General features: G+C 71.9%; 50 protein-coding genes and 1 pseudogene. 26 read left to right on the plus strand and 25 right to left on the minus strand.

Annotation, left to right across the window (positions count from 1 at the left end; genetic code table 11):
• Positions 1-472 precede the first annotated feature (472 nt).
• Both M8I34_RS06480 and hmgA read right to left on the minus strand, forming a co-directional pair.
• On the minus strand, positions 473-1,219 hold the full coding sequence (locus M8I34_RS06480; protein WP_250048305.1) for a GntR family transcriptional regulator: 747 nt from the start codon (positions 1,217-1,219) through the stop codon (positions 473-475).
• A 16-nt stretch (positions 1,220-1,235) separates the two neighbouring features.
• Positions 1,236-2,561, minus strand: coding sequence for a homogentisate 1,2-dioxygenase (gene hmgA / locus M8I34_RS06485; protein WP_250048306.1), 1,326 nt, complete (start codon positions 2,559-2,561; stop codon positions 1,236-1,238).
• 138 nt (positions 2,562-2,699) lie between these two features.
• On the opposite strand from hmgA, the gene M8I34_RS06490 reads away from it, so the two are divergent.
• From M8I34_RS06490 to M8I34_RS06515, 6 genes are all read left to right on the plus strand, one after another.
• On the plus strand, positions 2,700-3,356 hold the full coding sequence (locus M8I34_RS06490; protein ID WP_250048307.1) for a TetR/AcrR family transcriptional regulator: 657 nt from the start codon (positions 2,700-2,702) through the stop codon (positions 3,354-3,356).
• Positions 3,357-3,496: 140 nt separating this feature from the next.
• Complete coding sequence (locus tag M8I34_RS06495) at positions 3,497-5,761, plus strand: molybdopterin-dependent oxidoreductase (protein ID WP_250048308.1); 2,265 nt, start codon at positions 3,497-3,499, stop codon at positions 5,759-5,761.
• Positions 5,762-5,895: 134 nt separating this feature from the next.
• On the plus strand, positions 5,896-7,365 hold the full coding sequence (locus M8I34_RS06500; RefSeq protein ID WP_250048309.1) for a CitMHS family transporter: 1,470 nt from the start codon (positions 5,896-5,898) through the stop codon (positions 7,363-7,365).
• Positions 7,366-8,643: an MFS transporter gene (locus tag M8I34_RS06505; protein ID WP_250048310.1), complete on the plus strand. Its 1,278-nt coding sequence runs from the start codon at positions 7,366-7,368 to the stop codon at positions 8,641-8,643.
• Positions 8,644-8,804: 161 nt separating this feature from the next.
• Entirely contained in the window at positions 8,805-10,199 is a 1,395-nt protein-coding gene (locus M8I34_RS06510) for an aldehyde dehydrogenase family protein (protein ID WP_250048311.1), read from the plus strand.
• A 135-nt stretch (positions 10,200-10,334) separates the two neighbouring features.
• Positions 10,335-11,417, plus strand: coding sequence for a Zn-dependent alcohol dehydrogenase (locus M8I34_RS06515; RefSeq protein WP_250048312.1), 1,083 nt, complete (start codon positions 10,335-10,337; stop codon positions 11,415-11,417).
• Here the strand turns inward: M8I34_RS06515 and M8I34_RS06520 are convergent.
• Positions 11,414-12,298 carry a M20/M25/M40 family metallo-hydrolase gene (locus M8I34_RS06520; RefSeq protein ID WP_374210863.1) on the minus strand — a complete coding sequence of 295 codons (885 nt, stop codon included), beginning with the start codon at positions 12,296-12,298 and terminating at the stop codon, positions 11,414-11,416. The two genes, M8I34_RS06515 and M8I34_RS06520, sit on opposite strands and share 4 nt — an antisense overlap.
• A 10-nt stretch (positions 12,299-12,308) precedes the next feature.
• Between M8I34_RS06520 and M8I34_RS41840 the strand changes: the two genes are divergently transcribed.
• Both M8I34_RS41840 and M8I34_RS06525 read left to right on the plus strand, forming a co-directional pair.
• The gene (locus M8I34_RS41840; protein ID WP_374210864.1) at positions 12,309-12,719 is read left to right on the plus strand and encodes a hypothetical protein; all 411 of its coding nucleotides are present in this window, start codon (positions 12,309-12,311) and stop codon (positions 12,717-12,719) included.
• 476 nt (positions 12,720-13,195) lie between these two features.
• On the plus strand, positions 13,196-14,545 hold the full coding sequence (locus M8I34_RS06525; RefSeq protein ID WP_250048313.1) for an MFS transporter: 1,350 nt from the start codon (positions 13,196-13,198) through the stop codon (positions 14,543-14,545).
• 302 nt (positions 14,546-14,847) lie between these two features.
• Here M8I34_RS06525 and M8I34_RS06530 read toward each other — a convergent pair.
• A pseudogene (locus tag M8I34_RS06530) lies at positions 14,848-15,039 on the minus strand (deaminase); the annotation flags it as partial.
• 1,229 nt (positions 15,040-16,268) lie between these two features.
• On the opposite strand from M8I34_RS06530, the gene M8I34_RS06535 reads away from it, so the two are divergent.
• Positions 16,269-16,475, plus strand: coding sequence for a hypothetical protein (locus tag M8I34_RS06535; RefSeq protein ID WP_250048314.1), 207 nt, complete (start codon positions 16,269-16,271; stop codon positions 16,473-16,475).
• Between the two features lie 121 nt (positions 16,476-16,596).
• Here the strand turns inward: M8I34_RS06535 and M8I34_RS06540 are convergent, their stop codons facing one another.
• Positions 16,597-17,244 carry a TetR/AcrR family transcriptional regulator gene (locus M8I34_RS06540; RefSeq protein WP_250048315.1) on the minus strand — a complete coding sequence of 216 codons (648 nt, stop codon included), beginning with the start codon at positions 17,242-17,244 and terminating at the stop codon, positions 16,597-16,599.
• Positions 17,245-17,318: 74 nt separating this feature from the next.
• Here M8I34_RS06540 and M8I34_RS06545 point away from each other — a divergent pair, with 74 nt between their 5' ends.
• Positions 17,319-18,470 carry an acyl-CoA dehydrogenase family protein gene (locus M8I34_RS06545; RefSeq protein ID WP_250048316.1) on the plus strand — a complete coding sequence of 384 codons (1,152 nt, stop codon included), beginning with the start codon at positions 17,319-17,321 and terminating at the stop codon, positions 18,468-18,470.
• A 122-nt stretch (positions 18,471-18,592) separates the two neighbouring features.
• On the plus strand, positions 18,593-19,246 hold the full coding sequence (locus M8I34_RS06550; protein ID WP_244415775.1) for a TetR/AcrR family transcriptional regulator: 654 nt from the start codon (positions 18,593-18,595) through the stop codon (positions 19,244-19,246).
• 22 nt (positions 19,247-19,268) lie between these two features.
• Here the strand turns inward: M8I34_RS06550 and M8I34_RS06555 are convergent, their stop codons facing one another.
• Positions 19,269-19,730: a MaoC family dehydratase gene (locus tag M8I34_RS06555; protein ID WP_030086844.1), complete on the minus strand. Its 462-nt coding sequence runs from the start codon at positions 19,728-19,730 to the stop codon at positions 19,269-19,271.
• A gap of 170 nt (positions 19,731-19,900) precedes the next feature.
• Here M8I34_RS06555 and soxR point away from each other — a divergent pair, with 170 nt between their 5' ends.
• A complete protein-coding gene (gene soxR, locus M8I34_RS06560) occupies positions 19,901-20,467 on the plus strand; it encodes a redox-sensitive transcriptional activator SoxR (RefSeq protein ID WP_250048317.1) in 567 nt (188 codons plus the stop codon).
• 51 nt (positions 20,468-20,518) lie between these two features.
• On the opposite strand, the gene M8I34_RS06565 is transcribed toward soxR, so the two are convergent.
• The 4 genes from M8I34_RS06565 to M8I34_RS06580 form a co-directional block, all read right to left on the minus strand.
• Positions 20,519-21,961, minus strand: a complete 1,443-nt coding sequence (locus M8I34_RS06565; protein ID WP_250048318.1) for an amidase — start codon at positions 21,959-21,961, stop codon at positions 20,519-20,521.
• 202 nt (positions 21,962-22,163) lie between these two features.
• A complete protein-coding gene (locus M8I34_RS06570; RefSeq protein WP_250048319.1) occupies positions 22,164-23,543 on the minus strand; it encodes an OFA family MFS transporter in 1,380 nt (459 codons plus the stop codon).
• Between the two features lie 22 nt (positions 23,544-23,565).
• Positions 23,566-24,294, minus strand: a complete 729-nt coding sequence (locus tag M8I34_RS06575) for a 3-keto-5-aminohexanoate cleavage protein (protein ID WP_250048320.1) — start codon at positions 24,292-24,294, stop codon at positions 23,566-23,568.
• 84 nt (positions 24,295-24,378) lie between these two features.
• A complete protein-coding gene (locus M8I34_RS06580; protein ID WP_250048321.1) occupies positions 24,379-24,993 on the minus strand; it encodes a hypothetical protein in 615 nt (204 codons plus the stop codon).
• Between the two features lie 254 nt (positions 24,994-25,247).
• On the opposite strand from M8I34_RS06580, the gene M8I34_RS06585 reads away from it, so the two are divergent.
• Both M8I34_RS06585 and M8I34_RS06590 read left to right on the plus strand, forming a co-directional pair.
• Positions 25,248-28,067, plus strand: a complete 2,820-nt coding sequence (locus M8I34_RS06585) for a penicillin acylase family protein (RefSeq protein WP_250048322.1) — start codon at positions 25,248-25,250, stop codon at positions 28,065-28,067.
• Between the two features lie 174 nt (positions 28,068-28,241).
• The gene (locus tag M8I34_RS06590; RefSeq protein WP_250048473.1) at positions 28,242-29,264 is read left to right on the plus strand and encodes a LysR family transcriptional regulator; all 1,023 of its coding nucleotides are present in this window, start codon (positions 28,242-28,244) and stop codon (positions 29,262-29,264) included.
• Between the two features lie 21 nt (positions 29,265-29,285).
• On the opposite strand, the gene M8I34_RS06595 is transcribed toward M8I34_RS06590, so the two are convergent.
• Positions 29,286-30,578, minus strand: coding sequence for an MFS transporter (locus tag M8I34_RS06595; protein WP_250048474.1), 1,293 nt, complete (start codon positions 30,576-30,578; stop codon positions 29,286-29,288).
• 156 nt (positions 30,579-30,734) lie between these two features.
• Entirely contained in the window at positions 30,735-32,012 is a 1,278-nt protein-coding gene (locus tag M8I34_RS06600; RefSeq protein WP_250048323.1) for an exo-beta-N-acetylmuramidase NamZ domain-containing protein, read from the minus strand.
• 172 nt (positions 32,013-32,184) lie between these two features.
• Here M8I34_RS06600 and M8I34_RS06605 point away from each other — a divergent pair, with 172 nt between their 5' ends.
• The 4 genes from M8I34_RS06605 (at position 32,185) to M8I34_RS06620 (ending at position 36,374) form a co-directional block, all read left to right on the plus strand.
• Positions 32,185-32,958, plus strand: coding sequence for an SDR family oxidoreductase (locus M8I34_RS06605; RefSeq protein WP_250048324.1), 774 nt, complete (start codon positions 32,185-32,187; stop codon positions 32,956-32,958).
• Between the two features lie 124 nt (positions 32,959-33,082).
• Entirely contained in the window at positions 33,083-34,744 is a 1,662-nt protein-coding gene (locus tag M8I34_RS06610; RefSeq protein ID WP_250048325.1) for a class I adenylate-forming enzyme family protein, read from the plus strand.
• 26 nt (positions 34,745-34,770) lie between these two features.
• Positions 34,771-35,376: a TetR/AcrR family transcriptional regulator gene (locus M8I34_RS06615; protein WP_244415786.1), complete on the plus strand. Its 606-nt coding sequence runs from the start codon at positions 34,771-34,773 to the stop codon at positions 35,374-35,376.
• Positions 35,377-35,753: 377 nt separating this feature from the next.
• Positions 35,754-36,374 carry a class I SAM-dependent methyltransferase gene (locus M8I34_RS06620; protein WP_244415787.1) on the plus strand — a complete coding sequence of 207 codons (621 nt, stop codon included), beginning with the start codon at positions 35,754-35,756 and terminating at the stop codon, positions 36,372-36,374.
• Here the strand turns inward: M8I34_RS06620 and M8I34_RS06625 are convergent.
• From M8I34_RS06625 to M8I34_RS06660, 8 genes are all read right to left on the minus strand, one after another.
• Positions 36,362-37,003 (minus strand): MerR family transcriptional regulator, encoded by a 642-nt coding sequence (locus tag M8I34_RS06625; RefSeq protein ID WP_250048326.1) that lies wholly within the window; start codon positions 37,001-37,003, stop codon positions 36,362-36,364. The genes M8I34_RS06620 and M8I34_RS06625 overlap by 13 nt on opposite strands.
• 129 nt (positions 37,004-37,132) lie before the next feature.
• Positions 37,133-38,347 (minus strand): acyl-CoA dehydrogenase family protein, encoded by a 1,215-nt coding sequence (locus M8I34_RS06630; RefSeq protein WP_250048328.1) that lies wholly within the window; start codon positions 38,345-38,347, stop codon positions 37,133-37,135.
• 7 nt (positions 38,348-38,354) lie between these two features.
• A complete protein-coding gene (locus tag M8I34_RS06635; RefSeq protein ID WP_250048329.1) occupies positions 38,355-39,413 on the minus strand; it encodes a phosphotransferase family protein in 1,059 nt (352 codons plus the stop codon).
• A gap of 143 nt (positions 39,414-39,556) precedes the next feature.
• Positions 39,557-40,648: an MBL fold metallo-hydrolase gene (locus tag M8I34_RS06640; RefSeq protein ID WP_250048331.1), complete on the minus strand. Its 1,092-nt coding sequence runs from the start codon at positions 40,646-40,648 to the stop codon at positions 39,557-39,559.
• Positions 40,649-40,780: 132 nt separating this feature from the next.
• The gene (locus M8I34_RS06645; protein ID WP_250048332.1) at positions 40,781-41,143 is read right to left on the minus strand and encodes a DUF202 domain-containing protein; all 363 of its coding nucleotides are present in this window, start codon (positions 41,141-41,143) and stop codon (positions 40,781-40,783) included.
• A 3-nt stretch (positions 41,144-41,146) separates the two neighbouring features.
• Positions 41,147-41,557, minus strand: coding sequence for a YidH family protein (locus tag M8I34_RS06650; protein ID WP_244415793.1), 411 nt, complete (start codon positions 41,555-41,557; stop codon positions 41,147-41,149).
• Positions 41,558-41,600: 43 nt separating this feature from the next.
• Positions 41,601-42,134 carry an NUDIX hydrolase gene (locus tag M8I34_RS06655; protein WP_250048333.1) on the minus strand — a complete coding sequence of 178 codons (534 nt, stop codon included), beginning with the start codon at positions 42,132-42,134 and terminating at the stop codon, positions 41,601-41,603.
• Between the two features lie 123 nt (positions 42,135-42,257).
• Complete coding sequence (locus M8I34_RS06660) at positions 42,258-43,151, minus strand: DMT family transporter (RefSeq protein ID WP_250048334.1); 894 nt, start codon at positions 43,149-43,151, stop codon at positions 42,258-42,260.
• Between the two features lie 212 nt (positions 43,152-43,363).
• Between M8I34_RS06660 and M8I34_RS06665 the strand changes: the two genes are divergently transcribed.
• The 6 genes from M8I34_RS06665 to M8I34_RS06690 all read left to right on the plus strand — a co-directional run bounded on the left by M8I34_RS06665 (position 43,364) and on the right by M8I34_RS06690 (position 49,595).
• Positions 43,364-45,019 (plus strand): FAD-binding dehydrogenase, encoded by a 1,656-nt coding sequence (locus M8I34_RS06665; protein ID WP_250048335.1) that lies wholly within the window; start codon positions 43,364-43,366, stop codon positions 45,017-45,019.
• 249 nt (positions 45,020-45,268) lie between these two features.
• On the plus strand, positions 45,269-46,240 hold the full coding sequence (locus M8I34_RS06670; protein WP_250048475.1) for a hypothetical protein: 972 nt from the start codon (positions 45,269-45,271) through the stop codon (positions 46,238-46,240).
• Positions 46,241-46,320: 80 nt separating this feature from the next.
• The gene (locus tag M8I34_RS06675) at positions 46,321-47,073 is read left to right on the plus strand and encodes a molybdopterin-dependent oxidoreductase (protein WP_250048336.1); all 753 of its coding nucleotides are present in this window, start codon (positions 46,321-46,323) and stop codon (positions 47,071-47,073) included.
• Positions 47,057-47,818: a cytochrome b/b6 domain-containing protein gene (locus tag M8I34_RS06680; RefSeq protein ID WP_250048337.1), complete on the plus strand. Its 762-nt coding sequence runs from the start codon at positions 47,057-47,059 to the stop codon at positions 47,816-47,818. The genes M8I34_RS06675 and M8I34_RS06680 overlap by 17 nt, the downstream gene beginning before the upstream one ends.
• 92 nt (positions 47,819-47,910) lie before the next feature.
• On the plus strand, positions 47,911-48,222 hold the full coding sequence (locus M8I34_RS06685; RefSeq protein WP_250048338.1) for a hypothetical protein: 312 nt from the start codon (positions 47,911-47,913) through the stop codon (positions 48,220-48,222).
• Positions 48,219-49,595 carry an MFS transporter gene (locus tag M8I34_RS06690; protein WP_250048339.1) on the plus strand — a complete coding sequence of 459 codons (1,377 nt, stop codon included), beginning with the start codon at positions 48,219-48,221 and terminating at the stop codon, positions 49,593-49,595. Before M8I34_RS06685 ends, M8I34_RS06690 begins: the two co-directional genes overlap by 4 nt.
• Positions 49,596-49,688: 93 nt before the next feature.
• On the opposite strand, the gene M8I34_RS06695 is transcribed toward M8I34_RS06690, so the two are convergent.
• The 3 genes from M8I34_RS06695 to M8I34_RS06705 all read right to left on the minus strand — a co-directional run bounded on the left by M8I34_RS06695 (position 49,689) and on the right by M8I34_RS06705 (position 52,323).
• Entirely contained in the window at positions 49,689-50,918 is a 1,230-nt protein-coding gene (locus M8I34_RS06695; RefSeq protein WP_250048340.1) for a sensor histidine kinase KdpD, read from the minus strand.
• Positions 50,915-51,718 carry a response regulator transcription factor gene (locus M8I34_RS06700; protein ID WP_250048341.1) on the minus strand — a complete coding sequence of 268 codons (804 nt, stop codon included), beginning with the start codon at positions 51,716-51,718 and terminating at the stop codon, positions 50,915-50,917. The genes M8I34_RS06695 and M8I34_RS06700 overlap by 4 nt, the downstream gene beginning before the upstream one ends.
• A gap of 203 nt (positions 51,719-51,921) precedes the next feature.
• On the minus strand, positions 51,922-52,323 hold the full coding sequence (locus M8I34_RS06705) for a (2Fe-2S) ferredoxin domain-containing protein (RefSeq protein ID WP_250048342.1): 402 nt from the start codon (positions 52,321-52,323) through the stop codon (positions 51,922-51,924).
• Positions 52,324-52,544: 221 nt separating this feature from the next.
• On the opposite strand from M8I34_RS06705, the gene M8I34_RS06710 reads away from it, so the two are divergent.
• A complete protein-coding gene (locus M8I34_RS06710) occupies positions 52,545-53,969 on the plus strand; it encodes a cytochrome P450 (RefSeq protein ID WP_374210867.1) in 1,425 nt (474 codons plus the stop codon).
• Between the two features lie 325 nt (positions 53,970-54,294).
• The gene (locus M8I34_RS06715) at positions 54,295-55,920 is read left to right on the plus strand and encodes an ABC-F family ATP-binding cassette domain-containing protein (RefSeq protein ID WP_250048344.1); all 1,626 of its coding nucleotides are present in this window, start codon (positions 54,295-54,297) and stop codon (positions 55,918-55,920) included.
• A 46-nt stretch (positions 55,921-55,966) separates the two neighbouring features.
• On the opposite strand, the gene M8I34_RS06720 is transcribed toward M8I34_RS06715, so the two are convergent.
• A complete protein-coding gene (locus M8I34_RS06720) occupies positions 55,967-56,416 on the minus strand; it encodes an NUDIX hydrolase (protein ID WP_250048346.1) in 450 nt (149 codons plus the stop codon).
• Positions 56,417-56,430: 14 nt separating this feature from the next.
• Positions 56,431-57,105: an HAD family hydrolase gene (locus M8I34_RS06725; protein ID WP_250048348.1), complete on the minus strand. Its 675-nt coding sequence runs from the start codon at positions 57,103-57,105 to the stop codon at positions 56,431-56,433.
• Positions 57,106-57,220 lie beyond the last annotated feature (115 nt).

The following is a 57,220-nucleotide window of genomic DNA, read 5'->3' on the forward strand; positions in this document are numbered from 1 at the left end:
CCGCCGGGGTGGGGGGTCCGGTGTGCTTCGCTTTACGTCCGGACACCCACCCGCTCCGGCCCGTCCCCTCCCGTTGGGGGTGGGAAAAGCCAGGTGGGGGTGAACGTGGGTGGTCCGGTGCACCTTGTGGTCACATCAAAACGCGTCGGTCATTACGGAGCGACCAGAGGGCCCCGGCGGCAATGTCCCTTGGCCCGCCCCCACTCACCTTCACTCATCCACTCACGGGAGGGGACGGGCCGGAGGGGTCGGTGTGTGGGACGTAAAGCGAAGCAGTCCCACACACCGGCCCCGGAGGTCCGTCACCGCACCCGACAACCACCGGCCCGCCGCAGGCGCAACGGCGAGACACCACCACGGCGGGAAAGCCAAACAGGTAGGCCGGAGGCCAAGGCGCAACGGCGAGCGCACCGCGCAGCGGGCGGTAAGTGGCGAACAACCACCACGGCGGGACAGCCAAAAACGTGGGAGGTCACGCGTCCAGCGTCACCGTGAAGGAGAAGCGGTCGCCGCGGTAGTGGATGCGGGCGACGTCGACCGGGCGGCCGTCCTCGTCGTAGGTGATGCCCGTGTAGTGCAGGATCGGGCTCAGCAGCGGAACCTGGAGCAGCCGGGCGGTCTCCGGGTCGGCCAGCCGGGCCTCGACGGTGTCGGTGATCCGGCTGATCCGTACGCCCACCGCGTCCCGCAGCACCTTCGTCATCGGGGAGCGCAGCAGATCCGCCGGATCGATCAGGGCGGCGACGTCGGGGCGTACGTAGTTGTGCGCGTGGTTGGTCGGCTCGCCGGTCTCCTCGTCGCTGCGCAGCCGGCGGAATCCGGTCACCTCGGCCAGGCCCGGGAAGTACTCGGACAGTTCGGACGGCACCGTGGTGGGGCCGTGCTCCAGCAGCTCGGTGGTCATCCCGGACTGCTGGGCCACGATCGCGTCCACCGAACCCAGCAGCCGTACCGGCGCACCGCGCTGGGCGCTCGGCTCGATGAAGGTGCCCCGGCGCCGGTGCCGGCTGATCAGGCCCTCCGCCTCCAGTTCCTTGAGGGCCTGGCGCATGGTCAGCACGCTCACGCCGTAGTGCGCGGCGAGCGCGTCCTCGGTGGGCAGCCGCAGCGGCGCCTCGGGGGAACGGCCGAGTATGGAGGCGCGCAGCGACTGCGAGACCTGGTACCACAGCGGCAGCTTGCGGTTCAGGGCGAGCGAGTCGGGAGCGAAGGTGGTCACGAGGCGATCCCCGGTGTCACGGGCGGAAGTGGCGCTGGAGACCCTGCCATACGTCGTCGTAACCGCGCTGGAGATGGCCGGCGTCCCGGGCCTGTTCGGTCAGCGTCAGCGGCCAGCGGGTCTCGAACATGAAGGCCAGCCCGTCGTCGATCTTCTGCGGTCGCAGCTCGGCGGCGCTCGCCCGGTCGAAGGTCTCCCGGTCGGGCCCGTGCGCCGACATCATGTTGTGCAGGGAGCCGCCGCCCGGTACAAAACCCTCGGCCTTGGCGTCGTAGGCGCCCTCGATCAGTCCCATGTACTCGGTCATCACATTGCGGTGGAAGTACGGCGGCCGGAAGGTGTCCTCGCCGACCAGCCAGCGGGGCGCGAAGGCCACGAAGTCCACGCCCGCCAGGCCCGGGGTGTCGGAGGGGGAGGTGAGGACGGTGAAGATCGACGGGTCGGGGTGGTCATAGCTGATCGAGCCGATGACGTTGAAGCGGCGCAGGTCATAGACGTACGGGACGTGGTTGCCGTGCCAGGCGACGACATCCAGCGGCGAGTGGTCGTAGGTGGCCGTCCAGAGGTTGCCGCAGAACTTGTTGACGACCTCGACGGGGCCCTCGACGTCCTCGTAGGCGGCGACCGGGGCGCGGAAGTCCCGGGGGTTGGCCAGGCCGTTGGCGCCGATCGGGCCGAGGTCGGGGAGCTGGAAGGGCCGTCCATAGTTCTCGCAGACATAGCCGCGGGCGGTGTCTTCCAGCAGCTCGACGCGGAAGCGGATGCCGCGCGGGATCAGCGCCACCTCGCCCGGTTCGGCGTGCAGCAGGCCGAGTTCGGTGCGCAGCAGCAGCCCGCCGCGCTCCGGCACGATCAGCAGCTCGCCGTCCGCGTTGCCGAACACCCGCCGGTCCATGGAGGTGTTGGCGCAGTAGAGGTGGACGGCGATGCCGGTGCGCTGGGTGGCGTCGCCGTTGCCGCCCAGCGTCCACAGCCCGTCCAGGAAGTCGGCCGGGCCCTCGGGTTCGGGCAGGGGGTTCCAGCGCAGCCGGTTGGGGTCGGGGACGCAGTCGGTGAACGGCGCCGAGCGGACCGCGCGCTGTGCGGCGCGGACGAACGGCGGATGCGCGGCCGACGGGCGGATGCGGTAGAGCCAGGAGCGGTGGTTGTGGTCGCGCGGTTCGGTGAACGCCGACCCGCTGAGCTGCTCGGCATACAGGCCGAGCGGGGCGCGCTGAGGGGAGTTGCGGCCCGCCGGCAGGGCGCCCGGTACGGCCTCCGAGCTGTGCTCGTTGCCGAAGCCGGTGGCGTACGCCAGCCCTTCGGCCGTCTTCCTCGCCTGCTCGCTGCCCGTGCCTGCCATCGCGTGCTCCCGCCGCTCAAGGAATCCTATGCAAGACCTTAGGATTGCCATGGGGGGCCGTCAACGGAGACTCCCGGCCACGTCGTCGGATCGCGCCGATGGCACCCCGCCCGTCCGGACGCCGGGCAGGATGGAGGGGTGCAGCAACCGACCCCCCGCCCCGCAGACCCGCAGACCCCCCTCCTCCGCGCGCCCGTCCAGCGGCGCAGCGCCCAGCGCCTGGCCAGAATCCTCGACGCCTGTGCCGAAGTTCTGGAGGAGACCGGGTACGAGGAGCTGACCACCCGCGCCGTGGCCCTGCGGGCCGGCGTCCCGATCGGCTCGGTCTACCGCTTCTTCCCCAACAAGCGCGCCATGGCCGAGGCTCTCGCCCGGCGCAATCTCGACGCCTACACGGACCGCATCACCGCCCGGCTCACCGCACCGGCCGACCAGCCCCTGCGGTGGCGCCGGGCGATGGATGTGGTGGTCGACGAATACCTCGCCATGAAGCGGACGGTGCCGGGCTTCGCCCTGGTGGAGTTCACCGTCCCGGCCCCGCGCGAATCCCGGCAGGCGAATTACGAGGTCGCCGACCGGCTGCGTGCCCTCTTCGCCGGACCGCTCGGCCTGGACATCGCCGACGAGCGGCTGCGCACCGCCTTCCTGGTCGGCGTCGAGACGGCCGATGCGCTGCTCCAGCTCGCCTTCCGCACGGATCCGGCCGGCGATCCCGCCATCGTCACGGAGACCAAGGAACTGCTCCGGGCCTATCTGGCGCGTTATCTGGACGGGCCGGGCGCGGGGGAGGGGTGAGCGCCGGGCGGACTCCGGCGGCGTGACGGGGCGGCCGTGAGCCGATTTCCGTCGGGAGGGCTGCCCTCATGCCAACCGGTCGGTATGGTCGGACGGTACGTACGCAGCCCCGCCGCCGGCACCGTCCCCGGGAGGGACCGATGACCCGTACCGCCCTGCGCATCTGCCCGCTCTGTGAGGCCACGTGCGGGCTCAGCGTCACCGTGGACGGCGACCGGGTGACCGCGGTCCGCGGCGACCGGGACGACATCTTCAGCAAGGGCTTCATCTGCCCCAAGGGCGCGTCCTTCGGTGAGCTGGACGCCGACCCCGACCGGATCACCCGCCCCCTGGTGCGCCGCAACGGAGCGCTGACGGAGGCCACTTGGGACGAGGCGTTCGCCGCCGTCCAGGCCGGGCTGCGCCCGCTCATCGAGGCACACGGCCCGGACGCCCCCGAACTCCCGGGTGCGCGCGAAGCGGCCGGGCCCCCCGTCGCCGTGGTCCTCGGCAACCCCAATGTGCACACCGTCGCCGGTGCCCTCTACCCGCCCGTCCTGCTCGCGGCCCTCGGCTCCCGCAGCGTCTTCACCGCCTCCACCGTCGACCAGATGCCCAAGCATGTCTCCAGCGGGCTGCTCTACGGCGATCCGCTGGCCATCCCCGTACCGGACCTGGACCGCACCGACCACCTCCTGGTCATCGGCGCCAACCCGCTGGACTCCAACGGGAGTCTGTGCACCGCACCCGACTTCCCGGGCCGGATCAGGGCGCTGCGCCGCCGCGGCGGGCGGCTGACCGTCATCGACCCGCGGCGCACCCGTACCGCGAAGCTGGCCGACGAGCATCTCGCGGTCCGGCCCGGCACCGACGCCCTGCTGCTCTTCGCGATGGTGCGGGTGCTCTTCGAGGAGGGCCTCGTCGACGTGGGGGAGCGGGCCGGGCACCTCACCGGGATCGACGAGGTCGAGCGGCTGGCGGCGGACTTCACACCCGAGGCGGTGGCACCGCTGTGCGAGGTGCCCGCGGAGCGGATCCGGCGGCTGGCCCGTGAGCTGGCGGCCGCCGAAACCGCCGCGGTGTACGGCCGGATCGGCTCCACCACCGTCGAGTTCGGCACCCTCACCAGCTGGCTCGTCGATGTACTCGCCCTCCTCACCGGCAACTTCGACCGGCCCGGCGGCATCATGTTCCCGCTCTCGGCGACCGGCGCCGCGCCCCGCCCGGCCGGCCTCGGCCGCGGCTTCGCCCTGGGCCGCTGGCACAGCCGGGTCTCCGGCCACCCCGAGGCCAAGTCCGAGCTTCCCATCGTCGCGCTGGCCGAGGAGATCGACACTCCTGGTGCGGGCCGCGTCCGGGCCGCCGTCGTGATCGCCGCCAACCCGGTCCTGTCCGTCCCGGACGGCGACCGCCTCGATGCCGCGCTCGCCTCACTGGACTTCATGGTGAGCGTCGACCCGTACCTCAACGAGACCTCGCGGCACGCCGATGTCGTGCTGCCGCCGCCCCCGCCGTCCCGCAGCCCGCACTTCGACTACGCCTTCAACGCCCTGGCCGTGCGCAACCAGGCCCGCTACACCCGGGCGGTGCTCCCGCTCGCCGACGGGCAGCCCGACGAGTGCGAGATCCATGCGCGGCTGATCCTCTGCCTGGGCGGCCAGGACGGCGCGGACCCGGGCCTGGTGGACGCAGGGGTGATCGGCGCGGCGCTCGGCAAGGCGGCCGGGGATCCGCACTCTCCCGTGTACGGACGCCAACCGGGCGCACTCGCACAGGAGTTGACCGGACGGACCGGAGCCGAACGCCGGCTCGACATGATGCTGCGGCTCGGGCCGTACGGCGAGGGCTTCGGCGCCGACCCCGAGGGGCTGACCCTCGACCGGCTGCTGGCGCACCCGCACGGCATCGACCTCGGCCCGCTCGCACCGCGGGTGCCCGGGGTCCTCAGGACCCGCAGCGGCGCCGTGGAACTGTGCCCCGGGCCGATCGCCGCCGAGGCGGACCGGCTGCGCGGCCGGCTCACCCGGCTCCCCGGCGGCATGCTGCTCGTCGGCCGCCGCCATCTGCGGTCCAACAACAGCTGGCTGCACAACGTCCCGGCGCTGACGGGCGGCAGCAACCGCTGCACGGTCCAGGTGCACCCCGACGACGCGGCGCGGCTGGAGCTCACCGACGGCGGGCCCGCGCGGCTGACGGGGGACGGCGGCGAGCTGGAGGTGCCGGTGGAGATCACCGAGGCCGTGCGCCCCGGTGTGGTGAGCCTGCCGCACGGCTGGGGCCATAACCGGCCCGGGACCCGGCTGGGAGTCGCCGCCGCCGACCCAGGCGTCAACGTCAACCAGCTCAACGCCGGGCGGCTGCTGGATCCGCTCTCGGGCACCGCGGTGCTCAACGGACTGCCGGTTGTGCTCACGCCCGTCCGATGAGATCCGTATTGACCTGGGGTTTTGCTCGTATTGCTCGCGCGTCAAGGCCTTGTTAACAAAAGTTTGCTGGACCTAACGTCACCTGAACTGCCACCCCCCGGCAGATGTTCAAGGGCGAACGTGAGGTACCCCTAATGCTGACAATCCTCGGATTTGTCATGATCGCCACCTTCCTGGTGCTGATCATGATGAAGAAGATGTCACCGATGGCCGCGCTGGTGCTCATCCCCGCGCTGTTCTGCATCCTGGTCGGACAGGGCGCGCACCTGGGCGACTACGTCCTCAAGGGCATCGGCGACCTGGCCCCCACGGCCGCGATGCTGATGTTCGCCATCATCTACTTCGGGGTGATGATCGACGTCGGGCTCTTCGACCCGATCGTCCGCGGCATCCTGAAGTTCTGCAAGGCCGACCCGGTGCGGGTGGTCGTCGGCACGGCGCTGCTCGCCGCGATCGTTTCGCTCGACGGCGACGGCTCCACCACCTTCATGATCACCGTCTCGGCGCTCTACCCGCTCTACAAGCGGCTGAAGATGAGCCTCGTGGTCATGACCGGTGTCGCCGCCACCGCCAACGGCGTGATGAACACCCTCCCCTGGGGCGGCCCGACCGCCCGCGCCGCCACCGCGCTCAAGCTCGACGCCGGCGACATCTTCGTCCCGATGATCCCCGCCCTCGCCGTCGGCCTGGTCGCGGTCTTCGCCCTCGCGTACGTCCTCGGCCGGCGGGAGCGCAAGCGGCTCGGCGTCCTGACCCTCGGCGACACCCGGGTGGTCACGGAGGCCGCGGACGAGGAGGAGACCGAGCTGGTCCTGGTCGGCGCGGGCGCCGGCGGCAAGGGGGGCGTCCCGGCCGGTACGCAGCCCGGCACCGGCGGCGCGGGCACCGGCTCCGACACGGACCCCGACGCGGCCACCGGCTCCGACCCGGCCACCGGCTCCGGCGACCACGCCGACGACGGCCTCCAGACCCTGGACCCGCAGCGCGCCACCCTGCGCCCCAAGCTCTACTGGTTCAACGCCGCGCTCACCCTCGCGCTGCTCACCCTGCTGATCCTTCAGGTCATGCCGATCCCGGTCCTCTTCCTGATCGGCGCGGCCCTCGCCCTCACCGTCAACTTCCCGCAGATGAAGGACCAGAAGGCCCGCGTCGCCGCCCATGCCGAGAACGTCCTCAACGTCTCCGGGATGGTCTTCGCCGCCGCCGTCTTCACCGGCGTGCTCACCGGCACCGGCATGGTCGAGCACATGGCGCGCTGGCTGGTCAGCGGCATCCCCGACGCGCTCGGCCCGCACATGGGCATCGTCACCGGCGTCCTCAGCATCCCGCTGACGTACTTCATGTCCAACGACGGCTTCTACTTCGGCATCGTGCCGATCCTCGCCGAGGCCGGCGCCGCCCACGGCGTGGCCCCCATCGAGATCGCCCGTGCCTCCCTCGTCGGCCAGGCCCTGCACATGTCCAGCCCGCTGGTCCCCGCCGTCTACGTCCTCGTCGGCATGGCCAAGGTCGAGTTCGGCGACCACACCAAATTCACCGTCAAGTGGGCCGCCCTGACCTCCCTGGTGGTCCTCTGCGCGGGACTGCTCTTCGGCATCATCTAGATGACCGCCACCCGCCCCGAAGGGCCCGGCGGGAGTTGGCTGCTGCGCCTGGTCCTCACCTTCTCCTTCGCCCAAGGAGCGGTGAGCATGGCCAGGCCGGCCGTCTCCTACCGGGCCCTCGCCCTCGGCGCCGACGAACGCGCCATCGGCGTGATCACCGCCGTCTACGCCCTGCTGCCGCTGCTCGTCGCCGTCCCGCTCGGCCGCCGTACCGACCACGGCCGCTGCGCGCCGCTGCTCGTCGTCGGGGTGGCACTGATCAGCGGAGGCTGTGCGCTCAGCGGGCTGGCCGCGTCGCTGCCCGTGATGGCCGCCTGGAGCGGGGTGATGGGACTGGGGCACCTGTGCTTCGTCATCGGTGCCCAGTCGATCGTCGCCCGCCGCAGCGCCCCCGAGGACCGCGACCGCAATTTCGGCCACTTCACCATCGGCGCCTCCCTGGGCCAGCTGATCGGCCCGGTCGCCGCCGGGCTCGTCATCTCCGAACACGACGGCCGGATGGCCCCGACGAGCGCCACCGCCCTGCTCGTCTCCGGCGCCGTCGCCGCCGTCTCCTACGCCTCGCTCTGGCGCCTCGAACAGCGCGCCCGCGCCGTGCCGCCGGACGCCGCGGGCCGTACGGCCGGGCCACCGGTCCCGGTACGCGCCATCCTGCGCACCCGCGGCGTCCCGGCCGGCATCTTCATGAGCCTGGCCGTGCTCTCCGCGACCGACATCCTCACCGCCTACCTCCCCGTCATCGGCGAGGACCGCGCCATCGCCCCCACTACCATCGGCCTGCTGCTCAGCCTGCGGGCCGCGGCCACCATCGCCTGCCGGCTGGTGATGACGCCGATGATCCGGTGGCTGGGACGCACCGCGCTGATGGCCGGCAGCTGCGCGCTGGCCGGGGTGGTGTGCGGCGGTCTGGTGCTGCCGGTGCCGGTGTGGGCGCTCGCCGCGATGCTGCTCGCCCTCGGCTTCTGTCTCGGCGTCGGCCAGCCGCTGTCGATGACGACGGTCGTCCAGGCCGCCCCCGACCGGGCCCGCAGCACGGCACTGGCGCTCCGCCTCACCGGCAACCGGCTCGGCCAGGTCGCCGCCCCCGCCGGCGCCGGACTGCTGGCCGGGGTGGCGGGCACCGCCGCGCCCTTCGCCCTGCTCGGCGTGCTGTTGCTGGCCTCGGGCGCGATGGCGGCCCGTACGGGGCAGGCGCGGGGCGGCCCGGATGTGCCGTCACGGGGCGCGCGGAGCGGACGGTCGTCGCGGTCCCTGGCAAGGCGGGATACCTCAGCATGAGCGACGGAAAGTGCATGCCGTCCGCCAAGGCGGGACGGTGAAGACACGCCCTAGGCTCGTGGCGACCGTCACCCCGGTGTGTGGCGGGATCCCTGGCGGCGCAAAACTACCGGCGCTAGTTTAGGAGGGATGACCAGCAGCCGGCCCGGGAGGACCACGACGTGAAGCAGCACGACGCGATGTACATCGACGGAAGCTGGCGGCCCGCCGAGGGCGGCGGCACGATCGAGGTCGTCAACCCGGCCGACGGGCAGGTCTTCGCCACCGTCCCGGCCGGCTCGGCGCAGGACGTGGACGCCGCGGTCCGCGCCGCCCGCGCGGCGCTGCCGGGCTGGGCCGCCACCCCGCCCCAGGAGCGCGCCGCCCGGCTGACCGCGCTGCGCGACCAACTCGTCGCGCGCGCCGAGGAGATCGCCGAGACCGTCACCGCCGAGCTCGGCTCGCCGCTGGCGTTCAGCAAGATGGTGCACGCCGGGGTGCCGGTCGCGGTCTGCGGCTCGTACGCCGAACTGGCCAGCACGTACTCCTTCGAGGAGAAGATCGGCAACTCCACCGTGCTGCACGAACCGGTCGGCGTGGTCGGCGCGATCACGCCCTGGAACTACCCCCTGCACCAGATCGTCGCCAAGGTCGCCCCGGCGCTCGCGGCCGGCTGCACGGTGGTGCTCAAACCCGCCGAGGACACCCCGCTGGTCGCCCAGCTGTTCGCCGAGTGCGCCGACGCGGCCGGCATACCCGCCGGTGTCTTCAACCTCGTCACCGGACTCGGCCCGGTCGCCGGGCATGCGCTGGCCGAGCACGAGGGGGTCGACCTGGTCTCCTTCACCGGCTCGACGGCCGTCGGCAAGCGGATCGGTGCCCTCGCGGGCGCCGCGGTCAAGCCGGTGGCGCTGGAGCTGGGCGGCAAGTCCGCCAATGTCATCCTGCCCGGGGCCGATCTGCCCAAGGCCGTCGCGGTCGGCGTCGCCAACGTGATGGCCAACTCCGGTCAGACGTGCAGCGCCTGGACCCGGATGCTGGTTCACAAGGACCACTACGCCGAGGCCGTCGAGCTGGCGACGGCGGCGGCCGCGAAGTACGTACCCGGCGAGAGGGTCGGCCCGCTGGTCAACGCCAAGCAGCGGGACCGGGTGCGCGGCTATATCGAGCAGGGCATCGCCGAGGGCGCGAAGGTCGTGGCGGGCGGCCCGGAGGCGCCCGCGGGGACGGGCTACTACGTCACACCGACCGTCTTCGCGGATGTCACCCCGGAGATGACCATCGCCCAGGAGGAGATCTTCGGCCCGGTCCTGTCGATCCTGAAGTACGAGGACGAGGACGATGCCGTCCGGATCGCCAACGACACCGTCTACGGCCTGGCCGGCGCGGTCTGGGCGGGCGACGAGGCCGAGGCGGTGGCCTTCGCCCGCCGCCTGCACACCGGGCAGGTCGACATCAACGGCGGCCGCTTCAACCCCCTTGCCCCGTTCGGCGGTTACAAGCAGTCCGGCGTCGGCCGCGAGCTGGGCCCGCACGGCCTGACCGAATATCTCCAGACCAAGTCGCTCCAGCTCTGACCCGGCCGCGCGGCGGGGGCGGCCGGTGCCACCCCCGCCGCGACGCGGTCCGATCACCTGAGCCCCTTCAGCCCCCTCAGCCCCCGAGCTCCCTCAGTCCCCTCACCCCCCTGTCCTCCGCACCGAGGAGATCTTGTGGTTCGCGCCGCAGTACTGCCCGCCGTCAACGCCCCGTTGCAGGTCACCGAGATCGACCTGCCCGAGCCCGGCCCCGGCCAGGTCCGTATCCGGCTCGCCGCCGCCGGTGTCTGCCACTCCGACCTGTCGCTGTCCAACGGCACCCTGCGCCAGCCCGCTCCGGCCGTCCTCGGGCACGAGGGCGCGGGCACGGTCACCGCGGTCGGCCCCGACGTGACCACGGTGGCCCCCGGTGACCAGGTCGTCCTCAACTGGGCGCCGTCCTGCGGCGACTGCCACTTCTGCGGGCTGGCCGAGCCGTGGCTGTGCGCCCATTCCGGTCTCGCCGCGAACGCCCCGTACGCGAAGCGGGCCGACGACGCCACGGAGCTCTACCCCGGCCTGGGCACCGCCGCGTTCGCCGAGGAGACCGTGGTGCCCGCGCGGGCCGCGCTGCCGCTGCCGGACGGGGTGCCGCTCACCGATGCGGCGCTGCTCGGCTGCGCGGTGCTCACCGGCTGGGGCGCCGTGCACCACAGCGCCCGGGTGCGTGCGGGGGAGTCCGTCGCGGTCTTCGGCGTCGGCGGGGTCGGCCTGGCCACGCTCCAGGCGGCGCGGATCGCGGGCGCCGGTCCGATCGTGGCCGTGGACGTCTCCCCGGAGAAGGAGGAGCTGGCCCGCGCGGCCGGCGCCACCGAGTTCGTGGTGGCGGGCGACGACACCGCCAAGCGGATCCGCAAGCTCACCGGGGGTGTGGGCGCCGATGTCGCCGTGGAGTGCGTGGGCCGCGCCGACACCATCCGTACGGCCTGGTCGGCGACCCGGCGCGGCGGCCGTACGACGGTCGTCGGCATCGGCGGCCAGGACCAGCAGGTCACCTTCTCCGCCCTGGAGCTCTTCTACTTCGGCCGGACCCTCTCCGGCTGCGTCTACGGCAACAGCGACCCCGCCCGCGACCTCCCCGTCATCGCCGGGCATGTCCGCTCCGGCGCGCTCGACCTCTCCACCCTGGTCACCGACCGGATCGGCCTCGACGGCATCCCGGCCGCCTTCGACGCCATGCTGGCGGGCAAGGGCGGACGGGCGCTGGTCGTCTTCTAGGCGCCGGACCCGCCGGACCCGTTGGCCCCGCCGGGCAGACCCTGCGCCCGGTGGGTCCGCTCCGCGATCCAGCCCGCCATGGCCCGTACGCCGATGCCGAGGGCGCGCTCGTCCGGGGCGAAGTCGGGGTAGTGCGGGTAGCTGGTGGTGACGGGCGCGCCGGGGGCACGGACGCCGAGGAAGGTGAACGTGCCGGGGACGCGGTCCAAGTAGAGGGCGAAGTCCTCGCCGCTGAAGGGCGGAAAGGCGGCATGGAGCGCGGTCACCGCGTCGCGGCCGAGTGTGCGGCGCAGGTGGTGGGCGAGCACCCGGCCGTCGCGTTCCGGGCAGACCATGGCCGGGAACGGCTCGGCGGGGAAGCGCACCCCGGCCCCCGCGCAGGACGTGGCCAGGCGACGGATGTCCGTGCGCACGTCCAGGTACCGCTCCGGAGGCCAGCAGCGGTAGGAGACACTCACCCCGGCGTCCTGCGCTCGGGCCCGTACGGCCACGAACCGGGCCAGCTGCCCGTTGGGCGTCAGGGCGTCGGCGACGATCCGCTCGAGGTCCGCGGGAGTCCGCGGCAGTGCCACCGTGGCGAGCGCGCCGATCTCGTCGGCCAGTCGTCGCGCGGCATCGGGCGCGTCCGGCCCGGAGACCGTCACCTCCGCCTTGTCCTGGCCCGGCATCCCGAAGCCCGGGGTCACGGCGAACCGGCCGACGGGGAACGGCCCGCAGTGCAGGGCGTGGATCTCCGCCACGCGGGTGCGCTCCAGCACGCCCGTGCCGATCAGTGCACGGGCCCCGGACAGGGTCTCCTCGGCAGGCTGGAAGAGGAACACCACCGTTCCGTCCAGTTGCCGCCGCAGCCGCGCCAGGACCTGCGCCACGCCGAGCGCCACGGCGGTGTGGATGTCGTGCCCGCAGTGGTGGGCCGCCGCCGACGATGTCCTCGGGCGGCACCGCGTCCATGTCCGCCCGGTACGCGACGGTCCGGCCCGGACGCGCCCCGCGCAGGATGCCGACGACGCCGTGGCCGCCCACCCCCGTGGTGACGGCCAGCCCGGCCGCCCGCAGCTCCCGGGCCACCACACCGGCGGTGCGCCGCTCCTGCCCCGGCGCCTCGGGGTGCCGGTGGATGTCCCGCCGCAGCGCGATCAGCCCCTGCTCCAGGCGCGCCACCTCGGCGTCCACGGCCCCTTGCCCCACCGGCCCTTGCCCCACCGCCCCCTGCCCCACCGGCCGTTCCCACCCGTCGGCGACGGCCCTCCCCGACGCTCCCCACACCACTCCCGCACCGGCTGCCGCCGTGCCGGCCAGTAACGTACGGCGCGAGAGAGCACGCTCCACAGGACGATCCACTGTTCCCCCTTGATGATCCTTCGTCGGTCTCCCGGAACGCCTGACGGGCAGTCGGCTTTCGGCACTGCGTCTCCAGGCCGTCGCCGCCGGGTGAGCGGAAAACCCGGATACGACACGATCGCCGCAGGCGGATGCCGTTGCCCATCCGGCGGGCCACCCCCTTGGAGGTGGGGATATCCCCAGCGCGGCCGGCAGCAGCCATCCCGCCCTGCCACACCGGCTCCGGGCGCCCCGGCCCCGTGAGCTCGGCTCCGGGCGCTCCGGCCCTGCGCGCCCCGGCCCCGCGCGCTCCGGCCCCGTGCACCCCGGCCCCGCGCCCCGGTCGCCGAAAACTCGTGCCGCGCGGTCCGTTGACGGCGTACCGGCCGGTCGGTACGGTCACCCGACATCACGGCGCCGCCCCCCTTCCTTCCCGCACCCCCTCGGAGCGTGCACGCATGGACACGGCCCCCTCCGCGCCACACGACCACCCCGGTACCCCGCCCTCCTCCCGCAACCGCCGCAAGGTCGCCACCGCCGCGGCCCTCGCCTCCGCCGTCGAGTGGTACGACTACTTCGTCTTCGGCATCGCCGCCGCGCTCGTCCTCGGCCCCGTCTTCTTCCCCTCGGGCAGCGAGGCCGCCGGTGTGCTCGCTTCCTTCGCGACCTTCGCGGTGGGTTTCCTGGCCCGGCCCGTCGGCGGTGTGATCGCCGGTCAGCTCGGGGACCGGCGCGGCCGCAAACCCATGCTGGTGCTCGCCCTGACCGTGATGGGGCTGGCCACCACCGCCATCGGGCTGCTGCCCTCCTACGACGCCATCGGGCTGGCCGCCCCGGTCCTGCTGGTCCTCCTGCGGCTGCTCCAGGGCCTCGCGGTCGGCGCGCAGTGGGGCGGCGCGATGCTGATGGCCACCGAATACGCCCCCGAGGGCAAACGCGGGCTCTACGGCTCGCTCGTACAACTCGGCGTCCCGATCGGCGTGATGACCGCCAACTCCGTCTTCCTGCTGGCGGGTGCGCTCACCGACGAGCGGTCCTTCGGCGCCTGGGGCTGGCGGCTCCCGTTCCTCGTCGGCGTGCTCGTGCTGCTGCTCGCCCGCTATATCCACACCCATGTCGAGGAGACCCCCGAATTCCGGGCCGCGGAGGAGAAGCTGGCGGCGGCGGAGCAGGCCGTCGAGGCGCGCCGTTCACCCCTGCGCACGATCCTGCGGCACCACCTCGGCACGGTCCTGCTGGCCGGCGGCTCGTTCGCGGTGAACACCGCCACCTTCTACATCCTGATCACCGGGGTCCTGGACTACGCCACCCGCGAGCTGGAGATGCGGCGCACCTCCGTGCTGGCCGTCTCGCTCCTGGTCAGCCTCACCCAACTCGTCCTGATCCCGGCCGCCGCCGCGCTGTCCGACCGGATCGGCCGGCTGCGGGTCTATGCCGCGGGCGCCGTCGGGCTGCTGCTCTGGGCGGTGCCGATGTTCCTGCTCATCGATACCGCGTCGCTGGTGTGGCTGGGCGTCGGCACCTTCGTCGGCAGCTGTTTCCTCAGCATCATGTACGGCCCGCAGGCGGCGCTGTTCGCCGAGCTGTTCACCGCCGAGATGCGCTACACGGGCGCCTCGCTCGGCTATCAGATCAGCGCGATCCTGGGCGGCGGACTCGCGCCGTTCCTGATGGTGCTGCTGCTGGAGGCGACCGGCACGTCGATGGCCGTGTCCGGATACATCATGGTGCTGTCCGTCATCGCGCTGGTGTCCATCTGGCTGCTCACCCGCCGCGCCGCGGCACCCGAGCCGCACGGCCGACCCTAGGAATGTTGACCACGAGCGTTGTTGGCACTCGGTGGGCCTGATCAATGGCGAAGACCCCCCGTGTGGTGGAGGTCTCCACGCTTCACCACACGGAGGTCTTCGCGTCTCACCACAGTGCCCGGCCGACCGTGCCCATGGCCGTGACGCCGGGCGCCCCCATCGCGTCGTCGGCTCCGATAGGCGCGGACGGGTACCGCGACCTGTATCGGTAACTCGCCCGTATCTACGCGATCATTTGCCGAAAGCCCGCATCGGCCGTGCTGGCATTCCGAGTGGGCCCTCGTGTCACTTTCACCAGAACCGTGGTGTGGCACGCCGCTCGGGCTGGGCACCAACTCCAGGTGGAACCGGTCGAGCAGGTCATCGGGTGACTCCCAGATTCGTACTCCGGACCCGAGCTTCACCGGCGAGACCGCCACAGGCACGGTGTCGACGAGGTCGGCGTCAAGGAACGGCTGGATGGTGGTATCCCCGCCGCCGAGTCGGGCGGTCCTGAAGCTGAGAACTGGCTGTTGTGCTGCCGGTGCGGTGAAGCGCCAGGCGCAATGCAGCCAGATACTGGAGAACGAACACGCTGTCCCAGTCGACCCAGTAGTTCCGGTTGTCGATCCTGGTCGATTGGGTCATATCCAGCCTTCTTCGGCTTGCGAGATGACCGGACACGTCGCGCTGACCCGACGCCACTGAAGGTATATTTCTGCGACGTCAACTACATGTGCGAAATCGAGGTGCGTGAAACGATGAGGTGTCTCGCAAGGTTGAGTGTCGCGGTATTATCCACGGTCATGGTCTTATGTCTTGGGTCCGGCTAATGCAGCCTCAAGATCAACCGCCGGGGAAAGTGCTTCGCTGGCTCGCAGTGTCGACGTAGCCAGTGCGCTCGAAAGTCCGGTCAACGCTGAACAAGCAGGCGTAAAGAGAGGGGGAGAAGCTCCCCGCGCCCAAGGTCAGCTGCACCGTTAATCTCACTCAGGCTCGGTATACCTGGTACAGGAGTAACCAAAGGCCGGGCGAGCTGACGAAGGTCGACTGGACCCGGGCGGGAGGTTCTGGGCAATGCAACTTCTCGATGTCGAGCATATCGTTTGAGTATTGGGCGACGGACCCGCAAGGCAAGAACCACACGCTGGCCAAGGGGGACTGTAAACAGTGCAAGACCGTCAAGGCTGTCAACACCCCCTTCACGTGGACACAGGGTGCCGCAGACGGTCAGAATTGCGCCGGTATGTTCTTCAGTGACGGGCTCGAAGATTCCCGGCCGCGTTACCGTCGGCGCATTGGGTGAGTGCGTTAATATGCCCAAAGGGGTAGAGCTGCCGGAGTTGGATGCTCGCGCCATCCCGGATTTGCGTGCGTATCACTTTCCGGGGGGGGGGGCAGCAAGGTCGACTCCACCAAGGGTCTGTTCAATGCAGACCTGACGAACAGTGGCCTGGCGCGGGTCTTCGATGTGGGTCTCCGAGTTGCGGCGCCATTCACCGAAAACGCAAACTTCTACTACGAAAAGACATTTAATTGTGCGGGTGTGGGGAGGTCGTCAGCGAATAGTAGTGGCGGTCCCGCCACTCGGATCACGCTAGTGATCAGTAAATATTGCGACGTTATCACGATGTACCCTGTGTAGAGAATGTGAGTTGCTTTGGGTTTGGGTATTCGCGTAAAAGACGTGAGATGTGACGAGATCGGGTTCGTTGCGGACAGTCCAGATGATTCCTTTAGGCGTATGTGCAACGATGCGCCGTGGGAAAGCCTGCGTCGTGGAGTGGCGCAGTTCGGGCACACTGTATTCAACAGTATTCAGCTGCGACGGCTGGTCGAAGAGCTGGAGTCGCTTCCGGAGTCGGCAGCCACGCCAGTAATTCATGAGGTTCTTGATGCGGCGCGTCTGGCTATTCGTCGCAGCGGATACCTGCACTTCATCGGCGACTAGTGCGCCTCCTGTCTGGATTTGTTGCTTGCGCCGGAGTTCGGCGCAAGCAACATTTTTCTACGCCGCGGCCCGTACGCAGGGGCCGCGCACCCGCCGCCCCGTATCCCGCCCCACCCCGCCGTCAGCCGCCCTGCGGCGGTACGAGTTCCGGGTGCTGGAGTGCCAGGCCGTCCACCAGCGCCCGCAGCCCGGTCTCGAAGGCGCCCTCGTCCACCTGGCGCTGATGCTCCGCCAGCAGGTGGGCCTGGCCCAGGTGCGGATAGTCGGCGGGGTCGTAGGCGCTCGGGTCGTCGACGAAGCCGCGGGCGAACGAGCCCAGCGCGGAGCCGGCCACGAAGTAACGGACCATCGCACAGACCCTGGTGGCCTGGGCGGGCGGCCAGCCCGCCTCCACCATGCCGCCGAACGCCGCGTCGGCCATCTTCAGTCCGGCGGGACGGCGGCCGGGGCCCTGGGCGAGGAACGGCACGATATGCGGATGTGCGGCGAGCGCCGCACGGTAGGAGCGGGCCCAGTCGAGCAGCCCGGCGCGCCAGTCCGCGCCCGCCTCGAAGGCCGACACATCGACCTTGGCGATGACCGTGTCGGCCACCGCGTCGAGGATCTCGTCCTTGGTCGTGAAGTGGTTGTAGAGGGACGGCCCGCTCACGCCCAGCTCCGCCGCCAGACGGCGGGTGGAGAGCGCCGGCAGCCCTTCGGTGTCGATGAGCGCCAGCGCCGTGGTGACGATGCGCTCGCGGCTCAGAAGGGGCTTGCGGGGTCGGGCCATGACGCACATAGTAGAGGCTTCCCGCCAAAAACTAGCAGTGCTAATTAACTCTGCTCGTCCACAAGGGGCCCGAGATGAACCTGGAGCTCAGCGCGGAGCAGACCGCGGTGCGGCAGCTCGCCGAGGACTTCGCCGACCGTGAGATCACCCCGCACGCCACCGCCTGGGACCGTGCGGAACAGGTCGACCGCGGCATCGTGAAGAAGCTCGGCGAGCTCGGCTTCCTCGGGCTCACCGTCCCCGAGGAGTACGGCGGCTCCGGCGGCGACCACCTCTCCTACGTCCTGGTCACCGAGGAGCTGGGCCGCGCCGACTCCTCGGTGCGCGGCATCGTCTCGGTCTCCCTGGGGCTGGTGGCCAAGACCCTCGCCGCATGGGGCGACGAGGACCAGAAGCGGGCGTGGCTGCCGCGGCTCACCTCCGGCGAGGCGGTCGGCTGCTTCGGCCTGACCGAGCCGGGCACCGGGTCGGATGCGGCCAGTCTCGCCACCCGGGCGGTACGCGACGGGGACGAGTACGTCATCGACGGCGCCAAGATGTTCATCACCAACGGTACCTGGGCCGATGTCGTACTGCTCTTCGCCCGCACCGGCGGCGCCCCCGGGCACCAGGGCATCAGCGCCTTCCTGCTGCCCGCCGACAGCCCCGGTCTGGAGCGCCGCGAGATCCACGGCAAGCTGGGCCTGCGCGGCCAGGCCACCGCGGAGCTGGTCCTTCAGGGCGTACGGGTCCCGGCCACCGCCATGCTCGGCCCCGAGGGCAAGGGGTTCTCGGTCGCGATGTCCGCGCTGGCCAAGGGCCGGATGTCGGTGGCGGCCGGCTGTGTGGGCATCGCCCAGGCCGCCCTGGACGCCGCACTCGGCTACGCGGGCGAGCGCGAGCAGTTCGGCAAGCCCCTCGCCCGGCACCAGCTGGTGCAGGAGCTGATCAGCGATATCGCCGTGGACGTGGATGCCGCACGGCTGCTGACCTGGCGGGTCGCCGATCTGATCGACCGCGGCGAGCCGTTCGCCACCGCCGCGTCCAAGGCCAAGCTGTTCGCCTCCGAGGCCGCGGTGCGCGCCGCCAACAACGCCCTCCAGATCTTCGGCGGCTACGGCTATATCGACGAGTACCCGGTCGGCAAGCTGCTGCGGGACGCACGGGTGATGACGCTGTACGAGGGCACCAGTCAGATACAGAAGCTGGTCATCGGTCGTGCGCTGACGGGGGTCTCCGCCTTCTGACCGGTCCGTCCACGGATGTCCCGGCCGCCCGCCGCCGACCCCTAAGCGCTTGCTCAGCAGCGCGATATGGTGTTCGATCCGTCAGAGGAGGGTCCCTGGCGGATCGAGGAGCGGGGTAGGCGATGGGTGCGGCGGCGGAGCGGGCCGAAGAGGAGAACGAGGAGTGGGCCGGGGTGACCCCGGACGCCGCGCGACGTCTGGTCAGCGCCGCCGTCGAGGCGTTCGCCGAGCGTGGCTATCACGCCACCACCACCCGTGACATCGCCGGCCGGGCCGGTATGAGCCCGGCCGCCCTCTATATCCACTACAAGACCAAGGAAGAGCTGCTCTACCGCATCAGCGGCATCGGCCACGAAAAGGCGCTGCGCATCATGGGTGCCGCGGCCGAGGCCGAGGGCAGCGCCACCGAGCGCCTCCGCGACGCCGTACGGACCTTCGCCCGCTGGCACGCGGAGCACCACACCACCGCCCGGGTCATCCAGTACGAACTCCAGGCGCTGGGCCCGGAGCACTACACCGAGATCACCGGCCTGCGCCGCCGGACCGACCGCTTGCTGCGGCAGATCATCCAGGACGGCGCGGACAGCGGGGAGTTCCGGGCCGACGACGTGCCGGGCACCACCCTCGCGGTGCTGTCGCTGTGCGTGGACGTCGCCCGCTGGTTCACCGCGGACGGCCCGCGCACCCCCGACGAGGTCGGCACCCTCTATGCCGACCTCGTGCTGCGCATGGTGGGTGCGCCGGCGGACCGGACCCCCGAGGGGCAGGCCGGCTAGGGCCTGCCGCCTGGATCAGGTTCTAGAGGTAGAAGCGGCTGACCGTCTCCGCGACGCAGACCGGCTTGTCGCCGCCCTCGCGCTCGATCGTCACGACCGTGGCGAGCTGGACGCCGCCGGTCACCTCGGTCACCTCGGCGATCCTGGCCGTGGCGCGCAGCCGCGAGCCGACCGGGACGGTGGCGGGGAAGCGCACCTTGTTGGCGCCGTAGTTGATGCCCATCTTCACGTTGTCGACCCGCATCAGCTGCGGTACGAGGGCGGGCAGCAGCGACAGCGTCAGATAGCCGTGCGCGATGGTGGTGCCGAAGGGGCCGGCCGCGGCCTTCTCCTGGTCCACATGGATCCATTGGTGGTCGCCGGTGGCCTCCGCGAACAGGTCGATCCGCTTCTGGTCGATCTCCAGCCAGTCGCTGGTGCCCAGCTCCTCACCGACTGCGTCCCGCAGTTCGTCGAGCGATCCGAACACTCGGGGCTGTGCCATCTTGTCCGCCTCCTCGGGATCCATCCGCCGCCGCTGTGCACCGGCCGATGCTTACTAAGCGCTTGCTCAGCATGCTGAGTGCGGGCAGCCGCTGTCAACGCCTGGGCAACGGCAGGTGGGGCCGTCTCCCGGCCCGGGGCCGGGGCCGGGACTGCCCTTAGGGTTGAACCGTGCCCCAGCTTCCGTACAAGGTTCATGAACTCACCGTCGGCCAGCTCTCCGCGCGCAGCGGTGCCGCGGTCTCCGCGCTGCACTTCTACGAGTCCAAGGGACTGATCAGCAGCACCCGGACGGCGGGCAACCAGCGTCGCTACACCCGTGACGCACTGCGCCGGGTCGCGTTCGTGCGGGCGGCACAGCGGGTCGGGATCCCGCTCGCGGTGATCCGTGACGCACTGGCGGAGCTGCCCGACGAGCGCACCCCCAACCGCGCCGACTGGGCCCGGCTCTCCGAGGTCTGGCGCACCGAGCTGGACGAGCGGATCAGCCAACTCGTCGAACTGCGCGACCGGTTGACCGACTGCATCGGCTGCGGCTGCCTCTCGCTGGAGAAGTGCGCGCTGTCCAATCCGTACGACAACCTCGGCGAGCAGGGTCCTGGCGCACGGCGGCTGCGGGTCGACCGGAGGGTCACGGACCCGGAGGGGGCCCAGGAGCGCGCCGGCGGCGACCGGCGGCACCCGGCGGACCGGCACGGCGAGCAGGACGCGCAGGGGTGCTGCCCGGACGGGCCGTGAGCGCGGGTGCGCCCGCCCCGTGACGGGCGGGCGCACGTACTCCGGCGTCCGTCACCACATGGGCGGAGTGCGGCCCGCCCACGGACGGGCCTGCTCCAGCTGCGCCGACAGCGCGATCAAGGTGGCCTCGTCGCCGTACCGCCCGGCCAGCATCACGCCGATCGGCAGCCCCTCGGCGTTCCACTGGAGCGGGACGCTCACCGCGGGCTGGCCGGTGGCGTTGTAGAGCGCGGTGAACGGCGTGAAGGCGCCGATGGCGGAGAACTCGGCCTGGGGATCGGCGTCGTTGCGCAGCCCGCCGACCGGCACCGGAGGCGCGGCCACCGTCGGCGTGAGGATCACGTCGTAGCCGGTCTCCGGCGGCATCAGGCCGTCCGCGAGGGACTGGGCGAGGACCCGGAAGGCGTACAGGGAGCGCGCGAAGTCCGTACCGGAGACCTCGGCGCCGCGGGCGCGCAGATAGCGGGTGAGCGGCATCAGCAGCTCCTCGCCCTCCTGCGGCAGCGGGCGGTTCGCGGCGAGCACCGACCAGACGCGGGTGAAGGCGTGGAGGATGCCCTCGTCGGCGGGCAGGGACAGCTCCTCCACCTGGTGGCCGAGTCCGGTCAGCAGTGCGGCGGTGTCGGTGGTGGCGGTGCGGCAGTCGGGGTGGACCTCGACACCGGGGACGGGCGCCTCGGTCAGGCAGGCGATCCGCAGCCGTCCGGGGTCGCGGCGGGCATGGGCGGCGAAGGTCTCGCCGGGCGGCAGCGACGGCGCCGCGTACGGATCTCCGGGCATCGCGCCGGCCAGCACGTCCAGCAAGGTGGCCGCGTCGGCGACGGTACGGGCCAGCGGCCCCGAGGTGGCCAGGCCCGTGACGTCATGGAGCAGCGGCCCGCCGCTGACCCGGCCGCGGCTGGGCTTGATGCCGAACAGCCCGCAGACGGAGGCCGGGATACGGATCGAGCCGCCGCCGTCGCTGGCGTGCGCGACCGGCGCCAGACCGCCTGCCACGGCCGCGGCCGCCCCGCCGCTGGAGCCGCCCGCCGAGCGCTCCAGGTCCCACGGGGTGCGGGCGGGCGGTGCGAGGCCGTTCTCGGTGTAGCAGGGCAGCCCGAATTCGGGGGTGTTGGTCTTGCCGAGCAGGATCGTGCCGCCCGCCCGCAGCTTCTGGACGACATGGTCGTCGACGGTCGGCACATGCTCGGCCAGCGCCCGCGAACCCATCGTGCAGCGCACCCCTGCGACCTGGTTGAGGTCCTTCACCGGGACGGGTATCCCGTGCAGCGGCGGGAGTTCGCGGCCCTCGCGGCGGGCCGCGGTGGCCTCGCTCTCGGCGTCCGAGGCCTGCTTGCGGGCGATCTCGGGGGTACGGGTGAGGAAGGCGCCGAGTGAGTCGTCGAGCCGCTCGATCCGCGTCAGGTAGTGCTCGGTGAGTTCCACGGGGGAGAGCTCACCCGACCGGATCCCCTCGGCCTGTTCGATCGCGGTCAGATCGTGCAGTTCGGCCATGGACGTCCACCCTCTCCTACGGGTGCCCGTACGGCCCTGTGCCGTACGGGCAGGAGGGCCGACGCCGGCCGGGCGCGATGCCCGGGCGGGGGTCAGCCCGTGAACAGTTGTTTCAGTTTGAGGGTCAGCTCGTAAAGGCCGTATATGAACGGGATGCCCACCCAGAGCCAGACGAGGGCGAACAGGAGGGCGCGGCGGGCGGTCACTGCTCGGCTCCCTTCGGGGCGGCGGGCTCGGCTGCCAACTGGTCCGTCTTTTCCGGTGGTTGGTGGTGCCGTGGGTGCACGGGGCGGACCAGTTCGTTGGCGACGAAGCCGACGACGAGCAGGCCGATCATGATGAAGAACGAGGTGGTGTAGAGGTCCGGGCCGCTGCGGCCGGCGGACTTCTGCCCGTCGGCGATGGCGTTGACGATCAGCGGGCCGAGCACGCCGGCCGTGGACCAGGCCGTCAGCAGCCGCCCGTGGATCGCGCCGACCTGGTAACTGCCGAACAGATCCTTCAAATACGCCGGGATGGTGGCGAATCCGCCGCCGTAGAACGACAGGATCACCACCGCGCAGGCGATGAACAGCGGCTTGGAGGAGTCGCCGGCCAGCGCGATCAGCAGATACATCAGGGCGCCGGCGCCGAGGTAGAGACGGTAGATGTTCTTGCGGCCCACCAGGTCGGAGGTGGAGGACCAGACGATCCGGCCGAGCATATTGGCCAGGGAGAGCATGCCGACGAATCCGGCCGCCGCCGGGGCGCTCACCGGTGCCGCGGTGTGCGCGAAGAAGTCGGAGATCATCGGGGCGGCCTTCTCCAGGATGCCGATGCCCGCCGTGACATTCATGCAGAGGATGACCCACAGACACCAGAACTGCGGGGTGCGCAGCGCGCTGCGGGCCGAGACCTGTGCGGTGGTCACGAGCGGGCGGGCCATGGACGCGCCCGCGGGCGGTCCGGCGGGCGGCCGCCAGTCGTCGGCGGGGACCCGTACCAGCACGACCCCGAGGGTCATGAAGACGGCATAGACCAGGCCCATGATCAGGAAGGTCCGGGCGATCCCGGAGGCGTCCGCGCCGAGGGAGTCCAGGAGTTGGGTGGACCAGGGGGAGGCGATCAGCGCGCCGCCGCCGAAGCCCATGATGGCGATGCCGGTGGCCATCCCGGGACGGTCGGGGAACCACTTGATGAGGGTGGAGACCGGGGAGATGTAGCCGATGCCCAGGCCGATGCCGCCGATGAAGCCGTAACCGAGCACCACCAGCCAATACTGGCCGGTGGCCGCGCCGAGGGCCGCGACCAGGAAGCCGGTGGAGAAGCAGACCGCGGAGACGCACATCGCCCAGCGCGGGCCGTTGCGTTCGACGAGCGTGCCGCCGAACGCGGCGGACAGGCCCAGCATCACGATGGCGAGCTGGAAGGGGAGCGCGGAGGCCGTCCCGGACAGCTGGAGGGAGGACTCCAGGGGCGGTTTGAACACACTCCAGGCGTAGGCCTGTCCGATGGCGAGATGGATGGACAGGGCGGCGGGCGGGACGAGCCAGCGGCTCCACCCCGGCGGGGCGACGATGCGGGAGCGGGCGAGCGCGATCATGCGGCGGAACGTACCTCTCCGGTCACCCGCCGGGAAGGCCGCGCACCAAAGTCGTTGCAGTGGCCACCAGTTGGGCGTTGCCGGTGGCCGGCCGGCCGTCGGGCAGCAGGAGCGTGTCCTCGATGCCGATCCGGGTGGCCAGGCCCAGCGCGCCGGCCAGTCGCAGCACGGGCCAGGCCCCGCCGTCCTCCCCGTGCAGCAGCACCGGGCGGCCGGGCGCGGCGCCGGCCACGGCGGTCAGCAGCTCGCGTGCGGTGGCCGGCGCCGACCCGGCGTCGGTGTCGGTCACTTCGGCCAGCACCCGCAGCACCCGCGGCGCGAGCGGTGAGCGGGCGAACGACTCCGCGCCGTCCGTGCCCGACCAGATGTCGGCCTCGACGCCGATGCCACGCTCCAGCAGGGCCGCGGCGACGGCCTCGGCGCCCTGCTCGTGCCAGTTCACCGAGGCGTGGTCGGGCAGCACCGTCCAGGAGCGGATCCGCTCCGCCCGGCGGGCGGGATCCGGCTCGCTCCAGGCGCCGGTCGTCACCCCCACCGGGACATCCACCACCGCCCGGACGGCCTCCAGGACGGCGGCCACCACGCGCGGCGCGAGGGAATCCTGGCCGCACGGGGTCTTGGGATGGACATGGACCTCGTCGGCACCGGCCGCCACCGCCTGCCGCGCGGCCTCGGCGAGGGCGGCCGGTGACATCGGCACCGCCGCGGAATCGGCCGCCGTCCGGGCGCCGTTGAGACAGACCTGAAGCATGTCCCGATGATGACAGCAGGGTCTGACAGCTCCCCTGACGTCGGCCGTTCCGGGTGTACGGCGGCGCGCGGCCGCCGTCCGGGGTCAGGCCGCCGCGAACGCCCCCGCCCCGTGCGCCCGGCCCGCGGCGGTCAGCACCTCGGGCGTCAGCACGGAGACCGGGGCCAGCACCCCGCACTGCAAGCAGGCCGGTCCGGGTGCCGGGGCGTCCACCGGCTCCGGGAGCCAGGTGAAGCGGGTGCCGCCGCACACGGGGCAGTCGCGGCGCGGCCGCCCCGTCTCCATCGCCACGATCATGCGGCGCAGCACCACCGCGAGGCGGGCCGCCGGGTGCCGTTGCGGTGACTCGCACGGCACGATGTCACAGCCGCCCCAGGTCCGCCGGTGCCATTCGTCGATGGCGCCGGGCTGCCGGATGCCGTCGTGCTTCTCCTTCCGGCGCCGGGCGGCGAACTCCTCCTCGTACGCGAGCCAGAGCGCACGGGCCTCTTCCAGCTCGGCCAGCGCGGCTACCAGCCGCTCGGGATCGGGATCGCGGTCCTGGGTCGCGATACCGGCCCGGGTGCACAGGTGGTGCCAGGTCGCCCGGTGCCCGTAAGGGGCGAAGCGTTCAAGGCACTTGCGCAGGGCGGTGCGTCGCTGAGCCGCGACGAGTCGTGGATTGCGGACCTGTTCTGCGAGGGCTCTGAAACCGGCCATTTCATCCCACCTCCGTGGGGAGGATCCGACTGAACGGGGATGGGACGTAGTCGATCACCAACTGGATCCATCGAACTTTCTTGCGGTTTTTTCGGGGGTGATGTTCCGAGTGTCCTGGCGTCGTCGAAAGATTCTCCCCGGAAGAAGGAAAGTTGACTGTTGTTCATCTTCCGGCCGGGGATAACCGCCGGTAACGTCCCGCCCACCCTCCCCCGGGCTCGTAACAAGCAGGGGACCCCCATCGAGGAGCAGGAATGCGACGACGTACCGGAAGGCTCAGGACCGCCGCCGCGGCAGCCCTGTTCGCCCTGGGTGCCACGCTCTTGGCACCGCCCCCCACCGCGGCCGCCGTGCCGAAGGACGCCAACGACTACTGCCAGGGCCAGTGCGGCGACATCCTGCCGCCCGGCGCCACCGGCAACGCCACCCTGATGGAGATCCTCGGCAACAAGCTGTTCGGCACCCACCCCGAGCACTCCACCGACCAACTCGGCCCGTACGGCGCGCTGGCGAGCGGATACCAGTCGCTGACCGACGACACCCTCAACCGGTTCTTCAACGACGCCTCCTTCGGCGTCCCCCAGGACCAGGTCGGCAAGGTCACCGCGCCCCGCGACGACGTGACCATCACCCGGGACAAGAAGACCGGCGTGCCGCACATCAAGGGCACCACCCGCTACGGCACCGAGTACGGCGCCGGCTACGCCGCGGGCCAGGACCGGCTGTGGCTGATGGACCTCTTCCGCCACATCGGCCGCGGCGAACTGACCTCCTTCGCCGGCGGCGCGCTCGCCAACCAGGGCCTGGAGCAGCAGTTCTGGCCGCAGGCGCCGTACACCGAAGCCGATCTCCAGGCCCAGGTCGACCGCATCCGGGACACCAACGGCGAGCGCGGCAAGCTGGCCATGCAAGACGCCCAGGCCTATGTCGACGGCATCAACGCCTACCGCGAACAGTCCAAGAACGGCCGGTACTTCCCCGGTGAGTACGTCCTCACCGGCCATGTCGACGCGATCACCAACGCCGGTGAGATCCAGCCCTTCAAGCTCACCGACCTGATAGCCCTGGCCTCCGTCGTCGGCGGTCTCTTCGGCAACGGCGGGGGCGGCGAGGTCCCCTCGGCCCTCGCGCTGCTCTCCGCCCAGCAGAAGTACGGCGTCGAGAAGGGCACCGAGGTCTGGGAGTCCTTCCGGGAGCGCAACGACCCCGAGGCCGCCAAGACGCTGCACGACGGCAGCAGCTTCCCGTACGCAGTCAAGCCGGCCAAGGCCAAGGGCACCGCGCTGCCCGACCGCGGCTCGGTCACGTCCGAGCCGCTGGTCTTCGACCGCACCGGCGCGGCCACCGTCAAGAGCGGAACGCCGCCGAGGGATCCGGTCAAGGCGCCCAGGAAGTACAAGAAGCTGGAAGGCCTCTTCAAGGACGGGGTGCTGCCCAAGGGCAGCCTCGACCCCACCCAGCACCGCGGGATGTCCAACGCCCTGCTGGTCTCCGGCAAGCACTCCGCGAGCGGCCACCCCGTCGCCGTCTTCGGCCCGCAGACCGGCTACTTCGCGCCCCAGCTGCTGATGCTCCAGGAGATCCAGGGACCCGGCATCAGCGCCCGCGGCGCCTCCTTCGCGGGCGTCGGGATGTACGTCCAGCTCGGCCGCGGCCAGGACTACGCCTGGAGCGCCACCTCCGCCGGCCAGGACATCACCGACACCTACGCCGTCGAGCTGTGCAACGCGGACGGCTCCGCGCCCACCAAGGACTCCACCTCCTACCGCTACCGCGGCGCCTGCGTCCCCATGGAGAAGCTGGAGCGCACCAACTCCTGGAAGCCCACCGTCGCCGACCCGACGGCGGCCGGCTCCTACCGGATGCAGGTCTTCCGGACGAAGTACGGGACCGTCACCCATCGCGCCACCATGGACGGCAAACCCGTCGCCTACACCGCGCAGCGCTCCACCTACCGCCACGAGGCCGACTCGATCATCGGCTTCCAGATGTTCAACGACCCGTCCTACGTACGCGACGCCAAGACGTTCCAGCAGGCCGCCGAGCACATCGGCTACGCCTTCAACTGGTTCTACGCCGACTCCCGTGACATCGCGTACTACAACAGCGGCCTCAACCCGGTCCGCAACCCCGATGTCGATCCGTCCCTGCCCGTCAAGGCGGAGGACGCCTACGAGTGGAAGGGCTACGACCCGGCCACCAACACCACCGACTACACCCCGCCCGCCCAGCATCCGCAGTCCGTCGGCCAGGACTACTACATCTCGTGGAACAACAAGCAGGCCCAGGACTACGACTCGGCAGGCTTCGGCAACGGTTCGGTGCACCGCGGCAATCTCCTGGACGACCGGGTGCGGGCACTGACCAAGGACGGCGGGGTGACCCGGGCGTCGCTGACCCGCGCCATGTCCGAGGCCGCCGTCACCGACCTGCGCGGCGAGGACGTACTGCCCGAACTCCTGCGCGTCCTCACCAGCAAGCCCGTCACCGACCCCGAGCTGAAGACCGCGGTCCAGCAGCTGGAGGCCTGGCGCAAGGACGGCGCCCAGCGCAAGGAGACCGCGGCGGGCTCGCACACCTACACCCACCCCGACGCGGTACGCCTCATGGACGCCTGGTGGCCGCTGATGACCGAGGCCGTCTTCAAGCCGGGCCTCGGCGGCGACCTCTACGACGCACTGCGTGCCAACCTCGCCGTCGACGAATCACCGTCGGCCGGCCACGGGCCGACCGGGGGGCACGCCGGATCGGCGTTCCAGTACGGCTGGTGGAGCTACGCGGACAAGGATCTGCGTGCGGTGCTCGGCGACAAGGTGGCGGGCCCGCTCGCGCGGCCGTACTGCGGCAACGGTGACCTGTCCGCCTGCCGCGACACCCTGCTGGCCACGCTCCAGCAGGCGAGCGGCAAGACCGCCGAGCAGGTCTACCCCGGCGACGACAGCTGCAAGGCCGGCGACCAGTGGTGCGCGGACGCGATCATCCACCGCACGGTGGGCGGCCTGACCCACGACACCATCAGCTGGCAGAACCGGCCGACCTATCAGCAGGTCGTGGAGTTCCCGGCACACCGGTAGACGGCAGGCGGCATGCGAAGGCCCCGGGGCGGGTGACCCCGGGGCCTTCGTGCGTGCACGCCGGGTGCCCCGTCGCTCCAACTCCCGTGCCGGGTGCCGCGGCTGCCCTCGGGGCGGGATTCCACTGGGGGTATGCTGAAGGGTTCTGAACTCCAGGGGATGGGAAAGCGGGGCATGGCCTTGTTCGGTCCGCAGCAGTACCCGACGGAGCTGCTGGATACCACCATGGACCAGTTGCGCACGCTGATCGTCGTTCACGAGGCGGGTACCGCGCTGGGCGCCGCGCGCCGGCTGGGCCGCGAACAGTCCAGTGTGCAAAAGCAGCTGGACACCATGAACCGCACCTTCTCCGCGCTGTGCGGCGAGGAACTGGTCCTCAAGCAGGGGCGGGGGAGGGACGCCCTGTTCACCGCGACCGGCGAGGCACTGGTCGAGCTGGCCCGGCGCACGCTGGGGGAGTGGTCGGACGGGGTGCACGACGCCCGCCGCCGGCTCGGCCGGACCCTGTCCGTCGGCACCACCCGCTATACGCTCGGCTTCCTGCTGGACGCGGTGGAACGCGTCACCGAGGACTATGAGCGCGACGATGTCGACCTGAAGGTCACCCACGTCCGCACCGGCGACCTCTTCACCAAACTGCGCTCCAAGGAACTCGATCTGGTCTGCGGCAGCGTCGTCGTCACCGAGGCCGACGAAGCGGAACTGCTGGCTCCGTACGAGGTCATGGAGTGGCGGCGCAGCGGGCTCTCGCTGCTGACGAACCTGCCGCCGGAACGGCTCCCCGGTACCTCCTTCGGCGCCCGCGACCTGCCCCGGCTGCCGCTGGTCGTCTCCGCGCGCGGTCTGATCGGCCGCTTTTTGACCTCGTGGTACGGCCCCGAATACCGGCAGAAGCTGTCCATCGCGGCCGAGATCGAGGCCGCGCACTACGGCTTCGAACTGCTGCGGTCGGGCGTGGTCAGCGGGGCGATGCTGGTCACCCGGGGCATCGGGGAGGCGGCCGCGGACGGCCGCCTCCCGGAAGCCGGCGGACTGCGCACCTTGGAGATCGTCGGGGAGGTGGGGCCCAGGACCGAGGTGCTGGTCGGCGTCTTCACCCGCCGCGGCGAGCGGGACTCCTACGCCCCCGGCCACCCCCTCAACCTCCTGTGGGACGCACTGTCCGGGGAGAGCGGGAGATGGTGGCTGAGCTCATGAGTGCGGGGCGGCACCGGCACCTCAGACCAGTTCCCGCTCCCGGGTCTCCGGCAGCGCCAGTACGCACAGCAGCGAGACGACCGCCATCGCGCTGACGTACCAGCCCACCGACGCCGAGCCGTACGCCGACTGGAGCCGGGTGGCGACCAGCGGAGCGACCGCGCCGCCCAGGACGCCGCCCAGGTTGTAGGCCAGCGAGGCGCCCGAGTAGCGCACCGTCGCGCTGAACAGCTCCGGCAGATAGGCGCCCATCGGGCCGTACACCACGCCCATGCAGAACAGCGCGCCACCGATGCCGACGGCGATCAGCACCGGCTGTCCGGTGTCCAGCAGCGGGAACAGCACCAGCCCCCACACCACCGCAAGGGCGCTCCCGGCAAGGATCAGCTTGCGGCGTCCTGCGCCGTCGGAGCGGGTGGCGGCGAGCCAGGTACCGGCCGCCAGGAAGAGGCAGGCGACCAGGGAGAGCCCCAGCATGGTGTTGCGGGAGATGCCGAGAGTGCCGGTGGCGTAGGAGAGGCAGTAGGTCGTCGCGGTGTAGAAGAGGCCATACGCGACGATCATCCCGCCCGCGCCCAGCAGCAGTTCGCGCGGATGCCGGCGCAGCACATCGGCGGTGGGCACCTTGCTCGCCTCCTGGGCGTCCAGCACCTTCGCGAAGACCGGCGTCTCACTGATCTTCAGCCGTACGAACAGTCCGACGCCGACCAGCAGGAACGACAGCAGGAACGGCACCCGCCAGCCCCACGAGCGGAACGCCGCGTCGTCGAGCACGGACGACAGCAGCCAGAACACCCCGGTCGCCGCGAAGAACCCGACGGACGGACCGAGTTGCGGGAAGGCCGCATACAGCCCACGGCGCTTGCGCGGCGCATGCTCGACGGCGAGCAGCGCGGCCCCGCCCCACTCCCCGCCCAGGCCGATGCCCTGGAGAAAGCGCAGCGCGATCAGCAGCAGCGGCGCCCAGACACCCCATGTGCCGTAGCCCGGCAGCAGCCCGACGCACGCCGTCGAGAGCCCCATCAGAAGCAGCGAGGCGACCAGGACGGACTTACGGCCCACCCGGTCGCCGAAGTGGCCGAAAATCACCGAGCCGAGCGGCCGCGCGGCGAACGCCACCGCATAGGTGGAGAAGGACGCGAGGGTGGCGTTGACCGGGTTGAGCGTCGGGAAGAACGCCTGGTTGAGGACGAGCGCGGCGGCGGTTCCGTAGATATAGAAGTCGTAGAACTCGATGGCCGTCCCGATGAACGAAGCCACTGCCACCCGGCGCAAACTCTCCCCGCCGGCGGCCTCCTGATCCTCCTTCGACAGAGAGTTTCCTGTTGTCTGTGCTGTTGTCTGCGCTGATGTCGCGTCGCTGCTCACGAGCGCACTTTCCGACTCGGTGCAGGGGGCAGTCAATAGGTGAAATGGCCTGTCTCGGCTCTTGAGACCGAGACAGGCCACGACCGCAACCCGCCCGCGCTCTCACCGATAACGCAGATACCGCAGCCGTAGCGCACGGAAGCCGGCGAGCTTCTCCTGCCAGGCGGCGATGATCTCGTCCGGGCCCGCGCCCGCGTCGATCATCTTCCGTACGGTGGCGGAGCCGGTCAGCCGGTCGATGCCGTTGTCCGGCCGCCAGGCGAAGCCGCTCCAGACCCGCTTCGCGGTCACCAGGAGGGCGATGCCGGTGCGTACCGGGTCGAACGTCCCGGGGTCGTGGACGTGCAGTTGGACGCCGCCGATCGTCTTGCCCTGGAACTTGGAGAAGGTGGGGGCGAAGTAGGCCTCCCTGAAGTGGACGCCGGGCAGGTCCAGTTCGGTGGCGGCCGCGGCCCAGCGCCGGTCGATGCCGTCCGCGCCCAGCAGCTCGAAGGGGCGGGTGGTGCCGCGCCCCTCGGAGAGGTTGGTGCCCTCGAAGAGGCAGGTGCCGGAGTAGACGAGGGCGGTGTCGGGTGTGGGCATGTTGGGGCTCGGCGGCACCCACGGCAGGCCGGTCGTCCCGAAGAAGTCGCCGCGCCGCCAGCCGGTCATCCTGACGGTCTCCAGCTCCACGGGGCGCCCGGCGGCCTGCGGCACGAACTCGCCGTTGAACAGCAGGGCCAGCTCCGTCACCGTCATGCCGTGCGCCTGCGCGATCGGCTCCCGGCCGACGAAGGAGGCGTACGCCTTGTCGAGCACCGGGCCGGTGGCCGAGCGGCCGGTGACCGGATTGGGCCGGTCCAGGACGACGAAGCGCTTGCCGGCGAGCACCGCGGCCACCATGCAGTCGTACAGCGTCCAGATATAGGTGTAGAAGCGGGCGCCCACGTCCTGGATGTCGAAGACGACGGTGTCCACACCGGAGGCGGTGAAGATGCCGGCGAGATCCTTGCCGCTCTTGTTGTACGTGTCGTAGACCGGCAGTCCGGTGGCCGGATCGTCGTAGCGGCCCTCGGAGCCGCCGGCCTGTGCGGTGCCGCGGAAGCCGTGCTCGGGGCCGAAGACGGCGGTCAGCCGCACCCTCGCGTCGGCGTGCATCACATCCACGATGTGCCGCAGGTCCTGGGTGACGCCGGTGGGATTGGTGACGATGCCGACCTTGTGGCCGTCCAGGAGGCGGTAGCCGTCGGCGGACAGCCGGTCGAAGCCGGTGTGCACCCGCCGTCCGCCGCCGTGCGCCGGGTCCGCCGCACGGGCCGGGCCCGCGCCCGTGGCCAGCGCCGCACCGGCCGCTCCGGTCGCCGCCAGCCGCCCGAGCAGAACGCGTCTCGACAGAGCCATCCGCACACCTCCGTGATCAGAGAATCGACCGGGTACGTGTCGTGTGCACGCTAACGCGCTCCGGGGCGTGGGGGAACGGACCCGGCCGTACGGCCGCGGACTCTTCCGCCGGGACATACCGACCGGTTAGTCTGCCTGTCAGCCGCATCGATGCGACCGAGGGAGACCCAGCGTGGAAGCCGTACGGGACAAGACCGTTGTCGTGACCGGGGCGGGCGGGGGGATCGGCGCCGCGCTGGCCCGCCGGTTCGCCGCCGAGGGCGCCCGGGTCGTGGTCAACGATCTGGACGGGGCCAAGGCGGCGAAGACCGCCGAGGAGATCGGGGCGGTCGCGGTCGCCGGGGACGCCTCCGCCATCGTCCCGGCGGCGCGCGAGGCGCTCGGCGGCGGTATCGACATCTTCTGCGCCAACGCCGGGGTCGGTACCGGCGGCGGACCCGAGGCGTCCGAGGAGGACTGGACGCTGGCCTGGGACGTCAACGTCATGGCGCACGTGCGGGCCGCACGCGCGCTGGTGCCGGAGTGGCTGGAGCGCGGCAGCGGGCGCTTCATCTCCACGGTCTCCGCCGCCGGCCTGCTCACCATGGTCGCCGCCGCCCCCTACAGCGTCACCAAGCACGGCGCCTACGCCTTCGCCGAGTGGCTCTCGCTGACCTACCGGCACCGCGGCATCGACGTCCACGCCATCTGCCCCCAGGGCGTCCGCACCGACATGCTGGCCGCCACCGGGGCCGCCGGGGACCTCGTCCTCACCCCCACGGCCGTCGAGCCCGAGGACGTCGCCGAGGCGCTCTTCGCGGCGATGGCCGAGGGCCGCTTCCTGGTCCTGCCGCACCCGGAGGTCGCGGACTACTACACCGCGCGCGCCGCGGACCCGGACCGCTGGCTCAGCGGGATGAACCACCTCCAGCGGAAGTTGGAGCAGGCCGAGGGCGGCCGTTCCTAGCGCGGACCACGCCCTCAGCAGGGCCGGGTGGCGGGCCGGCCGGACCCCGCCCGCCACCCCGCGTCACCCAGGTGTTTCCCCCGCAGGGATGATCAGGCGATCAGGAAGAAAGGGCCGCACCCCGATGACCTCCTACCAGGACATGCCGTGGCTGGCACAGCTCACCGACGCCCAGCGCGCCCCTGTCCAGCCGCCCCCCTCGATGCTGCACGCCTTCCGGGCCGTGGTGGGCCGCGTCCCGGACCGCACGGCGCTCGCCTACTTCGACGGCCGGCTGTCCTACGCCGAGACCGATGCCCTCTCCGACGGCATCGCCGCCCACCTCGTCGAGCGCGGCTTCCGGCGCGGCGACCGGGCCGCGGTCATGCTCCAGAACACCCCGCACTTCGTGCTCGCCCTGCTCGGCGTGTGGAAGGCCGGCGGTGTGGTGGTGCCGGTCAACCCCATGTACAAGTCCGCCGAGATGCGGCACATCCTGGACGACGCCGAGGTCACCGCCGTCATCTGCGCCGACCGCACCTGGGACGGCTTTCTGCGCGCCACCGCCGCCGAGGCGCCGTCCGTACGGATGGCGCTCACCGCCTGGGAACGGGACCTCCAGACCCGCGACGACCGGCGGGTGCTGCGCGGTGAGCGGCTCGGCCCGCAGGAGGGCGCCGACGACCTGCTGACCGTCGCCCGTTCCGGCGGCCGGATCCGCGTGGCGCCCGACGACCCGGAGCTCACCGCCGACGACCTCGCGCTGATCAGCTACACCTCTGGCACCAGCGGCACCCCCAAGGGCGCCACCAACACCCACGGCAACATCACCTACAACGCCGAACGCCAGCGCACCGGCCTGGGACTGCCCGAGGGCGCCACCTACTTCGCGCTCGCGCCGCTCTTCCACATCACCGGCATGGTCTGCGAACTGGCGGCCTGCGTCGCCAACTCCGGCACCCTCGCGCTCGCCTACCGCTTCGACGCGGGCGTCGTCCTGGACGCCTTCCTGGAGCACCGCCCCGCCTATACGGTCGGTCCCTCCACCGCCTATATGGCGCTGATGGCGCACCCCGAGGTCACCCGCGATCACTTCGCGTCCTTCCGGACCATGTCCTCCGGTGGCGCGCCGCTGCCGCCGGCCCTGGTCGAGAAGTTCCGTACGGACTTCGGCCCGTACCTCCACAACGGCTACGGCCTGACCGAGTGCACCGCCCCCTGCGCCAGCGTCCCGCCCGGAAGGGAAGCACCGGTCGACAAGGTCTCCGGCACGCTCGCCGTGGGTGTCCCCGGCCCCGACACCGTTGTCCGGATCATCGACGAGACGGGCCGGGACCTGCCGTTCGGCGAACAGGGCGAGATAACGGTCCGCGGCCCCCAGGTCGTCCCCGGCTACTGGCGCCGCCCCGACGCCACCGCCGAGGCCATCCCGGACGGCGAGCTGCACACCGGCGACATCGGCTTCATGGACGCGGGCGGCTGGCTGTATGTCGTCGACCGCAAGAAGGACATGATCAACGCCTCCGGCTTCAAGGTCTGGCCACGCGAGGTCGAGGACGTCCTCTACAGCCACCCGGCGGTGCGCGAGGCGGCGGTCGTCGGGGTGCCCGACGCCTACCGCGGCGAGTCGGTCAAGGCCTATGTCAGCCTGCGCCCCGGCACCGCTCCGGACCCCGCCGAGCTGGCCGCCTACTGCAAGGAACGGCTCGCGGCGTACAAATATCCCCGTGCGGTGGAGATCCTGGCCGAGCTTCCGAAGACCACGAGTGGCAAGATCCTCCGACGGGAGCTGCGCCACCGCGCATGACTAAGCACGAAGGACAGGTGAGGGCGATGGCCGGCACGAAGGACGGCAACGGCAACGGTGGTGCGAAGCCGGTGGCCCAGCGGCTGCTGGCCACCGCCACCAGGCTCTTCGCGGAGCAGGGCTACGACCGCACCTCCGTCCAGGAGATCGTCGATGCGGCGGGCGTCACCAAGGGCGCCCTCTACCACTACTTCGGCTCCAAGGAGGATCTGCTCCACGAGGTCTACGGCCGGGTGCTGCGCCTCCAGCAGGAGCGGCTCGACCACTTCGCCGGCGCCGACGCGCCGGTGCAGGAGCGACTGCGCGACGCCGCCGCCGATGTCGTCGTCACCACCATCGAGAACCTCGACGACACCAAGATCTTCTTCCGCTCGATGCACCACCTCAGTCCGGAGAAGGACAAGCAGGTACGCGCCGAGCGGCGCCGCTACCACGAAAGGTTCCGCGCCCTGGTCCAGGAGGGCCAGCGCGCCGGTGTGTTCGCCGCCGACATCCCCGCCGACCTGGTCGTGGACTACCACTTCGGCTCCGTGCACCACCTGGGGACGTGGTACCGCGAGGACGGGCCGCTCAGCCCGCAGGAGGTCGCGGACCATCTCGCGGATCTGCTGCTGCGCGCCCTGCGGCCGTAGGCCCACAGCGGACGCCGGACGCCGGACGCCGGATGCCGGATGCTGCGGGCGGAAGACCTTCCGCCCGCAGCATCCGGCATCCGGCATCGGTGTCTTCTTGGCCACACCTCCCGCGGGGGAAGCGGCCGCGCGCGCTCACCGTACGTATCGGTAAGGCCACGTCGAGGTGAGCCCGGACGCCTCGCGCGGCGCCTCGGGCGGCTCTGGCCACATCTCTCGGAATTTGTTGGATTGCGCGCAAGAGCAGTGGGCATGCGCCCCGGGGTGATGACACTCAAGGGGCGGCTGTGGCTCGGGGGTGTCCTCATCCGCCATCCGTAACTTACGGTATCGATAGTTCTGCTATCACAACCGATGTGGGTGGCCTAGTGGCTGAAGTGACGCTGTTTCTCCGGGAGTACGCACGGACGCGCGGAGAGGTGGGCGCGATCGTTCCGAGCAGTCCCCGGCTCGGCAGGGCCCTGACCCGCTATCTCGTCCCCAGCCCCGGCCGCTCCCGCGCGGTCCTGGAGGTGGGGCCGGGCACCGGAGCGGTGACCCGCCACATCGCCGACGCGCTCGGCCAGGAGGACACCCTCGACCTCGTCGAGGCCAACCCGCGCTTCGTCGACATCCTGCACGGCGCCTACGGCGGCGACCCGCGGCTCCAGTTCCTCACCGGCATGGTGCAGGAGCACGAACTCGGCACCTACGACACCATCGTCTGCGGCCTGCCGTTCGCGAACTTCGACGCCCCGACGACGACGGACATCTTCGACCGGCTGCTCGGCGCCCTGCGCCCCGGCGGCACCCTCTCCTTCTTCGGCTATGTCGGCGGCGCGACGGTACGCCGCACCTTCACCGGGGGAACGGCGCGCGTCCACGCCGTCAACGGGCAGCTCGCGCTGCGCCGCATATTGGACCGGCACACCTTCCGTACGGAACTGGTGCTGGGCAACCTGCCGCCGGCCCGGGTGCATCACCTCGTACCGGCCGGCGACCCCGTTCACCCCGGGTGAGGCTGCGCCTCCGGCCGCCGGGAGACGTCCTCCTGGGCGATACGCCGTAGCCCGGCCATCGCCGCGTCGCCGAGCACGGTCCCGAGCACCGCGCCCTCGATCTTGGCGTCGATGCTCGGGACCCCGTCGAATGCGGCCAGCTCGGCGGCGGCAAGGGTCCCCGCCGCGTCCGCGTATCCGTCGAGCAGACCGAGCAACTCGCTCCGGCCGAGCTCGTGATAGGCCACCACGACCTGCACCAGCGTCTGCCACCCCGGATTCTCGGGCCGCACCGTCCAGCCGTGCCGCCGCACCAGCTCCCCGACCTCCCGGTCGGCGCGCTCCCACGTCTCGTCGGTGCCCCGCTCGGCCGCCACCCGGCTGACCGCCGACTGCGCGGTGCCGAGCATGCCGTGCACGGTGCTGCCCGGAGCATCGATCCCCGCCAGCACCTCGCCGGCAGCCGCGATGGACAGCCCGCCCACTTCGGTCAGCGCACGGATCAGCTTCAGTCGCCGGATGTGCGACTCCGCATAATGAACCTGGTTCGGACCGGTGCGCTCACCCGCGGGCAACATGCCTTCGCGCGTGTAGTACTTGATCGTCGGAACCGGCACACCGGTCCGCCGCGCCAGTTCTCCGATACGCATCCCCCGAGGATAGCGGCGCGCCCACCCCGGCAGGAGGCCGCTCCGACCGCTGGACGGCCGCCCGGCGACCGCGGCGGGCGGCCGTCCGCGGACCGTCGTTCCGGGTCCGGCCGCCGTACCGGGAAGGCCCTACAGGTGGCGCTTCAACTCCCGGCGCGCCAGGGACCGTTGGTGCACCTCGTCCGGTCCGTCCGCCAGCTGGAGCGTGCGGGCCCCGGCCCACAGCTCCGCCAGGGGGAAGTCCTGGCTGACGCCGCCCGCGCCGTGCAGCTGGACCGCCTTGTCGAGGATGCCCACGACCGTGCGCGGGGTGGCGATCTTGATGGACTGGATCTCGGTGTGAGCGCCCTTGTTGCCGACGGTGTCCATCAGCCAGGCGGTCTTGAGCACCAGCAGCCGCAGCTGTTCCACCGCCACCCGGGCGTCCGCGATCCACTCCTGCACCACGCCCTGCTGGGCCAGCGGCTTGCCGAAGGCCGTACGGGTCACCGCGCGGCGGCACATCAGCTCGATGGCGCGCTCGGCCATGCCGATCAGCCGCATGCAGTGGTGGATCCGGCCGGGGCCGAGCCGGGCCTGCGCGATACCGAAGCCGCCGCCCTCCTCGCCGATCAGGTTGGCCGCCGGCACCCGGACATCGTGGAAGAGCACCTCGGCGTGGCCGCCGTGCCAGTGGTCCTCGTAGCCGTACACCTGCATGGCGCGCTTGACCTCCAGGCCGGGGGTGTCGCGCGGTACCAGGATCATCGACTGCTGGCGGCGGAGGTCCGTGCCGTCCGGGTCGGTCTTGCCCATCACGATGAAGATCTGGCACCGGGGGTTCATCGCCCCGGAGATGTACCACTTGCGCCCGTTGATGACGTAGTCGTCGCCATCCCGTGCGATATGCGTCTCGATGTTGGTGGCGTCCGACGAGGCCACCTCCGGCTCGGTCATCGCGAACGCGGACCGGATCTCACCGGCCAGCAGCGGCTCCAGCCACTGCTTCTTCTGCGCCTCGTTGCCGAACTGCGTCAGCACCTCCATGTTGCCGGTGTCCGGCGCCGCGCAGTTCAGCGCGGTGGGCGCCAACTGGGGGCTGCGTCCGGTGATTTCGGCCAACGGCGCGTACTGGAGGTTGGTCAGCCCGGCGCCGTGCTCCGCGTCGGGGAGGAAGAGGTTCCACAGGCCCTGCCGGCGGGCCTCGGCTTTGAGCTCCCCGACGACGGCCGGGGTGTCCCACGGCGAGGCGAGCGAGGCCCGCTGCTCATGGGCGGTCTGCTCGGCCGGGTAGACGTGCTCGTCCATGAACGTCAGGAGCTTCTCGCGGAGCTCCTCCGTGCGGGCGTCGAATGCGAAGTCCATGGGTGTCTCAGCCTTCCTTGAGGGTGGTGAGTCCGTGGCCGATGAATACGGGGACGAGCTCGCCGATTTGGTCGAACCCGGCGCCGACGGTCTGGCCGAGCGTGAAGCGGTAGTGGATGCCTTCGAGGATCACGGCGAGCTTGAACCAGGCGAACGCCGTGTACCAGGCGATGGCGGAGGTGTCCCGGCCGGAGCGGGCGGCATAGCGCTCGATCAGCTCGGCCGGCGAGGGGTGGCCGGGGGCGCCACTGGTGGTGCTGACCGGCGACTCGGGCAGGCCGAGGTCCGAGCTGTACATCACCAGCAGGCCGAGGTCGGTCAGCGGATCGCCGAGCGTGGACATCTCCCAGTCCAGTACGGCCTTGATCGTGTCGTCGGCGCCGACCAGGACGTTGTCGAGGCGGTAGTCGCCGTGCACGACGGTCGGTGCGGGCGAAGCGGGCAGCGCCCGGCCCAGCGCCTCGTGCAGCTCGTCGATCCCCGCCAGATCGCGGTTCTTGGAGGCGCTCAACTGCTTTCCCCAGCGCCGCAGTTGACGCTCCAGGAAGCCCTCGGGGCGGCCGAAGTCGCCGAGTCCGACCGCTTCCGGGTCCACCGCGTGCAGGTCCACGAGCGTATCGACCAGGGAGAGCACCACGGAGCGGGTGCGCTCGGGCCCGAGCGGGGCCAGCTGGCCGGCCGTGCGGTACGGCACGCCCTCGACCAGCTCCATCACATAGAAGGGCGCGCCGATGACCGACTCGTCCTCGCACAGCAGCAGCGTCTCGGGCACCGGCACCGGTGTGGTGTGCAGGGCACTGATGACGCGGTGCTCGCGCCGCATGTCGTGCGCGGTGGCCAGCACATGGCCGAGCGGCGGCCGGCGGACGACCCAGGACGCGGCGCCGTCGCTGACGCGGTAGGTGAGGTTGGACCGCCCGCCCTCGATCAGCCGGGCCCGCAGCGGGCCGCCGGCCAGCCCCGGCCGCTCCCGGTCCAGATGCTCGCGCAATCGCTCCAGGTCGAGGCCGGGAGGTTCCGCGTCCTCCCGGCCGGGGGCCTGCGGGGGAGGGGTGCCCTTGCTCATCGTGCTCCTCCGTACGGAGTGGACGGTCCATCGGTCGCAGCACGATCATGCCGACTAGTCGGTATGGAGTCCAGTGCCGGGACGTGGGGCGTCGGTCACGCGGGGGTTTTCCGCCAGGCCGGCTCCGGCACGAGGGGCCGGGCTCAGGCGTGACAAGCCATCGGCACCCCGCCGTTCATCACCGTCATATCGCCGAATCCGGCCACGAGGTCGAGCGGGGCACCGGGGGCCACGCCCGCCAGCTCCGCGTACGCCCGATGCAGATTCGCCACCAGCCGCTCGCTCTCGGCCAGCTCGGCGAACGGCCCCAGGTCCGCCTCCCGGGCCACCTCCAGCGGCGTACGGCCGGCCGCCCGCCCCTCCTGCGCCAGCCGGCCGACGAACCGCAGATAGCGCTCGATGCCGTCGTACACCTCGGGGCCGGTCACCGGGCCGTGGCCCGGGACGACGGTGACCGCGTCGAGGGTGCGCATCAGCTCCAGCGCCCGCAGCGATCCGGTCAGCGACCCCATGAAGACGAACGGTGTGCCGCCGTGGAAGACCAGATCGCCGGCGAAGACGATGCGCTGCCGGGGCAGCCAGACGAGGGTGTCGCCGGTGGTGTGCGCCACGCCCGGATGGATCAGCCGCACCTCGATGTCGCCGACGTGCAGCGCCAGCTCGTCGGTGTAGGTGATCTCCGGCGCCGTCAGACGGATGTCGCCGTAGTCCACCTGCGGCCACACCGCATGCAGCTGCTGCCCGGCGGCCAGCAGCTCACGGCGGCAGGAGGCGTGCCCGATGACCGTCGCCTCGGGTGCGAAGACGCCGTTGCCGTAGGTGTGGTCGCCGTGGTGGTGGGTGTTCACCACCATCCGGGGGGCCGGCGCGCCGCTCTCGGCGATCCGGCGGCGCAGCAGACGTGCCCGGCGCTCGGTGGCGGCGGTGTCCACGACCAGGGTGGCGTTGCCGTCGGTGACGAAGCCCGCGTTGTTCAGGCACCAGCCGCCATCCGGCTGGATGAAGGCATGGACGCCGGCGGCGAGTTCGGTGAGGTAGGGCTCGGGGAGGGTGGGGCGCTCGGCGGCTGCCGAGGTGTCCGTGGGCGAGGCGTCCACCCGGGAGGCGTCCGTGGGCGTCGCGGCGCCGGGTGGTGGCGCGGCGTCCGGGCCGGTGGCGCCGGGCCCGGAGGTCCGTGCCGCCGTCTGCGCCGCCGAGGCCTGGGCCGGCGTGTTCCGTGCTGCCGAGTCGCGCATGCGGGTCGTGTCCCCTCGTCCGATGGTCCCTCATTCCGCCGCGGCCGAGGCGGGGATGGGGCCCGCTCCGGGAACGCGAGGGTCACGCCACGGTATCTCCGCCGCCGGTCACCGGTGACGCCGCGCCCCGGCTCAGGGCCCCGGCCGCACCAGGAGCACCGCGCCGCACAGCGCCAGCGCGAGGGTGCAGCCGACCAGCAGCAGTGCGGTCCGCGGCGGCAGACCCGGCGGACGGCCGGTGCCCAACGCCTGCATCCGGTGGTGCGAGAGCGCCACGAACGCGATCCACAGCAGCCCCATCAGCACCGCCAGAACCACCTCCACCGGCCCCGGGGCCGCGCTCCCAAGCAGCTGACGCACGGCCAGCACCGCCATCGCCGTGGCCGACAGGGTCGTACGCCGCCACGCCATCCGCGTCCGCTCCGGCTGTAGCCCGGGGTCCCGGTCGGGAGCCGGCCGCGGCGGCCCCGCGTCCGGCCGCGCTCCGTCCGCCATCGGCTAGTTCGTCCAGCCCAGCAGGACCAGCACGACCACTGCCACCGCCAGAAGGCCGACGCCCAGCGCCAGCGCCGTGGGGAAGCGGGTGACCGGCAGATCCCCGCCGCGCCGCATCGCGCGTTCGCAGCGCACCCAGTGATTGACCGCCCGCAGCGCACACAGCGCGCCGCCCACCAGCAGGACGACGGTGAAGGTCACCCGCAGCCCCTGATGCAGCCGGGGCAGGAACTGGTCCACCGCGAACCCGCCGCCGATCAGCGCCAGCCCGGTGCGCAGCCAGGCGAGAAAGGTGCGCTCATTGGCGAGCGAGAACCGGTAGTCGGGGGTCGTGCCCTCCTCGCGGATCCGCGCGGGCGAGAACCACAGCCGTAGGGCCGCGCCGGCCGACCGCAGCGCCTCAGTGAGGATCATGGCCGAAACCCTATCGGCCGGCCCGACCCGTGACCGGGACCCATCAGAGCTCCCCCGCCTCCCGGCGGGCGAGCAGCTGCCGGTACGCGGCGAGTCCGTCCGGCGTCCACGGCCACTCGTCGATCCGCCGGGCCAGCTCCTCCTCCGTCAGGAACGCGGACCAGTCGATCTCCGACTCCTGCGGGGCGACCGGCAGGGTGCAGCGCACCTGGTAGACCGCGGACCACCAGGTGTGCTCGGCGGTCTCGTAGAGGAACTTGAACAGCGGTTCCGGCGGTGCCAGCCCCTGCACGCCCAGCTCCTCCTCCGCCTCGCGCAGCGCCGCCTGGTCATAGGTCTCGCCGGTGCCCACGACCCCACCGACGAACATGTCGTAGTACGAGGGGAAGACGAGCTTCTGCGGGGTGCGGCGGTGGACGAAGATCCGGTCCCGGTCGTCCCGGGCAAGGACGAAGGCGCAGCGGGTGCGCATCCTGCGGGCATATGCCTCGCCGCGCGGAGCCTGCCCCACGACCTGATCGTTCTCATCGACGACATCGAGGATTTCGTCCGCATTGAGCGGTTGCTGATCCGTCATGGGCCCATGCAACCACCCGGGCCCGGGCGGGCACCCACCGGGAAGGGGCACCCACCGGGAAGGTGGGGCCATCGGGAAGATGTGGCCACCGGGGGAAGGGCGCGGCCGGGCCGGGCGGCCCGCTCAGTGCGGCTGGAGCTCCCGTACGTTCTGCGTCCGGCCGGACCCCGGCGGCATCGCCGGATGGCTGCCGATCAGCACGATGCCCGCGACGACGGCGATGATCCCGATCACCTCCCACGCCAGCGCCCCGGCCGTCACCTGGAGCTGGTCGCCGAGGAAACCCACCCCGCAGGCGATACCGGCCAGCGGCTGGGCGGCGGTCAGCGCGGGCAGCGAGAGCCGCAGCGGCGCCGACTCGAAGGCGCTCTGCACGAACACCAGCGCCAGCACACCGAGCACGACGATGGCGTACGGCTGCCAGCTGGTGAGCAGGGCCGACCAGCCGCCCTGGCTGAAATGCTCCCCGCTGATCCGGGTCAGCGCGTCCTGGAGCCCGTAGATCAGCCCCGCCGCGATGCCCAGCAGCGCGGCCTCCAGGCTCACATGCACCCGCTCCCGCTTGGCGACCGCCGCCAGCAGCAACGCGGTGCCCAGCACCATGCCCATGATCAGCCACTGCCACAGATGATCGGGGCTGCGCTCCCCGCCCTGGGGACGCCCGGCCACGATGAAGGCCGTCACCCCGCCCGCCAGCAGCCACAGTCCGGCCCAGCCGCTGCGGCCGAGCCGCTGCCGGGTCAGCCGCCGCGACAGGGCCATCGCGAACAGCAGATTGGTCGCCAGCAGTGGCTCCACGAGAGTGATGTCGCCCATGCCCAGCGCCACCGCGCCGAGCGCCATCCCGACCACCATCAGACCGATACCGGCCAGCCACAGCGGCATCCGCACCAGGTCCAGCAGCAGCCGTACGGACAGGAAGTCCTTCATCGGAGCGCGCTGCGCCGCGGCCTGCTGGAACACGAAACCGAGTCCGAGACAGCACGCCGCTCCCAGGGCGAGCAGTATCACCGTCACGTCACACCTCGTATCGCGCGGGGTGGGGGGATTGCGCCTGAGGATAGTCATCCGGCAGCGGGCGTGGGGTGGCCCTCGTCACCCACCATTCTCCCGCGCGCCCCGGTGTACCGCCCGGTAACGACATGGTTGACGCGGCAGTCGGGTGCGCTGAGGATCGTTCCACCACGGCGGCCGGGGCGCCCGGTGTGCCCCGTTGAGGAGAAGCTGACATGGCGTACGACGCTGATGTGATCGTGATCGGAGCGGGGCTCGCGGGCCTGGCGGCCACCGCGGAGCTGGTGGACGCCGGACGGAAGGTGATCCTCCTCGATCAGGAGCCGGAACAGTCCCTCGGCGGGCAGGCCCACTGGTCCTTCGGCGGCCTCTTCCTGGTGAATTCTCCCGAGCAGCGCCGGCTGCGGATCCGCGACAGCCACGAGCTGGCCTGGCAGGACTGGCTGGGCACGGCCGGTTTTGACCGGCCGGAGGACCACTGGCCGCGCAAATGGGCGGAGGCCTACGTCGACTTCGCGGCCGGCGAGAAGCGCTCCTGGCTGCACCGGCAGGGCGTCCGGCTCTTCCCCGTCGTCGGCTGGGCCGAGCGCGGCGGCTATGACGCGACGGGGCACGGCAACTCCGTGCCCCGCTTCCACATCACCTGGGGCACCGGGCCCGGTCTGGTCGCCCCGTTCGAGCGCCGGGTGCGGGCCGGGGCCGCCCGGGGCCTGGTCGAGCTGCGCTTCCGTCACCGGGTGACCGGGCTCTCGCGCACCGCGGGCAGCGTGGACACCGTCAGCGGCGAGATCCTGGAGCCCTCGGACGCCGAGCGCGGCAGTGCCAGCAGCCGTGAGGTGGCGGGCGCCTTCGAGCTCAAGGCCCAGGCGGTGATCGTCACCTCGGGCGGGATCGGCGGCAATCACGCACTGGTACGCGCCAACTGGCCCGAGCGGCTCGGCAAGCCCCCGCGGCGGATGCTGTCCGGGGTCCCCGCGCATGTGGACGGCAAGATGCTGGGCATCGCCGAGGCGGCCGGCGGCCGGATCATCAACCGGGACCGGATGTGGCACTACACGGAGGGCATCGACAACTGGAACCCCATCTGGCCGCTGCACGGCATCCGGATCCTGTCCGGACCGTCCCCGCTGTGGCTGGACGCCCGCGGCAAGCGGCTGCCGGTCCCGCTGTTCCCCGGCTTCGACACCCTCGGCACGCTGGAACACATCATGCGGACCGGGCATGACCACACCTGGTTCGTGCTCACCCAGAAGATCATCGAGAAGGAGTTCACCCTCTCCGGCTCGGAGCAGAACCCCGATCTGACCGGCAAGAGCATCCGCGGGGTGCTGGGCCGGGCCAGGGCCGGCGCGCCGGGCCCGGTGCAGGCGTTCATGGACCACGGCGCGGACTTCATCGTCGAGCGTTCGCTGACCGATCTGGTGCGGCGGATGAACGAGGTGACCCAGGAGACGCTGATATCGGAGGAGGCGCTGCGCGGCGAGATCGTGGCGCGGGACCGGGAGATCGCGCACTCCTTCACCAAGGACCTCCAGGTGACCGCGATGCGCGGGGCCCGGAAATACCTCGGCGACCGTCTGATCCGCACCGCCGCCCCGCACCGGCTGCTCGACCCCAAGGCCGGCCCGCTGGTCGCCGTACGGCTGAACATCCTCACCCGCAAGACGCTCGGCGGTCTGGAGACCGACCTCTCCTCGCGGGTGCTGACCGAGGGCGGCGAGCCGCTGCCCGGTGTGTATGCGGCGGGCGAGGCGGCCGGGTTCGGCGGTGGCGGGGTGCACGGCTATCGCTCGCTGGAGGGCACCTTCCTCGGCGGCTGCCTGTTCTCCGGACGGATGGCGGGGCGGGCGGCGGCGCGGTCGGTGTCCTGACGCTGGCCGGGCGGGGCGGCGGCGAGGCCGGTGTCCTGACACTGGCCGAGGCGGGCGGATCCGGCCATTCCCTTTCTCTTCTTGACGCGGAGCTCTGCGTACCGCTTTGCTGTGGGTGATGACTGGTGCGGACCAAGCCATCACCCTCTGTAGAGGCGTGCGCGGATCCGACCCCCTCCCACCGAGGACGACTCGGTGCGGTGAGACGGCCGGTGCGGCGCGCCATGGAGCCCCTGACCCGTGATTTCGATTTCTCCTGCGCCACCGCCGCCGTCCCTCGGACGCACCCGCTGCCCGGGTGCCCCGGTGCTCGCCCCGGCCCTGGACGACACCCAACTGGCCATCGCCGCCGAGGCGTTGGCGCTCGGCCAATGGGCCAGGGTGCGCACCCTGCTCGCCGCGACCGGCGAGGACTGGGATCTGCGCGGCCACCGATTAACCGTCCTGGCCACCGGACCCGGCAGCGCCGCCTGGGCCGGCGACTGGCAGCTCGCCGAACCGGACAGCGGCGACGCGGCCACCCTCCTCGCCCTCGCCACCGTCCATCTCGCCCTGCGCGGCGAGAGCAGTGCCGAGGCCGCCGCCAAGGCCTGTGCCACCGCCGCCCGGATGCTGCCCGACGACCCCACCCCCTGGCTCGGCGCGCTGATCCTCGCCCGCCGCACCGGCACCCCGGACGCCCGGGAACACGCCTTCCACCAGGTACGCGCCCGCCACCGCGACCACCACCACGCACACCACCTCATGACGGCCTCCCTGGCCGAACAGTGGCCCGGTGCCACCGACGACCCGCGGCACCCGGCCCACGCCTTCGCGGCCCGCGCCGCGGCACGCGCCCCCGCCGACTCCCCGCTCGCGCTCCTCCCCGTCGTGGCGCACACCGAGCGCTACCGCGTCCTGGCCGCCGCGGGACTGGCACCCCCCGACCCCGCGGACTGGGGCCCCTGGTCCACCCGGCGCGCCCGGCAGGTCCTCCAGGGCGCCGTCGACTGGTGGCTGGAATGGGAGGGCGAGGAGCATCCGCGCCGGAAGATCGATCTCAACTTCCTGGCCCATGCCACGTTCCACCAAGGGAGGATGGCCGAGGCTGCCGCACTCTTCGGGCGCATCGGCCCGTACCCCACGCGCGCACCGTGGTCGTACCCGGGCCGCGACGCCGAAGGCGCCTTCCGGGCCGCACGGGCCACGGCCCTGCGCCGGGCCGGGGACGCCGCCCCGTGACCCCGCGGCGCTGATGACGAAAGTCTGACGCCGGGGCCCGGACGCTGGCCCCGGGGCCCGCCGGGTGCTCGAATCGAAGCGTGACCAAGGACGTGAATCCTGCCCGCACGGCGGGCGGCGGCGAGGACGGGCGGGGCACCCCCGTGGGCCGTCGTGTGGTGCTCGGCATGCTCGCCGCGGGGGCCGCCGGCGTCGCCGCGGCCCCCTTCCTCCAGAGCGCCTACGACGACACCCTCGGTGCCGCCGCGCAGAAGGATCCCACCGGCCTGTCCGGTCTGCTCCCGGGCGGCGGCGGCTTCCGCTACTACTCGGTGACCGGCTCCGTACCGGAGAAGACCGCACGCACCTACCGCCTCACCATCGACGGCCTGGTCCGTCACCGCACCAGCTACCGCCTCGCGGACCTGCGGCAGCTGCCGCAGACCCGGCTCGTCCGCGATGTCCAGTGCGTCACCGGCTGGCGGGTGCCCGGCACCCCCTTCGAGGGCGTACGCCTCGCCGAGCTCCTCGACGCCGCGGGTGTCCGCCCCGAGGCCAAGGCCGTCCGCTTCACCTGCTTCGACGGCGCCTACAGCGAGTCCCTCACCCTGGAACAGGCCCGCCGCGACGACGTCCTGGTCGCCCTGCGGATGCAGGACAAACCGCTCAGCCATGCACACGGCGGTCCGGTGCGCCTCTACGCCGCGCCCATGTACTTCTACAAGTCGGCGAAGTGGCTCTCCGGGATCACCGTCACCGACCATGTGCAGCCCGGATACTGGGAGAACCGCGGATATGACATCGACGCCTGGGTCGGCCGGTCGAACGGACGCGACGATGCCCCGACCACCTGAGAGCCCGTCCGGGCCCGCCACCGCGCGCCCCCGCCTCCGGCGCTTCACTGCCACCGAACACCAGGTGCACCGCGCCACCGCCACCTTGATGGCCGTCTGTGTCCTCACCGCGGGCTGCCTCTATCTGCCCTTCCTCGCCGAACTGGTCGGCCGCCGCGCCCTGGTGGCCACCGTGCACGAGTGGTCCGGCATCCTGCTGCCCGTCCCCCTGCTGCTGGGCCTCGGCTCCCGCGCCCTGCGCGCCGACCTCACCCGCCTCAACCGTTACGGCCCGCACGACCGCCAGTGGCTGCGCGCCGCACTGCGCCGCCGAGGGGGCCGCCGGGCCGGAAAGTTCAACGCCGGACAGAAGCTCTACGCGGCCTGGATCGCCGGCGCCGTCCTCGTGATGCTCGGCACCGGCCTGCTGATGTGGTCCACCCTGCCCCAGGCGCTCGGCCTCACCCGGGCAGGGGGGACCCTGGTGCCCGTGGTCTGGCGCACCGGCGCGACCTTCGTCCACGACTGGCTCGCGCTCGCCGTGGTCATCGTGATCGCCGGCCATGTCTGGAAGGCGTTCGGCGATCCCGAGTCCCGCCGCGGCCTGCGCACCGGCTCCGTCGACGCCCAATGGGCCCGGCGCGAGCATCCGTTGTGGGCGGACGGGGCGGACGGGGCGGACGGGGCGGACGCCGTGGACGGGGTGCATGGCGGGGACGACGGCGACGAGGACGGACGTGGGGGCGAGGGCAAGGAGGTTGCCTGAAGGCGGTCCGGGTACGGCAGTTGCCGCGTCCGGGAGCTGTTTCACGGGACACTCGGCCGCAGATCTGCCGCCACGCCGCATACTCTCGGGGAATGGACCGCTACGAGGGCACGGCACACCTGGAGTGGTGGGCCAACCGCTCCACTTGTCCGGCACGCATACCCGTCAGGATCGTCCCGGCGGCCGGCAACGGCACCTGGAACGCCACCGCGTCGCCCCCTCTTGACCGCGACGCGAAGGAAGACCTCCAGCTGCTCATCGACGCCGGACCGCACTTCACCCTCCGCTTCGACGACGACGCGGCCACGGAGGTGGAGGTGGCGCACTCCGGAGACGTCAGCCAACTCCTTCTGCGTAGTGGCGCCACATCGGGCACCGGCGCCACATCAGACACCGGCGCATGACCGGGCGGAGCCCCGGGCTGCTGCGCCGCCATCGTGACTTCCGGCTGTTGTGGTGCGGCGAGACGGCGGGGAAGTTCGGGACGGCGGTCAGCAATGTGGCGATGCCCCTGGTGGCGGTGTCCACCCTCCATGCCCCCACCTTCGCGGTCGGGCTGCTCAGTGCCTGTACCTGGCTGCCCTGGCTGCTCATCGGCCTCCCGGTGGGCGTCTGGGTGGACCGGCTGCGCCGCCGCCCCCTGATGCTGGGCGCCGCCGGACTCTCGCTGGTGCTGTTCGCCGCCGTACCTGTCCTCGCCCGGTACGGCGGGCTCAGCCTCGGCCTGCTGATCACCGTGGCCCTGCTGACCGGTGCGGCAGCGGTGGTCTTCCAGACCGCCTACAGCGCCTACCTCCCCGCCCTGCTCGCACCGGCCGACCAGCCCGAGGGCAACGCCAAGCTGCACGGCAGCGCCTCCGCGGCGCAGATCGCGGGACAGGGGGCCGGCGGCCTCATCGCCCAACTGGCGGGCGCGGTCAACGGGTTGTTCGCCCACGCGGCCACCTTCCTCATCGCCCTGCTGTGCCTGCTCGGCATCCGGCACCGCGAACCGCGCCCGGCTCCCCGGGACGCGCCGCGGGCACTGACCGCGGAGGTCGCCGAGGGACTGCGCCTGGTGGCCGGCGACAAGTGGTTCCGTACGCTGACGCTCTTCGGCGCGGCCTCCAACCTCGCGCTCATGGGCTACCAGTCGATGGCGGCGGTCTTCCTGGTCCGCGAGGTCGGTCTGTCCCCCGGCACGGTCGGCGGGGTGCTGGCGCTGGCCAGTACGGGCGGAATCGCGGGCGCTTTCCTGGCACGACGGGCCGCCGACCGGTTCGGCACGGCCCGTGCCATGCTGCTGTGCGAACTGGGCCTGCCCGGAGCCGCGTTGCTCATCCCGCTCGCGGCCCACGGCGCCGGGGCACTGCTCTATGTCGCGGGCAGCTTCGGTGTCTCCGCCGGGGCGGTGGCCGGAAACATCCTCAAGGCGAGCTTTCAGCAGCGCTACTGCCCGCCGGCCCTGCTCGGCCGGGTGATCGCCAGCAGCTCCTTCGTCAACTACGGCACGCTGCCCCTGGGCGCGCTGCTCGGCGGTGCCCTCGGCTCCACCCTCGGCCTCCGCCCGGCAATGTGGATCATGACCGCCGGTGTGCCGCTCGCCGCCCTGATCCTGCTCTTCTCGCCGGTGGGGTCCGTCCGCGACCTGCCGACGCGCCCTGCGGGGGAGGAGCAGCGGGAGCCCGGCGAGGGCGGCCCGGATCCCGAGCGGCGTGACGGCCCGGACTCCGAGCAGGGCGACGGGCCGGGCCCCGGTACGGAGGAGGGGCGCGACGGCGCGCCGGCACGGCGCTGAGGCACCCCGGGCGCCCGTACACTCAAGTCGGTGGCTCCGCCTGCGGGTCTGTTCGTTCAGGCCGGCGGCGGCTCCGCCCGCGGGTCCGTACGTTCAGGCCGGCGGCGGCTCCGCCTGAGAGCCGGTCCGCCGCTCCGGCCGTGGCTCCGTCTGCCGCTCCGCCGGCGGGCCCGTCCGCTGCTCGGTCTGCGGCTCCACCTGCTGTTCCGCCGACGGCAGTTCGACCTCGAAGCGGCAGCCGGAGGCGGTGTTGCGTACCGTCGCGCGGCCCTCATGGGCCTCCACGATGCCGCGGACGATCGCCAGGCCCAGCCCGGCGCCGCCCTTGCCGTCCGCGCGCGGGGTGCGTGCCGCACCGCCGCGCCAGCCGGTGTCGAAGACCCGTGCGAGATCCTCCGGCGGGATGCCGCCGCATCCGTCCTCGACCGCGAGCACCACCCGGCCCGCCTCGTGCCGGGCGCTGACCGCGACCGTGCCGTCGGACGGTGTCGCACGGATCGCGTTGACCAGCAGATTGCCCAGTACGCGGGTGATCTGCTGGGCGTCCACCCGCACCGGCAGCGGTACCACCCCGCCGTCCACCAGCCGCACTCCGCTCACCCGCGCCAGCGGCCTGGCGCCCGCGAGCGCATCGTCCACCAGGTCGTACACCGACACCCGTGACAGCGTCAGGGCCAGCGCCCCGGCCTGGATACGGGACAGTTCGAAGAGGTCGTCGACCATCGCGGCCAGCCGGTCCACCTCGATCCGCATCCGGGCGTGGTAGCGCGCGGTGTCCTCGGCGACCCCGTCCTCCAGCGCCTCGGCCATCGCCCGCAGCCCGGCGAGCGGGGTGCGCAGATCGTGCGAGATCCCGGCGATCAGATCGCGGCGGGAGGCATCCAGCGCCCGCTCCCGCTCCCGTGCCGCGGCGAGCCGTCCGCTGGTCTCCTCCAACGCCCGGGACAGTGCGGCCAGTTCGGCGGTGGGCGGCTCGGCGGGCGCCACGAAGCCGCCCTCGCTGCCGACCGTACGGGCCGAGCGCGCCAGCTCCCGGCTGCCCGCCGCGATCCGCCGCCCGAAGAGCAGCGCGGCCGCCAGCGACACCACCCCGGAGACGGCCACCACGGCCATCACCACGCCCAGGTCGTGCCCGGACAGGAACATCGCCTGGGCGACCGCCACGGTCCCCGCCGCCATCGCGGCCACCGCCAGCGCCGCCACCGCGAACAGCGACAGGGCGACCGAGCGCCGCCGCAGGGCCCGTACCGCGGGCGCGGCGAGCAGTCCCGCCAGCGCCGCACCGAGCGCCGCCAGCGCCACGATGACCAGGAAGTCCGTCATGGCCGAAGCTCACCTCCCGGCAGGGGCCCGGCGTCCGGCGGCTCCTCGTCGCCCAGGGGGTCGAAGCGGTAGCCCGCGCCCCAGACCGTCGTCACCAGCCGTGGCGCGGCCGGATCCTCCTCGATCTTCTCGCGCAGCCGCCGCACATGCACGGTCACCGTGGACAGATCGCCGAATTCCCAGCCCCAGACCCGGTGCAGCAACTCCTCCCGGGAGAAGACCTGTCCGGGGTGGCGCATCAGAAAGACCAGCAGGTCGAACTCGCGGGCGGTGAGGGAGAGTTCCCGTCCGCCCCGGTCGGCGCGCCGGCCGCCGGGGTCGGCGCTGAGCTCCCCGGCCCGCAGTACGGAGGAGGGCGCGGCGGCCGGCGGCGCGGCCTCCGCCCGGCGCAGCACCGAGCCGATCCGCAGCACCAGCTCCCGCGGGCTGAACGGCTTGGTCACATAGTCGTCCGCGCCCAGCTCCAGGCCGAGGATGCGGTCCGCCTCCTCGCCGCGGGCCGTCAGCATCACCACCGGGACCGCGGGGCCGTTGCCGGCGCGGCGCAGCCGGCGGCACACCTCCAGGCCGTCGATGCCCGGCAGCATCAGATCGAGCACGACGAGATGCGGACGGAACTCCGCGGCCCGGTCGAGGGCGGCGAAGCCGTCGGCGGCGTGCTGGGTGGTGTAGCCGGCGCGGGAGAGATAGCCGGTGACGACCTCGGCGACGGTCGGATCGTCCTCGACGACCAGGACGCGGCGCGGCGGCCCGTTGAGCGGGGCGGGCGGGGGCGCGGATGGCGGTGTGGCGTGGTGCACGGGATCAGCGTGCCATTCCGGGGAGGGAGGTCATGGTCCCAGCCAACACCAGGACGCGCGGTGGCGGGCGGCCCGGTCCGCTGTCGTAAGAATCCGGTAACCGGGGGCGGTGTCCTTCGGAGGTGACGACGGGGGGCCTGGCCGGACCGGACCCGGCCGGGGTGCGGCAGGGGCGGGCGGGGGCGCGGCCGGGGCGTGGTGCCTCAGCTCTCCAGCCCCTCCCGTACCCGCCGCGACACCGTGATCGCGTACAGGTCGAGCACGCCCGGGGGTTCGGCGAGGCCGGGGCCTCCGGCGCGGATCCAGGCGGCGATGTCCGCCAGCGCCTCGTCGTCGTTGACCAGCCCCAGCCAGACGGGACGCCCGCCGGCCGCCCGGCCCGCGGGCGACGGCTGGACCACGACCACATTCGCCTGGTCACAGACGTCCAGACACTCCGAGGCCCGCACCGGGGCCGCGCCGTCGAGCGCCGCGCGCAACTTCGGTATCTGCCCGGCGTGGTCGACGCCCGGGATCTTGGCCGCATCACCGCAGCAGCAGCCGCGGCATACGGTGACCCGGCACGGGGTCGCGGTGGCTGCCCGTTTGGCAGGCTTGTCGATCATCCGGTTCATGCTACGGGGACCGAATGCGGGCACGACGCCGGGAGGGGAGCCGGGTGCGAGGCCGGGGAGGGCAGCCGCGCACGCCGAGGGAGGGCGAGCCGGGGCACGACGCCGGGCGGGCGGATCCGGATCTGCGGGAGATCCCCGTGAGAGGTGCGGGAGAGCGACCCGGCATACGGGGGTAGGAACCGCGGCCCGCGGGATAGACATCCGGCATGCCCATGACCGAGTCCCCCTCCCACTCCTCCCACCCCGGTTCCGCGGCGAAGAGCGCGATACCCGGCCCGGCCGGTCTGCCCGTGGTCGGCTCGATGCTCGACCTCCGGCGCGACTCCCTCGGCACGTTCCTGAACGCCCGGCGTGCGCACGGCGATGTGGTCCGTCTGGAGGCCGGCCCGCCCGGTCTGCGCAGTGTGTTCCACGCCGTCTTCGCGCCCGAGGGCGTGCAGCAGATCCTCGCCTCCCAGGCCACCAACTTCCGTAAGGACCACCCGCTCTACGAGGAGGTCCGGCAGGCCTTCGGCAACGGCCTGCTCACCAGCCAGGACACCGACTACCTCAGGCAGCGGCGGCTGGTGCAGCCGCTGTTCACCAAGCGCCGCGTCGACAGTTATGCGGCGGCCGTGACGACCGAGGCCGACACCCTCGTCGACCGCTGGCGGACCGCGGACGCGCACACCGTCGACCTGATCCCCGAAATGAACCGGCTGGCGCTGCGCACCGTCGCCCGGATCCTGTTCGGCCTCGACGCGGGGGCGGCGGAGGACGCCTTCCACCGGTGCGCCCCGGTCATCAACGCCTATGTCGTGCGGCGTGCCTATGTGCCCGTGAAGGTCCCGCGGGACTGGCCCACCCCCGGCAACCGGCGCGCCCGCGCCGCCACCGACGAGCTGAACGCGCTGTGCGACCGCATCATCGCGGACCGGCGGGCGGCAGGCAGCACGGCGGGAGAGGCGGCGGACGAGGGCGACGACCTGCTCTCCCTGCTGGCCGCGGCCGGCAACGACGAGGACGGTTCGCTCGACGCGACCGAGGTCCGCGAACAGGTCCTGATCTTCCTGCTGGCGGGGCACGAGACCACCGCGACCTCCCTGGCCTTCACCCTCCACCTCCTCGCCCGGCACCCCGAGGAGCAGACGAGGGTCCGCGAGGAGATCGACCGGGTGCTGGGGGACCGCACGCCCACGGCCGCGGATCTGGACCGTCTGCCGTATCTGACGCAGGCGCTCAAGGAGTCGATGCGCCTGTATCCGGCGGCACCGGTCGTCAGCCGGCGGGCCGTGGAGGCCACGGAGATCGGCGGATTCCGTATCCCGGCCGGCGCCGATGTGGTCGTCGCGCCCTGGGTCACCCACCGCAACCCGGATCTGTGGGAGGACCCGGAACGCTTCGATCCGCAGCGCTTCGCACCCGAGCGGGAGGCCGGGCGGCACCGCTACGCGTGGTTCCCGTTCGGCGGCGGTCCGCGGGCCTGCATCGGGCAGCACTTCTCGATGCTGGAGTCCGTACTGGCGCTGGCCATGGTGCTCCGTGCATACGAACTCGACGCCGTGGACCAGGAGGTGCCGGTCGCCGCCGGCATCACCCTCCAGGCGACCGGCCCGGCCCGCGTCCGCCTGCGCCCGCGCGACGGGGCGGGGGAGTAGGAACCGGGGGCGCCGCACCCACCGCACGGCCGAAAACGCAAACGCAACGAAAATAGCGTTTGCGTTTCGGCGGCGTCCCCCGTATCGTCGTTCTCGGTCCCATTGCCGCCGATCGGAGAAGGCCGTTGCTCGTCTGAGGTCCTGAGACACCGCGCCCGCGACGGTGATTCGTTCTGCGCTTCCGGTATCCGGAGCGGCGAATCATGCCTCGCGCGGCCCGTCCGTGACCTCGGCGTACGTACGGCGTACCCGACGCACCCCGCGTTCCGGCGACGCGGTGTCTCCCAGCGCATTCCCCGCACTCCCACCGCGCCCAGGAGACCCCTTGTCAAAGTCACCCACCTCCGCATCCTCCGCGGCCATCGTCTGCACCGGCCTCGGCTTCACCTGGCCCGACGGCAGCCCCGTCCTGGAGGACTTCCCGCTGACCGTCGGCCCCGGCCGTACGGGCCTCATCGGTCTCAACGGGGCCGGAAAGTCCACCCTGTTGAAGCTCATCGCGGGCGAACTGACCCCGACGGCGGGAAGCATCAAGGTCGCCGGCGAGGTCGGCTACCTCCCCCAGCACGCCCCGCTCGACACCGAGCTGCGGGTGGACGAGGCGCTCGGCATCGCCGCGGCGCGCGCCGCCCTGCACGCCATCGAGGGCGGCGACGCGCGCGAGGAGCACTTCACCGTCATCGGCGACGACTGGGACGTCGAGGAGCGCGCCCGCGCCACCCTCGACCAGCTCGGACTGCCCGGCCTCGCGCTCGACCGCACCATCGGCGAGGTGTCCGGGGGCGAGTCCGTTCTGCTGCGGCTGGCGGCCCTGCTGCTGCGCCGGCCGGACGTCCTGCTGCTCGACGAGCCCACCAACAACCTCGACCGGGCGGCCCGGCAGCGGCTGTACACCGCGGTCTCCGGCTGGAGCGGCGTTCTCGTCGTGGTCAGCCACGACCGTGAACTCCTCGAACTCGTCGACCGGATCGCCGACCTACGCGACGGAGAGATCCACTGGTGCGGCGGCAACTTCAGCGCCTACGAACACGCCCTGGCCGTCGAACAGGAGGCGGCCGAGCGGATGGTGCGGGCCGCCGAGGCCGACGTACAGCGCCAGAAGCGCGAACTGGCGGACGCACACACCAAGTTGGCCCGCCGGGTCCGCTACGGCAACAAGATGAACGCCACCAAGCGCGAGCCGAAGATCGTCATGAACGAGCGCAAGAGGGAGGCCCAGGTATCGGCGGGAAAGCACCGCATCATGCACACCGAACGCCTCAAGGAGGCCAGGGAGCGCCTCGACGAGGCGGTCGAAGCGGTCCGGGACGACGACGAGATCCGCATCGACCTGCCGCACACCGCCGTACCGCCGGGCCGGACCGTCCTCACCCTGCACGCCCTTCGGGCCCGCTACGGCGCCCGTGCCGACCTGGAGGTGCGCGGCCCCGAACGGATCGCGCTGACCGGCCGCAACGGCTCCGGCAAGACCACCCTGCTGCGGACCGTCGCCGGTGAGATCCCACCGCAGGACGGCACGGCGCGGACCCATGTCCCCTACCGCTTCCTGCCGCAGCGGCTGGAGGTGCTCGACCCCGCGCTGACCGTGGTCGAGAACGTCGCCCGCTTCGCCCCGGACGCCACCAACAACCGCATCCGGGCCCGGCTCGCCCGCTTCCTGTTCAAGGGCGCCCGAGCCGACCAGCAGGCCGGCACGCTCTCCGGCGGTGAACGCTTCCGCGCCTCGCTCGCCGCGCTGATGCTGGCCGAGCCGGCCCCGCAGCTGCTGATGCTCGACGAACCGACGAACAACCTCGACATCGCGTCGGTCCGCCGGCTCGTCACGGCCCTGGAGTCCTACGAGGGCGCGCTCCTCGTCGTCAGCCACGACCTGGCATTCCTCCGGGACATCGGCATCACCCGGTGGATGGCGCTGGAGGACGGTGAACTGACCGACATCGCACCGCTGTAGACCGGTGGGGCGGGGGACACGCCCCCGCCCCACCACCGGCAGCGGTTCAGCCCTGCGGAGCGCCGGACTGCCGCACCCGGGCACCCGCGCCGTACAGCTCCAGCGTCTCCCCGCACTGCGAGTGCAGCGGCACCGGCAGCTCATGGGGAGCGAACCACGCGAGCGCATCGAACTTGTGCGGCTCGCCGATCTTCACCTCGTCCGGCTCCACCCGTACGGCGAAGACCACCGCGACCCAGTGCGAGTCGACCGGATCGCCGCGCAGCACATTGCGCACCCCGATCTGCTCGATACCGAGCGGGCGCACGCCGTACTCCTCGTGCACCTCCCGTGCCACGGCGGTCTCGAAGGACTCACCGAACTCCAGCGCCCCCGCACCGCAGTCCCAGGTCCCCGGCTCGTCCCTGGCCCCCGCACTCCGCCGCGCCAACAGCACCCGCCCCGCGCCGTCATGGCACACGAAGACACAGGACACCTTGGGCCCCCTGGCTGTCATCTCCCTCACCCCTCTCAGAAGTGCCGCAGCAACTCACCGAACGCCGACAGTCGCAGTACCTTCTTGTCGTCGGGGTCGAGCTCGCTGTGCTCCAGGACCCAGGTGTGGTCGTGCGGGATGAACACCGCGTTCAGGCCGGCCGAACGGGCCGGCAGGATGTCCGACTTGGGGGAGTTCCCGATCATCCATGCCGAGGCCGGCACCAGGTCGTAGGCGCGGGTGAGGTCCTCGTAGGTGGCGGTGTTCTTCTCCGCCACGATGTGGACGCCCCGGAAGTACCGGGCCAGCCCGGAGGCCGTCACCTTCCGCTGCTGCTCCTCGGTGTCGCCCTTGGTCAGCAGCAGCAGATCGTGCCGCCGGGCCAGCTCGGCCAGGGTCTCGGCCACCCCGGGCATCAGCTCCACCGTGCCCCCGTCGAAGGCCGCCGCCCACCCGGAGATCCGCGCCGACTCCTCGGCCGTCGCGGCCCGCCCCCGCAGCCGCGCCACGCACTCCCCGAGGCTGTGCAGAAACACCTTGCTGCCGTACCCGAGGGTCACCGCGTTCGCCGCTTCGATCCCGTCGAGCACGGCCCGCACCCCGGACCGGTCATCTCCCGGCGGGGTCATCCACTCCAGGAACTCGTCGATGACCCGCTCGAAGACCACGTTGTTCTCCCACAACGTGTCATCCGCATCGAAGATCAGCATCCGCCGGCCAGCCCCTCTCGCACTCCGTCGACCCGCGCACCCTACGCAGGCCGGGCGGCCGTCCGCGACGGGAATTTCCGCGGGGGAGGGGAGCCGGGGAGCGGTGGTCGGACCG

Source organism: Streptomyces sp. MCA2 (assembly GCF_023544705.1).
GTDB classification, from domain to species: Bacteria; Actinomycetota; Actinomycetes; order Streptomycetales; family Streptomycetaceae; genus Streptomyces; species Streptomyces decoyicus.

Coding starts and splice junctions, on each gene's coding strand:
- M8I34_RS06550 (WP_244415775.1), top strand. CDS start 18,593: ATGGGTGCGGCGGCGGAGCGGGCCGAAGAGGAGAACGAGGAGTGGGCC.
- M8I34_RS06685 (WP_250048338.1), top strand. CDS start 47,911: ATGGACCGCTACGAGGGCACGGCACACCTGGAGTGGTGGGCCAACCGC.
- M8I34_RS06635 (WP_250048329.1), bottom strand. CDS start 39,413: ATGAGCAAGGGCACCCCTCCCCCGCAGGCCCCCGGCCGGGAGGACGCG.
- M8I34_RS06705 (WP_250048342.1), bottom strand. CDS start 52,323: ATGATCGACAAGCCTGCCAAACGGGCAGCCACCGCGACCCCGTGCCGG.
- M8I34_RS06610 (WP_250048325.1), top strand. CDS start 33,083: ATGACCTCCTACCAGGACATGCCGTGGCTGGCACAGCTCACCGACGCC.
- M8I34_RS06650 (WP_244415793.1), bottom strand. CDS start 41,557: ATGATCCTCACTGAGGCGCTGCGGTCGGCCGGCGCGGCCCTACGGCTG.
- M8I34_RS06600 (WP_250048323.1), bottom strand. CDS start 32,012: ATGGCTCTGTCGAGACGCGTTCTGCTCGGGCGGCTGGCGGCGACCGGA.
- M8I34_RS06615 (WP_244415786.1), top strand. CDS start 34,771: ATGGCCGGCACGAAGGACGGCAACGGCAACGGTGGTGCGAAGCCGGTG.
- M8I34_RS06630 (WP_250048328.1), bottom strand. CDS start 38,347: ATGGACTTCGCATTCGACGCCCGCACGGAGGAGCTCCGCGAGAAGCTC.
- M8I34_RS06625 (WP_250048326.1), bottom strand. CDS start 37,003: ATGCGTATCGGAGAACTGGCGCGGCGGACCGGTGTGCCGGTTCCGACG.
- M8I34_RS06525 (WP_250048313.1), top strand. CDS start 13,196: ATGGACACGGCCCCCTCCGCGCCACACGACCACCCCGGTACCCCGCCC.
- M8I34_RS06640 (WP_250048331.1), bottom strand. CDS start 40,648: ATGCGCGACTCGGCAGCACGGAACACGCCGGCCCAGGCCTCGGCGGCG.
- M8I34_RS06720 (WP_250048346.1), bottom strand. CDS start 56,416: ATGACAGCCAGGGGGCCCAAGGTGTCCTGTGTCTTCGTGTGCCATGAC.
- M8I34_RS06590 (WP_250048473.1), top strand. CDS start 28,242: ATGGCCTTGTTCGGTCCGCAGCAGTACCCGACGGAGCTGCTGGATACC.
- M8I34_RS06565 (WP_250048318.1), bottom strand. CDS start 21,961: ATGGCCGAACTGCACGATCTGACCGCGATCGAACAGGCCGAGGGGATC.
- M8I34_RS06500 (WP_250048309.1), top strand. CDS start 5,896: ATGCTGACAATCCTCGGATTTGTCATGATCGCCACCTTCCTGGTGCTG.
- M8I34_RS06710 (WP_374210867.1), top strand. CDS start 52,545: ATGACCGAGTCCCCCTCCCACTCCTCCCACCCCGGTTCCGCGGCGAAG.
- M8I34_RS06580 (WP_250048321.1), bottom strand. CDS start 24,993: ATGGCCGGTTTCAGAGCCCTCGCAGAACAGGTCCGCAATCCACGACTC.
- M8I34_RS06645 (WP_250048332.1), bottom strand. CDS start 41,143: ATGGCGGACGGAGCGCGGCCGGACGCGGGGCCGCCGCGGCCGGCTCCC.
- M8I34_RS06540 (WP_250048315.1), bottom strand. CDS start 17,244: ATGGCCCGACCCCGCAAGCCCCTTCTGAGCCGCGAGCGCATCGTCACC.
- M8I34_RS06665 (WP_250048335.1), top strand. CDS start 43,364: ATGGCGTACGACGCTGATGTGATCGTGATCGGAGCGGGGCTCGCGGGC.
- M8I34_RS06505 (WP_250048310.1), top strand. CDS start 7,366: ATGACCGCCACCCGCCCCGAAGGGCCCGGCGGGAGTTGGCTGCTGCGC.
- M8I34_RS06725 (WP_250048348.1), bottom strand. CDS start 57,105: ATGCTGATCTTCGATGCGGATGACACGTTGTGGGAGAACAACGTGGTC.
- M8I34_RS06570 (WP_250048319.1), bottom strand. CDS start 23,543: ATGATCGCGCTCGCCCGCTCCCGCATCGTCGCCCCGCCGGGGTGGAGC.
- M8I34_RS06545 (WP_250048316.1), top strand. CDS start 17,319: ATGAACCTGGAGCTCAGCGCGGAGCAGACCGCGGTGCGGCAGCTCGCC.
- M8I34_RS06555 (WP_030086844.1), bottom strand. CDS start 19,730: ATGGCACAGCCCCGAGTGTTCGGATCGCTCGACGAACTGCGGGACGCA.
- M8I34_RS06680 (WP_250048337.1), top strand. CDS start 47,057: ATGCCCCGACCACCTGAGAGCCCGTCCGGGCCCGCCACCGCGCGCCCC.
- hmgA (WP_250048306.1), bottom strand. CDS start 2,561: ATGGCAGGCACGGGCAGCGAGCAGGCGAGGAAGACGGCCGAAGGGCTG.
- M8I34_RS06655 (WP_250048333.1), bottom strand. CDS start 42,134: ATGACGGATCAGCAACCGCTCAATGCGGACGAAATCCTCGATGTCGTC.
- M8I34_RS41840 (WP_374210864.1), top strand. CDS start 12,309: ATGTCGTGCCCGCAGTGGTGGGCCGCCGCCGACGATGTCCTCGGGCGG.
- M8I34_RS06495 (WP_250048308.1), top strand. CDS start 3,497: ATGACCCGTACCGCCCTGCGCATCTGCCCGCTCTGTGAGGCCACGTGC.
- M8I34_RS06695 (WP_250048340.1), bottom strand. CDS start 50,918: ATGACGGACTTCCTGGTCATCGTGGCGCTGGCGGCGCTCGGTGCGGCG.
- M8I34_RS06690 (WP_250048339.1), top strand. CDS start 48,219: ATGACCGGGCGGAGCCCCGGGCTGCTGCGCCGCCATCGTGACTTCCGG.
- M8I34_RS06575 (WP_250048320.1), bottom strand. CDS start 24,294: ATGCTTCAGGTCTGTCTCAACGGCGCCCGGACGGCGGCCGATTCCGCG.
- M8I34_RS06585 (WP_250048322.1), top strand. CDS start 25,248: ATGCGACGACGTACCGGAAGGCTCAGGACCGCCGCCGCGGCAGCCCTG.
- M8I34_RS06535 (WP_250048314.1), top strand. CDS start 16,269: ATGTGCAACGATGCGCCGTGGGAAAGCCTGCGTCGTGGAGTGGCGCAG.